This window comes from Hydrogenophaga sp. Root209, assembly GCF_001428625.1.
Lineage (GTDB): Bacteria > Pseudomonadota > Gammaproteobacteria > Burkholderiales > Burkholderiaceae_C > Hydrogenophaga.
In genome coordinates, this window is sequence record NZ_LMIE01000034.1 from 114359 (window position 1) to 172029 (window position 57671).

Sequence of the window (57671 nt, forward strand, 5' to 3'; positions counted from 1 at the left end):
AGCGGCGCGTTCGGCCTCGTCGCAGATCAGTTGTTCCAGGCGGATGTAGTCGCCGGAAAAGCCGTTGTCTTTGGCGATCTGGAACAGGCGCGGGGCACGCGGATCGACCGGCTTGTGCAGCGGATGGCCGAGCCCCGGAATGATCTGGCCACGCTCTCGGTAGGCCGCCACGGTTTCGCGCGCAATGCGCTCCAGATCGGCGTCGCGTGTGCCCGGCGGCAGCGCCTCGTACAGCATTTTGGCGGTGCCTTCGGTGCTGCCGACGAACACGCTGCCCAGGCCGCACAATCCGGCCGCCACCGCCGCCTGCAGCGATTCGGGCGCACCGGCGTAAGTCAGTCGCGCGACCAGCGCACTCGGCGTGATGCCGTGTTCGACCAGCGTCACCGCGATCGCGTTGAATACGTTGGACTCCTGCGGCGTCGGCATGCGCCCGACGATCTGCAGGAAGGCCATATCACCCAGGTTGAGATGGCCAAGAATTTCGTCGGGCAGGCTTTTGCCGTGCACCTCGATGCGGTCGGGGGTACTCCACGCAATGTCGGAGCGGATGGGTTTGTTCTTGCGGGTCATGAGAAATTCCAGTCGGTTTGGGGTGGGCTTAAAAAATCAGGCGCTCAGACCCGCGTCGCGCAGCACGGCTTGTGCACGCTGGTACACCGGCAGATCGACCATCTGGCTGTCAACCGCCACGGCGGAACCACCCGCCGTTTCAAATGCTTTGCAGACGCGGCGCGCCCAGTCAAGCCGTTCGGGGGTCGGCGTGAACACCGCCTGGACGATGGCAAGCTGCTTCGGGTGGATGCACAGCTTGGCACCAAAGCCGAGTCGACGTGAGCGTTCAGTGTCCGCCTGCAAGCGTTGCAGGTCCTCGATCGCGGTGCTGACACCATCAACCGGCGCGGCCAGCCCGGCCAGCCGCGAGGCCAGCACCACTTGTGAGCGGAAAGCCAGCAGCTCTGACTCCGCGCCATCGGGCGCACAGTCAATGCCCAGATCGAGCGCCAGATCGACGCTGCCAAAAGCCAGGCGGATCACGCCCGGCACGCTCGCAATGCTGTGGATTTCCCTAAGGCCGCGCGCCGACTCGATGATCGGCAACACGTCCTTATAGGTGATCTCGACCACGGTGCACACGGCATCGATACCCTCGGCCTTGGGCAGCATCACCGCCGCCACACCAGGATGGCGACACAGTTCGAGATCGTCTTCAAACCAGGGCGTGCCAGCGGCATTGATGCGCACAACCAGCGGTGCCGACGCATCAAGCGCCGTCGCCAGCGCGTCGCGTGCGCTCGCCTTCGCCTCGGGGGCAACCGCGTCTTCCAGATCAACAATCACCGCGTCGGCGCCGCTGGCGCGCGCCTTGGCAAAACGCTCAGGCCTGTCTGCGGGCACAAAAAGATAGGCACGCCGCAGGACATGGAGGCCGGGGGTGCTGGTCGCCATGCTCATGCCGCCAACCAGCGCTCGATGTGCGGCGCCTCGGCGACCGCCCAGACGCGCGCGATCAGTGCCTCCACCTCTGCAGGCGTGGCCCCCTTGCCGTAGGCCGCCAGGCGCTGCGCCTTGTCTTCCAGCTCGGCACGTGTCAGGGTGTTGCCAGGGTCGCCTTTGGGCTCATCGACCCGCGCGCCAAAGGTGTGGCCATCGCGCGTGCTCACCGTTACCTTGCCGATCCAGCGCTGCGGGTAGGCCTTATCGACCTCGGCGTCGAGCTGCATCGTCACGCGGTCGCGCAAGGCGGCCACGCGCGGCGCGAGGTAATGCGCTTCAAATTCATTCAGCCCGGCAAAGCCGTATTCGGCGGCCAGCGCCAGCACCGTGCCCATTGAGAATTTGGCCTGGTGCACGGTGGCGGGCACGGTGACGCGGCCCAGCACGTCGATGGCGCCCTGGTGCACATGGGTGGTCACCGCGGCAATATCGTCGGCCTTGAGCCCATGCGTCTGCATCAGCGCCAGCAGCGCGTCGGCGCTGGGGTGGGTGTGGCGGCACGAGGCGTGGTATTTGAACGAGGTTTCCGCCGTGGCCCAGCGCTGGCCCAGGCGGTCGGTCAGGCGCGCCGGATCGGCGTCGTTCGACATGCCCGCAGCCATGCCTTGCGCGCCTTCCAGAATCTGGCGCGCGCCGGTCAGCCCCTCGCGCGCCAAGTAGGCGCAGGCCAAGCCGCTGGACGCCGCATGCGCGGTGTGCAGTTGCTTGGAGTCAGCGGCGTCGCGCAAAAACTCCCACAGCCCGGCGGCTTGTGTGCCGGCGCTGCCGAAGGCATGCAGCATGGTGGTCGCATCGAGCTTGAGCAGCCGTCCGGCCGCCGCAGCGGCGGCCAGCGTGCCGGCGGTGGCCGTGGTGTGAAAGATGCGGTAGTGCGAGCGGCCCAGGAACTCGCCCACCCGAATGCCGACTTCATAGCCCGCCACTACGGCGGCCAGGAACTCGCGGCCGCTGGCACCGATGTCCTGCGCGATGGCCAGCGCCGCCGGGAACACGACGGCTGCGGGATGAAACACCGAGCCGTTGTGGACGTCATCCTGCTCGGCGAAATGCGAGGCGGCCGCGTTGACCATCGCAGCGAAATGGGGCGAGGTGGTGCGGCGCGAGATCAGCACCTCGGCGCGGCCGGAGGCCGGCCCCATGGTGCGGGCATAGGCTTCGATGGCCTCGACCGGCCGGGCGCCCTTGCCCGCCAACGCGGAGGCGTACCAGTCGAGGAACAGGTCTTCGGTTCGGCGCAGCACCGGCGCCGGAATGGTGTCGAATGACAGATCGGCGGCAAAGGCAGCCAGCGTCGCGCTCGGGTTTGTATCTGGGGTCATGGCATCGATCTCGCAGTCAGATGGCTTGGTCTGCACGCAGCCGGGCGATGTCAGTCTCGCCGTAGCCGAGCTCGGTCAGGATGGCTTCGGTGTGCTGACCCAGCGCAGGCACCGGCCCCATGGGCGGCGGCGGCTCGCTGCCCTGGACGTGGTGCGGCGGGTACAGCGCCGGCAGCGTGCCGCCTGGCGAATCGATCTCGGTCCAGCGCCCACGCGCCGCGAGTTGCGGGTGCTTCCACAGGTCGGCCATCTCGTTGAGCTGGCCGTTGGCGATTTGCGCCGCATCCAGCCGCGCCACCAGTTGCGCCGCGGTCAGGGTGGCGCAGACACCTTCGATGATGCCGCGCAGTTTCTCGCGCTGGGCCAGCCGGTTGGCGTTGCCCAGGTACTGTGCGGTCAGCTCGGGCAATTGCAACACCTGGTTGCAGAAGGTGGCCCATTCGCGGTCGTGCTGCACCGCCAGCACCACCTGCTTGCCGTCGCCGCAGGTAAAAGGGCCGTAGGGGTAAATGGCGGCGTGCGAGGCGCCAGCACGCAGCGGCGGCGGCTGGCCATCCAGCGTGTAGTAGAGCGGGAAGCCCATCCATTCGGACATGGCTTCGAGCATGGAGATTTCGAGCCGTTGGCCACGCCCCGTGCGCCCGCGCTCCAGCAAAGCGGCCAGCACGCTGCTGTAGGCGTACATGCCAGCGGCGATGTCGGCAATCGACAGTCCGGCCTTGGATGGCGTCTCCGGCGTTCCGGTCACCGACACAAAACCGGCTTCGCTCTGGATCAGCAGGTCATAGGCCTTTTTCGCGGTGTAGGGGCCGCCGTCGCCGTAGCCCGAGATGTCGCACACCACGATGCGCGGGTTGACCGGCGCCAGGCTGGCATGGTCCAGTCCCATGCGCGCGGCAGCACCGGGCGCCAGATTCTGCACCAGCACGTCGGCGCGCTCCACCAGCTTTTGCAGTACGGCGCGTGCGGCCGGGTGTTTGAGGTCGAGCGTCAGGCTTTCCTTGGAGCGGTTGCACCAGACGAAGTGGGAAGCCGAGCCGTGGGCCCGGCTGTCGTAGGCGCGGGCGAAGTCGCCCTCGCCCGGACGCTCGACCTTGATGACGCGCGCGCCGAGATCGGCCAACTGGCGGGTGCAGAACGGCGCGGCAATCGCGTGCTCCAGCGTGACAATCAGCATTCCTTCCAATGGACGCATGGCAATTTCTTTCAGAATGAGCGCGGCAACTCGAGCACATGCTCGGCCACGTAACTCAGAATCAGGTTGGTGGAGATCGGCGCCACTTGGTACAGCCGGGTTTCGCGGAACTTGCGCTCGATGTCGTATTCGCAGGCAAAGCCAAAGCCGCCATGGGTCTGAATGGCGGTGTTGGCCGCCTCCCAGGAGGCTTTGGCGGCCAGGTACTTGGCCATATTGGCCTCTGCGCCACACGGTTGGTGGGCGTCAAACAGCTCGCAGGCACGCCAGCGCATCAGGTCAGCGGCTTCGGTCTCGATGTGGGCCTCGGCCAAGGGAAACTGCACGCCCTGGTTCTGCCCAATCGGGCGGTCAAACACGCGGCGCTCGCGGGCATAGCGGGCGCTGCGCTCGACGAACCAGCGGGCGTCGCCAATGCACTCGGCGGCAATCAGCGTGCGCTCGGCGTTCAGGCCGTCCAGGATGTACTTGAAACCTTTGCCCTCCTCGCCGATCAGGTTCTCGGCCGGGATTTCGAGGTTGTCGAAGAACAGCTCATTGGTCTCGTGGTTGACCATGTTGCGGATCGGGTTCACAGTCATGCCCTGGCCAATGGCCTGGTGCAGGTCAACGATAAAGATCGACATGCCCTCTGACTTGCGCTTCACATCCTTGAGCGGGGTGGTGCGTGCCAGCAAAATCATCAGATCGGAGTGCTGAATCCGCGAGATCCAGACCTTCTGGCCATTGACCACATAGCGGTCGCCCTGCTTGACTGCGGTGGTCTTGATCTTGGTGGTGTCGGTGCCTGTGGTTGGCTCGGTCACGCCCATGGACTGCAGGCGCAGATCGCCGCTCGCGATTTTTGGCAGGTAGCGGCGCTTTTGCTCGTCCGAGCCATGGCGCAGCAAGGTGCCCATGTTGTACATCTGGCCGTGACAGGCGCCGGCATTGCCGCCGCAGCGGTTGACCTCTTCCATCACCACCGAGGCTTCGGCCAGACCCAAGCCAGCTCCGCCGTACTCCTGCGGAATCATCACCGCCAGCCAGCCGGCCCTGGTCAGCGCGTCCACACACGCCTCGGGGTAAGCACGGGCATCGTCAATCTTGCGAAAGTACTCGTCAGGGAAGCGTTTGAAAAGATCGCGCAGCGCGGCACGCAACTCGGGGTAACGTTCTTGGTTCATCATTTTCAGTCTCTAAAAGTTCCCCGCCGAGCCGCGCAGGACAAAGGTTACCGGTTAGCGGAATTTGCTGAAGTCGGGCTTGCGCTTCTCAAGAAAGGCGCTGGCCCCTTCCTGCTGCTCGCCGGTACTGAAATAGTTAGGTGCCACTTCCTGGATCAGGTCGTTCATGTCCTTGCCCATGATCGGGGCCATGTGGTGGTAGAACGAACGCTTGACAATCTTCAGGCAGGTCGGCGACAGCGACAGCAATTCGTCGCAGTACTTCTGCACCTCTTCGTCGAGTTGGGCCATGGGCACCACCGAGTTGGCCAGACCCCAGTCGAACGCCTGCTTCGCGCTGTAGCGGCGGCACAGCATCCACAGTTCGCGCGCCCGCTTGTGGCCAAGCACATTGGCCGCGTGCGAGACGATATAGCCACCGGCCGGTGAGCCGACGCGTGGCCCGTTCTGACCAAAGATCGCATGCTCGGCGGCAATCGTGAAGTCACAAAAGTAGGCAATGTGGTGACCGGCACCAATGGCATAGCCGTTGACGCGCGCGATCACCGGCTTGGGACATTCGGCGATCTGGCGGTTGAAGTTGAATTCCAGGTCCTGCAGGCCGCTCTTGCCACCTTCGCCCTTTTCCCAGTTGACATCACCGCCGACACAAAAGGCGCGCTCGCCAGCACCGGTCAGCACGATCACGCCGACCTTCGGATCGTCGCCGGCCTGGGCCAGCAGTCGCTCCATGTCCTTGATGGTGTCACCAGTGAAAGCGTTGAGCGTCTTGGGCCGATTGATGGTGATGGTGGCAACGTAATTTTTGACGTCGTAAATGACTTCCTGATCGCTCATGGTGTTTCTTCGTGATATTGGTTGGGGGAAACTATCGGGTCTGCGTGGCACGCACGCGCGCAAACTCAAGAAACCAGTCAAGGCTGGCGGGGTTGGCCAGCGCATCGCGGTTGACCACTTTGTCGATGGGCTGGCCGAGCAGCAGCTTCTTGATCGGCAGTTCGAGCTTCTTGCCGGTGAGCGTGCGCGGCACCTCGGCCACGGGAAACACCTCGTCCGGCACATGGCGCGGCGACGCGGCCGCGCGGATGGCGCTCTTGATGCGCCCGATCAGCGGCGCGTCCAGCGCCACGCCCTGGCGCAGCACGACGAACATCGGCATATAGCTTTCGCGCCCCAGAAACTCAAGATCGACCACCAAACTGTCGAGCACTTCGGGCAGCGCCTCGACCACGCTGTAGATGTCGCTCGTGCCCATGCGCACGCCGTGGCGGTTGATGGTGGTGTCGCTGCGGCCGTAGATGATTGCGCCGCCGCGCGGTGTGATGCGAAGCCAGTCGCCATGCCGCCAGACGCCGGGGTACATGTCGAAATAACTGTCCAGATAGCGCCGGTTGCCGGGGTCGTTCCAGAAGTAGAGGGGCATGGACGGCATGGGCGCGGTGCAGACCAACTCACCCACCTCGTCCACGACCGGCTGGCCCTGCTCGTTGAAGGCCTCGACGCGCGCCCCGAGGCAGCGCCCCTGCATTTCTCCCACGACAACGGGCAGGGTCGGCACGCCGCCGACGAAGGCCCCTGCGAAGTCGGTGCCGCCGGAGATCGGGTTGATCCAGACATCGCGCCCGACATGCTTGGCAATCCACTGGTAGCTTTCCAGGGACAGTGGCGAGCCGGTCGAACCCACGGTGCGCAGCGGCCCCAGCGCGCCCACCTCGCGCGGCTCTACGCCTGTTTTCTGGCAGGCCGCATAAAACGCCGCACCGGCACCCAGAAACGTCACGCCGACTTCCCCCGCGAAGCGCCACAGCGTGGTGTAGTCGGGCCAGGCCGGGGCGCCGTCGTACAGGCAGACCGTCGCCCCCACCAGCAAGCCACCCACCTGGCAGTTCCACATGATCCAGCCCGTGGTGGAAAACCAGTGGAAGCGGTCTTCGGGACCGAGGTCGTTGTGCAGGCGCATCAGCTTGACCTGCTCCAGCACGATGCCGCCATGGCCGTGCACGATGGGTTTGGGCAAGCCGGTGGTGCCCGATGAATACACCACCCACAGCGGGTGGTCGAAAGGCATTGACTCAATGCGCAGTTCAGCTGGGCCGCTGACCACCTCGCTCCAGAGCACGCCACCGCGCAGCGCGCCCACGCTGGCGCTGCGCTCCAGGTAGGGCAGGAGCACGCAGCGCTCGACGCTGGGCAGCCCGTCGAGCAGCATGGCCACGGTGTCGCGCCGGTCGAAGCGCTTGCCACCCCAGCGGTAGCCATCGACCGCGATCAACACCTTCGGATCGATTTGCCGGAAACGGTCCAGCACCGTGGGCGCCCCCATGTCGGGCGAGCACACCGACCAGATCGCCCCCACGGAAACCGTGGCCAGAAAAGCCACGATGGATTGCGGAATATTGGGCAGGTAGGCCACCACGCGGTCGCCCGGCCCCACGCCCGCTGCGCGCAGCCACTGCGCCAGCGCCGCCACTTGGTCCTGCAGCGTGCGCCAAGACATGTCCGCCCGCTCGCCCGCTTCATTGCGAAAAACGATGGCCGGTCTGGCATCCGTAGCGTGCCGGAACACCTGCCGCGCATAGTTGGTGCGCGCGCCCACAAACCATTGCGCGCCCGGCATCTGCCGATCGCTCAGAACCGGGCCATTCCAGTCGTCGAGCGGAAGCTCAAAATAGCCGACGATGGCGCCCCAGAAACCCTCCAAGTCATCCACGGACCATTGCCACAAGGCCTCGTAGCCGGCAAAGCGCACGCCTTTTTCGCGTTCCAGCCATTGTTGGAAACAGGTCAACTCGGCACCCGCGATGCGATCCGCGCTGGGGATCCACAGAATGTCGGGCGAAGTTTTGCTCATGGTTTCCCTACTGCTGCGGTTGCCATGGCAGTTTCGTGCAGGCGCACGACCCCGTCGCGCACCAGTTGGGCAATCTCCGGCCCACCATAGCCCAGTTCGCCCAACACCGGCCCGGTATGCTGCCCCAGCGCGGGAGGTGCCAGCATGTCACCGATCTTGCGCATGCCCGCGGCAAGCTGCGCCGGAAAAGGGATTAGCGGCAGCCCCGGCATCTCAGGATGCTCCACGAAACGGGCGACCAGCACCGGGTCGGCCATGGCCTCGGACACCGTGTTCACCGGACCACAGGGAATATCGGCGGCCTCGAAGGCTGCCACCCAGGTAGCCGCCGAACGGGTGATGAAAATCGCCTCCAGTTCAGCCAGCAGCGCCGGCCGGTTGGCAATGCGCACCGCATTGCGCTGGTAACGCGGATCGTTGAGCCACTCCAGCCGCTCGATGACGGCGCAAAACCGCTTGAACGCACCTTCATTCACCACCGACACGCTGAACCAGGCACCGTCGGAGCCTCGAAAGTGACGGCTCGGCACAGCAATCGGCAGGTTCACCGCACGAACCGGCTCGCGCTGCTCAACCGCATATTCACCCACCTTGCTGGCAAGAAAATTGAACATGGTGTCCACCAGGGACAACTCCACGCGCTGCCCCTGGCCGGTCTGCTGCCAATGCATCACCGCGGCCAGCACGCCCAACGCGCCGCACATGCCGGACGCCACATCGATGATCGGCAAGCCGATACGAACCGGTGGATTGCCCTCTTCCCCGCTGGCGTAGAAGGCCCCCGTCATGCCCTGCACCACGCTGTCGACCGAGGGCCTGAGCCGGTAGTCGCCCTGCTCACCGAAGGCGCTGACCATGTAGTACACCAGCGTCGGGTTGATGCGCCGCACCGCGTCGTAGGTCAGCGCATGTGTCTCGGCAAAGTCGGGGCGAAAGTTGTGCACCAGAACCTGGGCTTTTGAAATCAGCCGCTCCAGCACCGAGCGCCCGGCAGGGGTGCGTATGTCCAGCGCGATCGACTCCTTGCCCCGGTTGCAGGTCATGAAAGCGACGCTGGAGTCGCCATAAAACGGCGGGCCAAAATGCCGCCCCTCCTCGCCGGTGATCGCCTCGACCTTGATGACGCGCGCGCCCAGATCGGCCAGCACCATGGCCGCGTAAGGCCCGGCAATCAAGCGGGACAGATCGATGACGGTGATGCCACTCAGAATGCCTTGCACGGCGCCGCCCTTTTTTACTTGCTGGCGCGCGAGCGGGTGCGGAAAGCCGCAATGCCGGCGCGATGCTCAGGCGTGTCTTCGAGCACCGCCATGTGCGAGGACACCATGTCCAAGTGCGTGGCGAGCGCCATGGTCTGGCTTTGGTAGACGGCGCGGCGAAAAAAGCGTACCGCCTGCTGCGGCTTGGCGGCAATGGTGCGCGCCATATCGTAGGTGGCGGTCATCAGTTCGGCATCGGGCACCACGCGATTGACCATGCCAATGCGTTCGGCCTCTTCCGCCCCCACCACGCGACCGGTCCAGAACAACTCAAGCGCGCGCGCGGTGCCAATCAGGCGCGGCAAGTACCAGGCACCGGCATCACCAGCCATCAGTCCGATGTTGATATAACTCTCGGCAAGCGTGGCTGAGCTGGCCATCAAACGGATATCGCACATCAAAGCCATGTCGCAGCCAGCGCCTCGCGCAGCGCCGTTGACAGCGGCAATGACCGGTTTTTCCATCCGCTCCAGCGTGAGCGCAATGCGATGCACGTGGCGGTACAGAAAATCCTTGCGTCCCATGCTGTCCATTTCGCTGAATTTGGCCATCTCCTCGAAATCGCCGCCGGCACAAAAAGCACGACCGGCACCGGTGACGACGATGACCTTGACTCGCTCATCAGCTTCGGCCTGCTCAAGTGCTGCGCGCCAAGCATCCACCATCTCAAGATCGAAGGCATTGAGCTGATCGGGCCGGTTGAGGGTCAGGGTCGCAATGCCGTCGGCATCAACCGCAAGCAAGATGGCAGGAACGACGGACATGGAAAACCTTTCTGACGGTGGGATGAACAAGGATCAAGGATCAAGGATCAAGGGCGACTGTCCGCGCCTGCCGGAAACCGGCTGGTTTCGATAAAGGTCATGCGAACATATTGACAGAACGGTGGTTAGTTAGGACCTCAAGCCGAAGCACGCCTTGCAAGCAGCCTGGTCACAGGCGCGGGCGTGTGTTGCACACCCCATGACCTTCCCGACACCTATCGTTCAATGTCCTCGTACAGGGCGCGATAGCTGTCACGCAGCGGATGCTTTTGAATCTTGCCGGTGGAGGTCATCGGCAAGGCATCGACGATGCGGATCGCCTTGGGCACCTCAAAGCCACCGAGATGCTCCTTGCAGTGGTTGATCAACTCGGCCTCGTCGGCCTGCGCCCCTGGCTTGAGCACCACGAAGGCGGTGACCGCCTCGACCCAGCGCGGGTGCGGCAAACCTACCGCCGCCACATTGGCCACCGCCGGGTGGCGCAGCAACGTGGCCTCGACCTTGATGGACGGCACGTTTTCGCCGCCGGTCTTGATCATGTCCTTCTTGCGGTCCCTGAACATCATCTGGCCATCGACCCACATGCCGAGGTCACCGGTGTGGTGCCAGCCGAAAGCGCGTGCCTCGGCGGTGGCTTCGGGATTTTTGTAGTAGCCCTCCATCACGTTTGGACCGCGGTGCACGATCTCGCCGACCTCGCCGGGGCCGAGCAGCTGGCCCGCGTCGTCCATCACCGCCGTGTCGTTGATCAATGCACTGGCGCCCCAGTAGGAACCAAAGCGTTTAAGCTGCTCTTCGGGCCGGAAGGCCATGGTGAGCGGGTACATCTCGGTCTGGCCGGTGGCCAATGAGTAATTCGGGCAGAACTCGGCGATCAGGCGGCGCAGCAGGGTCTCGGCCATGGGCGCCATGGCGTACACGCACATGCGCAGGCTCGACAGGTCGCGCCCCGGGCGCGAGGGATGATCGAGCATGGCCTGGTGCATCAGCGGCAAGCCCACCAGCAAGGTCACCCGTTCACGCTCGATGGCGTCGAGCATGGCGGCGGGTTCGAAAGCGCGCATCACAATCACCGTGCCGCCGCCCGCCAGCACGCCGCACATCAGCGTGTGCTGGGCGCAATGAAAGAGGGGCAGCACGGCAATGTTCACGGCATCGCGCCACACCCCCAACTCAAGCGCGTTGTTCATCGCTGCCATCACCACCGACAAATGGCTTTGCATCACCCCTTTAGGGCGGCCGGTGGTTCCGCTGGTGTACATGATCTGGGCTACGTCGCGGTCATGAATTTCGACCTCGGACTCAGTGGCAGACTGCGCAGCAATCGCTGCAGCGAAGCTGCAGAAAGCCCCAGCCCCCTCGCCTTCCAGCACCCATCCGCGACCGGGCTGCGCCTCGATGGCTGCACGCAACTCCGGGCGCACCAGCAGAGCGGCATCCACCAGCAGGAAGCGCGCCTCAGAGTGGTCGATGATGTAGCGAACGTCATCCAGCCCCAGGCCGGTGTTGATCGGCACCCAGATCAGGCCGGCGCGATGGATGCCGAACATGGCCACCAGGAACTCAAGCGAGTTATTGCATAGCGTGGTCACGCGGTCACCTCGCACCAAGCCAGCGGCCAGCAAGGCATTGGCGCAGCGGGTCACGCGCTCATCGAGCTCACCGTAGCTCATGCTCTGATCGCCGAGCACGAACGCCGTCTTGGCGCGGTCTCGCGCTGCCGAGCGGCGCAGGAAGTCGCCGATGGCCACGCGGGCAATTGCGCCAGGGGATGGCACATCAGCGATGACGGAGGTTGATGGGCTCATGATCGATGTCTCCTACTTTTTGAATTGTTTGGCCGGTGCCGCCGACCATACTGCCAGGAACAGGCCTGGCCTCTGCTTTACCTCGGCATCCGCTGCAACCTATAACGCAGTCACCAATTCGGGCACCGCTGTGAACAGATCCGCCACCAGCCCATAGTCGGCCACCTGGAAGATCGGCGCTTCGGCGTCCTTGTTGATCGCAACGATCACCTTGCTGTCCTTCATGCCGGCCAGGTGCTGGATGGCGCCCGAGATGCCAACCGCCACGTACAACTGGGGTGCCACGATCTTGCCGGTCTGGCCGACCTGGTAGTCGTTGGGCGCGTAGCCGGCGTCGACGGCGGCGCGCGAGGCGCCGATCGCCGCGCCAAGCTTGTCGGCCAGCGGCTCCAGCACGGCGTGAAACTTGTCGGCCGCGCCCAGTCCGCGTCCGCCCGATACGATGACCGATGCAGCGGCGAGTTCCGGGCGCTCCAGCTTCACCACCTCACGCCCGACCAGGGTGGTCAAGCCGAGATCGCCAGCCGCGTCCAGCGTCTCGACCGCTGCCGTGCCGCCCGCACCGACCGGGTCGAAGGCGGTGGTGCGAATGCTCAGCACCTTGATGGCATCCTTCGATTGCACGCGGGCCAGCGCGTTGCCGGCATAGAACGGGCGCAGGAAGGTGTCGGGCGACTCGATCGCGATCACGTCCGACACCTGGGAGGCGTCCAGCAAGGCCGCCACGCGCGGCAGCACGTTCTTGCCAAAGGCGGTGGCTGGCGCCAGCACATGGGTGTAGCCGACATCGGCGCGCACGCGTGAGCGCACCAGCTCGGCCAGGTTCTCGGCCAGGTGGGCCTCTAGGTGCGCCGCGTCAACGTGCAGCACCTTGCTCACGCCCGCAACCGCCGCCGCAGTCTGGGCCACGGCAGCGCAGTTGCGGCCCGCCACCAGCACATGAATGTCGCCGCCGATGCGCGTGGCGGCGGCAATCGTGTTCAGCGTGGCCGCTTTGAGTACGGCGTTGTCGTGTTCCGCAATGATCAGGGTTGCCATCAGATCACCTTCGCTTCTTCTTTGAGTCGTTTGACGAGTTCGGCCGGGTCGGCCACCTTGATGCCGGCCTTGCGGGTCGGCGGCTCGCTGACGTGCAGGGTCACGGTGCGTGGCGCAATGTCGATGCCGAGCTCGGCCGCCTTGATCACCTCCATCGGCTTTTTCTTGGCCTTCATGATGTTGGGCAGCGTGATGAAGCGCGGCTCGTTCAGGCGCAGGTCGGTCGTGATCACGGCCGGCAGCTTCATGGCCAGGGTTTCCAGGCCACCGTCGATCTCGCGAGTGATGGTGGCCGTGTCGCCGCTGATCTGCACCTTGGAGGCGAAGCTGGCCTGGGCCCAGCCCATCAGCGCGCCAAACATCTGGCCAGTCTGGCCAGCGTCGTCATCAATCGCCTGCTTGCCGAAGATGGCGAACTGCACACCTTCTTTTTGGGCCACATGCTGCATCAGCTTGGCCACCGCGAGCGGTTCGAGCGCGGCGTCAGTTTCAACCAGCACGGCGCGATCAGCGCCGATGGCCATGGCGCTGCGCAGCGTTTCCTGGCAAGCCGCCGGGCCACAGGAAACAACGATCACTTCAGAAGCGACACCGGCCTCCCTGAGGCGCACCGCCTCTTCGCAGGCGATCTCGTCGAAAGGGTTCATGGACAACTTCTGGTTCGCGAGATCGACTCCCGAACCGTCGGACTTGACGCGGGCCTTGACGTTGTAGTCCAGCACCCGCTTGACGGCGACCAATATCTTCACTTTATCTCCATGTGACTAAAAATAAACAATTGAAAACGGTAAGATGAAAGCCGAATCCGGCCCGTTCAATCACGGCTCACTCCCGATGCGGCCACACGAGGAAACAGCATCGCGTACATGCGCTGCGCCAACGCATCGATGTCCAGACGCCCGCCAGGCCGGTACCACTGCGCCGTCCAGTTGAGGGCACCGAGAACTGTCTGGCGCACCAACACGACATCTGTATCGACCAGGCCCAGCGCCGCAGCCTCGCTGATCGGCGTCATCCACAAGGTCTCGTAGGCGTCGCGCGATGCCATCACCCGGGTCTGGGCGGCCGGCGAAAGGCTGCGCCACTCATAGAGCAGCACGGTCATGGCGTCGAGCCTCGTACCCAGCAAAGCCTTCAGGTGGCTGCGCACCATCGACAGCAGCCGCTCGGGCAAGCGAACTTCGCCAGCCAGCCCGTCGCGCACCGACCGCATGATGTCGCGAACACCCTCCTCCATGATCGCCACCAGCAGATCCTCCTTGGTCGCGAAATGGTAGAAGAGCGAGCCTGAAGTCATGCCCATGGCTTGGGCAATCTCGCGCACCGAAGTGCGCTCAAAACCCTGGCGCCGGAACCGGCTCGCCGCGGCCGCCAGGATCGCATCTCTGCGCGAGAGTGGGTTGTCTTGCTCCTTTGCCATGCCGTATACTATATCATCTAACAAGCGTTTGGTCGATTGGTTTGTCTATCGTGCGTTGGGTGCTTCCGGCGCTTTCCCACGTGGACGAGCAACTCTTCGCGACCGTCGGCCATGCCAGTGCCAATGCCAATGCCAATCGAACTTCATGGACAGACCCATGCTCAACCGCACCCTCTTCGGTGAAGAACACGAACTCTTCCGGGACCAGGCACGTCGCTTTCTGGAAGAAGAAGTCATACCTCATCACGCCGGCTGGGAAAACGATGGCATCGTGCCGCGCGCCGTCTGGCGCAAGGCCGGCGCCGCCGGCCTGCTGTGCCCCGCCATACCCGAGCAATACGGAGGCGGTGGCGGTACGCGCCTGCACAGTGCTGTGCTCATTGAAGAAGTCTCGCGCGCCGGCACCAGCGGCATTGGCTTCGGCCTGCACTCCGACATCGTGGCACCCTACATCCTGGCCTACGGCACCGAGGCGCAAAAGCGCAACTGGCTGCCGAAGATGGCCACCGGCGAAGTGATTGGCGCCATCGCCATGACTGAGCCGGGCGCGGGCAGCGACCTGCAAAGCGTGCGCACCAGTGCGGTCCGTGACGGCGACGAACTTGTGATCAATGGTCAAAAGACCTTTATCACCAACGGCCAGAACGCCGACGTGGTGATCGTTGTCGCCAAGACCGACCCGACGCAAGGCGCCAAGGGAACCTCGCTGGTGCTGGTCGAGACCAATCGCCCCGGCTTCACGCGCGGGCGCAATCTCGAAAAAATCGGCATGAAGGCGCAGGACACCTCGGAACTCTTCTTCGAAGACGTGCGCGTGCCGGCCAGCAACATCCTCGGCGGCGATGGCAAGGGCTTTTTCCTGCTGATGCAGGAACTGGCCTGGGAGCGCATGCAGATCGCCATCGGCGCGGTGGCGGGCGCCGAGGCCGCGCTCGAATGGACCCTGGCCTACACCAAGGATCGCAAGGCCTTCGGCCAGCGCGTGATCGATTTCCAGCACAACCGCTTCAAGCTCGCCGAAATGAAAACCGAGGTGCAGATCGCACAGGTCTTTGTCGACCGTCTGCTCGGCCTGCTGATGGACGGTCAACTTGATGCCGCCACCGCCGCGATGGCCAAGTACTGGACCACCGACCTGCACTGCAAGGTGATCGACCAATGCCTGCAGATGTTCGGCGGCTTCGGCTACATGTGGGAGTACCCGATTGCCCGCGCCTATGCGGATGCGCGCGTCGCGCGCATCTACGGTGGCGCCAACGAAATCATGAAGGAAATCATCAGCCGCACGCTGTAGCAACTGCTGCCAGCCGCCTGCCGCTCTTCCGCCCTCTTGCCTATCGCATCCCCAGATTCAGAAAGAAGGAAACCCAACATGACCGAAGCATTCATTTTCGACGCCGTGCGCACGCCGCGCGGCAAGGGCCGCAGCTCGGGTGCGCTGCACGGCACCACGCCCATCAGTTTGGCCATTACCGCGCTGCAGGCACTACGCGACCGCAACACCCTGGACACCGCCTTCGTGGACGACATCATCCTCGGCTGCGTCGAACCCGCCGGTGAGCAAGGCGCCAACATCGCGCGCGTTGCGGCCATTGCCGCCGGGTACCACGAAAGCGCTGCCGGCGTGCAGGTCAATCGCTTTTGCGCCTCGGGCCTGGAGGCCTGCAACATGGCCGCCGCCAAGGTGATGTCGGGTCAGTCGCCACTGGTCATCGGCGGCGGCGTGGAGAGCATGAGCCGTGTGCCCATGGGCACCAGCGGCGGTGCCTGGGCGATTGACCCAGCGGTGGCGATTCCGACCTATTTCGTGCCGCAGGGCATTTCGGCCGATCTGATTGCCACGCTTTACGGCCACAGCCGCAGCGACGTCGACAGCTACGCGGTCGAAAGCCAGCGCCGCGCCGCACTCGCCTGGGCCGAGAGCCGCTTCGCCAATTCGATCGTTCCCGTGAAGGATGTGAACGGTTGCATCGTGCTTGAGCGCGACGAACACATGCGCGCCGAAACCACGCTGGAGTCGCTGGCCAAGCTGGAGCCTGCTTTCAAGGTGCAGGGCGAGAAATACGGCTTCGACGCGGTGGCCATTCAGCGTTATCCCGAGATCGAGCGCATGGTGCACGTGCACCATGCCGGCAACTCATCGGGCATTGTTGACGGCGCGGCTGCGGTGCTGGTCGGCAACGCCGAAGTCGGCAAACGGCTGGGCCTGAAAGCCCGTGCCCGCATCCGCTCGTTCGCCTCCATCGGCAGCGAGCCCACCATCATGCTGACCGGCCCCTCCTATTCGGCGGAAAAGGCGCTCAAGCTCGCTGGCATGAAGGCCAGCGACATCGACCTCTATGAACTGAACGAAGCCTTCGCCTCAGTCGTGCTGCGTTTCATGGAAGTGATGAAAGTCACGCACGACAAGATGAACGTCAACGGCGGGGCGATTGCGATGGGGCACCCCCTGGGCGCGACTGGCGCGATGATTCTGGGCACCCTGCTCGACGAACTCGAGCGGCGCAACCTGTCGACCGGCCTGGTCACGCTGTGCGTGGGCGCCGGCATGGGCACAGCCACCATCATCGAGCGCGTCTGAAGCCTCGGCACGACGTGAACCTCATCACAGACCTGGATCACCAACATGACGATTGACTACAAGCTTGATGCCGATGGCATCGCCACCATCACCTGGGCCATGCAGGACGTGCCCATGAACGTCCTCAACGAGCAATCCATTCCTGCCTTCTCCGACGCCGTGCGCAGGGCCGTCGCGGACGCTGCCGTCAAGGGCGTGATCGTCACCTCTTCCAAGCCCGAGTTCATCGCCGGTGCCGACCTCAACATGATGCTCGCCATCACGGACGTTGCCGAAATGATGGACTTCGTCACCCAGTTGCACGCCCTGATGCGCGGCATTGAGAAAAGCGGCAAGCCCTTCGTCGCGGCCCTCAACGGCACCACGCTGGGCGGCGGCTACGAGGTCGCGCTGGCCTGCCACCGACGCATCGCCGCCGACAACCCCAAGGCCCAGATCGGCCTGCCCGAGGTGGGCCTTGGCCTGCTGCCCGGCGGCGGCGGCACGCAGCGTCTGCCGCGCATGATCGGTGTGCGCAACGCGCTGCCCTTCCTGCTCGAAGGCAAAAAGCTCGCCCCGCAAAAAGCCCTGGATGCGGGTCTGGTCGATGAAGTCGTGCCGGCCGACCAACTGCTGGCCCGCGCCAGGCAGTGGCTGCTGACTGACGGTGCCGCTGCCGCTGTTCAGCCCTGGGACCGCAAGGGTTTCAAGCTGCCGGGCGGCGCCGTGCAAAGCCCCATGGGCTACGACACTTTGACCGCTGGCAACGCCATGCTGCGCGCCAAGACCTTTGGCAACTATCCCGCACCTGAGGCGATCTTGAACTGCGTCTACAACGGCTGCCAGATCGACATCGACACCGGCTGCAAGGTCGAGATGCGCGAGTTCGTCAAGCTGACGACCGGCAAAGAGGCCAAGAACATGATCCGCTCGCTGTTCTTTGGCATCCCCGCCGCCAGCAAGCTGGCCTCCCGGCCCAAGGGCGTGCCTCAGGCCAGCTACCGCAAGGTCGGCATTCTGGGGGCTGGCATGATGGGCGCGGGCATTGCCTTCGCCGCCGCCGAGGTCGGCATGGAAGTGGTGCTGCTCGACAGCAGCACCGACAGCGCGGCCAAGGGCAAGGCCTACAGCGAGAACCTGTGGAACAAGCGCGTGGCCGCCAAGCGCATGACCGAGGCCGAGTGCACTGCCAAGCTAACCCTGATCAAGCCGACCACCGACTTCGCCGACCTGACAGGCTGTGACATTGTGGTCGAAGCGGTGTTTGAAGACCGCGCCATCAAGGCCGACGTGACGCGCAAGGCCGAGGCGGTGATCGCCCCCGGCGCCCTCTTCGCCTCCAACACCAGCACCCTGCCCATCAGCGGGCTGGCCGAGGCGTCCGCACGTCCGGCCAACTTCATCGGCCTGCATTTTTTCTCGCCAGTCGACAAGATGCCGCTGGTGGAGATCATTCGCGGCCAGGCCACCAGTGACGAATGCCTGGCCCGTGCCATGGACTTCGTCAAGGCGATCCGCAAGACGCCCATCGTCGTCAATGACAGCCGCGGCTTCTACACCAGCCGGGTGTTCTCGACCTACGTCGGCGAAGGCCTGGCGCTGCTGGCCGAAGGCGTGAAGCCGGCGCTGATCGACAACGCCGGGCGCATGGCCGGCATGCCGGTGGGGCCGCTGGCGCTGGCCGACGAAGTCTCGCTCGAATTGATGGCGCGCATCCGGAAACAGACCGCCACCGACCTCGGCAAGGCCTACCAGCGCAGCGCCGTCGACGACGTCTGCGACCGCATGGTGGACCAGCTGGGACGACTGGGTAAAAAAACCGGCAAAGGTTTCTACGACTACCCACAAGATGGCCAGAAACAACTGTGGGCAGGCCTGGCGCAGGCGTTCCCGCTGGCGGCCACGCAACCCACGGTCGAAGAGGTCAAGCAGCGCCTGATGTTCATCCAGTCCGTCGAAACAGCACGCTGCCTCGAAGAAAAAGTTCTGCTGGCACCAATCGATGCCGATGTCGGCGCGATCCTGGGCTGGGGCTTCCCAGCCTACCTGGGTGGCCCGATCGGCCAGATCCACAGCCAGGGGGTGTCCGCCTTTGTCAAAGTCTGCGAGAGCCTGGCAGAGCGGCACGGTGCGCGCTTCGCGCCGCCGCAGTTGCTGCGCCGCATGGCCGCCCAGGGTGAGCGTTTTTACGACCTGTAAGCAGGCCTGTGACCCCATTCGTTCACTGCGACCTTTCAGCGAGAACCGCCCATGCCCGCCATTCAAAGTCAAGTCGACCCGCAGTCAGAGAGCTTCCAGCGCGAGCGCGCACAGATGCTCGCGCTGATCGACAGTTTCCGCACGCTCGAAGACCGTGTGCGCAACACGTCGAACAGCCAAGAAGCCAAGTTCCGCGCCCGCAAACAGCTGCTGCCGCGTGAGCGCATCGCGCTGCTGCTCGACCGCGGCTCGTCGTGGCTGGAGTTTTCGACCCTGGCCGGCTTCAGGATGCACGACGACGACGGCGAGAAGAACGTGCTGGGGGGCGGGATCATCTGCGGCATCGGGGTGGTGTCGGGCATCCGTTGCGTGGTGATCGCATCCGACAGCGCGATCAAGGGCGGCACCATCACACCGATGGGCATGAAGAAGAGCCTTCGCGCCGAAGCCATCGCACTGGAGAACAAACTGCCAGTGGTGCGACTGGTCGAGTCCGGCGGCGCCAACCTGATGCATGTGGGCGAGGTGTTCATTGAAGGCGGCCGCGGCTTCGCCAACCAGGCGCGGCTATCGGCCAGGGGCATTCCACAGGTCTGCGTGATGCACGGCCACTCAACTGCCGGCGGCGCCTACCTTCCGGGCATGTCCGACTATGTGATCATGGTGCGCGGCCGTGCAAAGGCTTTCCTGGCCGGCCCACCCTTGCTAAAAGCCGCCACCGGCGAGATCGCCACCGACGAAGAGCTGGGCGGCGCCGAGATGCACTGTTCGATGTCGGGCGTGGCCGAGTACCTGGCCGAGGACGATGCGGACGGCATCCGCATCGCACGCGACATCTTGGCGCGGCTGCCGTGGAACGACCGCTTGCCGATGCGCGCGGTGAAGACCTGGAAAGAGCCGCGTTATCCGGTCGAGCAACTGGCGGGCGTGGTGCCGGTTGACTTTCGCCAGCCCTACGACATGCGCGAAGTGCTGGCGCGGGTGATCGACGACTCCGACTTCCTCGAATTCAAATCGTTGTACGGCTCCAGTACCGTGTGCGGCCATGGTGCCATCGAGGGATACCCTTGCGGCTTCATCGGCAACAACGGGCCCATTGATCCGCAAGGCGCCACCAAGGCGACCCAGTTCATCCAGTTGTGCTGCCAGTCGGGCACCCCGATCGTCTATCTGCAGAACACCACCGGCTTCATGGTCGGCAAGGATGTGGAGCAGGTCGGCATGATCAAGCATGGCGCCAAGATGATCCAGGCCGTGGCCAATGCCACCGTGCCGCAAATCACCGTGATGACAGGTGCCTCCTTCGGTGCCGGCAACTACGGCATGTGTGGCCGCGCCTACGATCCGCGCTTCGTGTTCGCCTGGCCCAACGCGCGGGTGGCTGTGATGGGCGGCGAGCAGGCCGCCACCGTGATGCGCATCGTCACCGAAGAAAAATTTGCCCGCACCGGCAAGGAGCCACCCGCCGAAACCATGGCCACCATGAAAAGCGAGATCCTGGCACGTTTTGACCTCGAATCGCATTCGCTGTTTGCCACCGCGCGCCTGTGGGACGACGGCATCATCGACCCGCGCGACACCCGCCGCGCGCTCGCCACCACCCTGGCGGTGTGTCGGGAAGCCGGGTTGCGGCCCTTGCTTTCGAACACCTTTGGCGTGGCACGGATGTGAGAACCCTGATGAACTTCACCAAAATCCTGATTGCCAACCGCGGCGAGATCGCCTGCCGGATCATCCGCACGGCCCAGGCGCTGGGCTACCGCACGGTGGCCGTTTACAGCGAAGCAGATGCCCAAGCGCTGCATGTTGCCCTGGCCGACGAGGCAGTGTGCATCGGCCCGGCGCCGGTACGGGAGAGCTACCTCAACGTTGCGGCGCTGCTGGCGGCGGCGCGCAGCACCGGTGCCGACGCGGTACACCCCGGCTACGGCTTCCTGTCCGAGAACGACGGCTTTGCGCAAGCTTGCCTGGACGCCGGGCTGGTGTTCATCGGCCCGGACCCGCAGGCCATCCTGAAAATGGGCAACAAGGCCGGCGCCAAACGCCTGATGCTGGCGGCGGGCGTGCCCTGCGTGCCGGGCTATCAGGGCACCGACCAGTCCGATGCCACGCTGCTCACGAAGGCTGCCGAGATCGGTTTCCCGATCATGGTCAAGGCGGCGGCGGGCGGTGGCGGGCGAGGCATGCGACTGGTCGAACACCCGCAAGACCTCGCGGTCGCCCTGGCCAGCGCCCGCTCGGAAGCAGGCAACGCCTTCGGCAGCGAAGAGCTCATCCTGGAGCGCGCGGTGATTGAGCCGCGCCATGTCGAAATCCAGGTCTTCGGCGACCAGCACGGCCACATCATCCACCTGGGCGAACGCGACTGCTCGATCCAGCGCCGGCACCAGAAGGTGTTCGAGGAAGCGCCCTCCCCGGCGGTCACGCCCCAGCTGCGCGAGCAAATGGGCGCGGCGGCGGTGGCGGCTGCGCGCACCGTGAACTACGTCGGCGCCGGCACGGTGGAGTTTCTGCTCGACAGCGAAGGGCGCTTCTACTTTCTGGAGATGAACACGCGGCTGCAGGTCGAACACCCGGTGACCGAGTGCATCACCGGGCTGGACCTGGTGGCCTGGCAGATCGCCGTGGCCCGTGGCGAGCACTTGCCGCTGACGCAGGAGCAAGTGCACTTGAACGGGCACGCCATCGAAGTGCGCCTGTACGCCGAAGATCCGTACAACGGCTTCCTGCCGCAAAGTGGCGATGTTGCGCTCTGGTGCCCGCCCACGGGCGAAGGCGTGCGCGTTGACCACGGCTTGGCATCAGGCCAGACCGTCAGCCCGCACTACGACCCCATGATCGCCAAAATCATTGTGCACGGCGCGACCCGCGACGAAGCCCGACGGCGCCTGATCGGTGCGCTGCAACGCACCCGCCTGCTCGGCCTGCCCCACAACCGTGCCTTCCTCGAAGCCGTGGCCAGCCACCCGGCCTTCGCCGCTGGCGAAACGACCACTGCCTTTATCGCCCAGCACTTCGGCGCTGCGGCGCTGGTGCGGCCCCAGCCCGACTCGCTGGCGCTGGCGCTGGCCGGCACGCTGTGGTTTGAAGCCAGCGCCACGCCGGTCGCAGCCGCGCCCTGGCGCTCCAGCGGACCGGCACGCTGGCCGATGCTGATCGGCGAGGGCGAACACCGCCATGCCGTGCACATCACGGTCACTGGCACCCACAGCTACACGCTCGAAGTGGGCGCGGCGCTGCACCACATCACCCTCAGCGGGCGCGAAGGCGAGTGCCTGCACCTGATCGCCGATGGCGTGCAGCAGCACGCGGCTGCGGTGTTTGCCGGCGGCGTGTTGCACTTGGAGCTGGGCGACCTGAGTGCCAGCTTTGAAGACCTGACCTATGACCCCCCGGCCGCGGCGGCAGGCAGTACGGAGTCACGCGTGCTCGCACCCATGAATGGACGGGTGCTGGCCGTTGACGTCCAACATGGCGACACGGTCACCAAGGGGCAACGCCTGGCGGTGCTCGAAGCCATGAAGATGGAGCATCAACTGCTGGCCCGTCGCGATGGCGTGGTGGACCAGGTAGCTGTGCGCGCTGGCGACCAGGTTGCCACGCGCGCATTGTTGGTGTCACTGGTCGAGCAGCCTGATTGAGGCGCGCACCGCTCGGCACGCGCGACACACGCCACATCCACGGAGAGTAAAACGCATGCCTGCCGAAACCCTGCCTGCCAAGAGTCCCTTCTATACGCCCGAGCATCTGGCGTTCCGCGACGCGATGCGCCGCTTCGTCGCCAGAGAAATCAGTCCGCACGTGGATGCCTGGGACGAAGCCGAGTCCTTTCCTGTCGCGTTGTACCGCAAGGCGGCCGAAATCGGCCTGCTGGGCCTGGGTTTTCCTGAAGCCTTCGGCGGCAACGACGGCGACCTGTTCATGACCATCATCGCCGCGCAGGAACTGGCGCGTTGCGGTGCTGGTGGTGTCCTGGCGAGTCTGCTGTCGCACACCATCGGCTGCCCGCCCATCGTCAACGTGGGCAGCGAGGCGCTGAAGCAGCGCGTCTTGCCGCCGGTGCTGCGGGGCGAGAAGATCAGCGCACTCGGCATCACCGAACCCTCCGGCGGCTCGGACGTGGCCAACCTCAAGACCACGGCGCGCAGGGATGGTGATCACTATGTCGTCAACGGCTCGAAAACGTTCATCACCTCCGGCATGCGCGCCGACTTCTACACCGTGGCGGTGCGCACTGGCGGGCCGGGGCCAGGCGGCGTGTCGCTGCTGCTGATCGAGAAAGGCACGCCCGGCTTTACGCAAACGCCTTTGAGAAAAATGGGCTGGTGGTGCTCCGACACCGCCGCCCTGTATTTCGACCATTGCCGCGTGCCAGTGGAGAACCTGGTGGGGGTGGAAAACCAGGGCTTCAAGGCCATCATGAAGAATTTCAACCGCGAGCGCATCTTTCTCGCCGCCGGCGCCAACGGCTTTGCCCGCGTCTGCCTGGACGAGGCGCTGGCCTGGTCGCGTGAGCGCGAGATGTTCGGCGGCCGCCTGATCGACCAGCAGGTCACCCGCCACAAACTCGCCGACATGGCCATGCGCGTCGAGGCGACCCAGGCCATGCTGGAATTGCTCGCCTGGCGCGTCGAACAGGGCGATACGCCGGTGGGCGAAATCTGCCTGCTGAAGAACCAGGCCACCCAGACCATGGCCTATTGCGCCAGCGAGGCGGTGCAACTGCACGGCGGCGCCGGTTTCATGCGCGGCGTCAAGGTGGAGCGCATTTACCGCGAAGTCAAGGTCAACGCCATCGGTGGCGGCGCCGAAGAGGTGATGCGCGACCTGGCGGCGCGCCAGCTCGGGTTTTACGCCGGAAGCCCTGGATGAAGTCCGCCGCCTCACCCACACAGCACATGCCGCCTTCGGCGCTGCCCGAGGCCATGCGCCTGGCCTTGTCGGGCGCGCCAGCGCCTGACTGCGCGCACGGCTTCCCCCGTGCCTGGTGGCGTCATCTCGGCGCCAGCGGCCTGCTCGGTGTGGGCTTCGACAGCGACGGCGGGGCGCCCGTCACGGACGCCGTGCAGGTCAGCGCTGTGGCCGGCATCGTCGCCCGGGAATCCGCCAGCCTGGGTCTGGGCATGGCGTGGATGATGCAGCAGATGCTGGGACGCTTCGTGCTGGCGCCGAATCTGCGCAGCGACCGGCATCGTGCGCTGCTGCGATCCATGGCGCTTGGCGACACATTACTGGCACTCGCGATCTCCGAGCCCGGCACCGGCGCACACCCCAAACACCTGAGCTGCCGGGCGATTCAGGACGGCAGCGACTGGCTCCTTGACGGCCACAAGGCCTTTGTCAGCAACGGCCCGGCAGCCGATGCCGTCATCGTGCTGGCCGTGAGCGGCGAACACGAGGGGCGCAGGCGCTTCGATGCTTTCGTCGTTGAGGTCAACACACCGGGCCTGACCCGCCAACTGGACGACAAAGTGCGCGGACTGGCGCCGCTCGGCCATTGCGGCATGCAACTTGTCGGCTGCCGGGTGCCGGAAAGCCAGCGCCTTGGCGAGCCTGGACAGGCTTTCGACACCATCGCTCGGCCGCTGCGCGCGATCGAAGACGCCCTGCTGCTGGGCCCCATGCTCGGCGCCATGCAAGCCGAGCTGGATACATTGGCGCGCTGGTTCCAAAGCTCCGCCCGGACCCCTGCATTGACCCGGGACCTGGGTGGCTTGCAACTCGAACTCGATGCCCTCTCGCCCGTTGCACGTCATGCCGCCCAGCACCTGGACCAGCACGGACCCAACGAGGCGTTGGCGGCATTCAATCTGGGCGCGCGCCGCCTGCTTGATCGCTGGCAAGGCACCTGTGAATCCTTTGCCGCGGCCCTGGACGACCGTGAACCGACCCTGCTCAACCTGGCGCGCGATCTGCGCCTGGTGCAGGGCATAGCCCGCGGCATCGCCGAATCCCGACAACTTCAAACCGGCGAAAAAATGCTGCTCTCCAAGGAACCCCGTGAAAACACTACACCAACCCCACTTTGACTCCATCGATGGCCTGGCGCAGCGGCTGGCTGCGGTCGACTACATTGCCAGCCGCGAAATCGCCACCTCGGTCTATCTGGGATTCAATCTGGAAAAGCCGATCCTTGTCGAAGGCCCGGCCGGCGTCGGCAAGACCGAACTGGCCAAGGGCATGGCCGAGATTCTCGACGTGCCCCTGATCCGCATGCAGTGTTACGAAGGCCTGGACGAATCCAAGGCCTTGTACGAGTGGAAATACGGCAAGCAATTGCTCTATACGCAACTCCTCAAGGACAAACTGGGGGAGATGATGCAAGGCGCGGTGGGACTCGCGGCCTCCATCGAGCGGCTGCATGCGCACGACGATCTGTTCTTTTCCGAGCACTTTCTTGAGCCGCGCCCGCTCTATCAGGCCTTGCACCAGGAGCGCGGCTGCGTGCTGTTGGTGGACGAGGTTGACAAGTCCGACCCCGAGTTCGAGGCTTTCCTGCTCGAAGTGCTGTCCGACTTTCAGGTCTCGGTGCCCGAACTCGGCACCATCAAGGCCAAGGTAAAGCCCATCGTTTTTCTCACCAGCAACAACACGCGCGAGATGAGCGACGCGCTCAAGCGCCGCTGCCTGCACTTGCACATTCCATTCCCCGAGGCGAAGCTGGAGCGGCGCATTCTGGAGCGCCGCGTGCCAGGCCTGTCGGAAACACTGAACCGCGAACTGGTCGCTTTCATTCAGGCGGTGCGGCAGATGGGCCTGAAAAAGCAGCCCTCGGTCAGCGAGACCATCGACTGGGCCAAAACGCTGCTGCTGCTGCACGCCGAACACTTGAGCCTGGACATGGTGAAGGGCACGCTCAGTGTCTTCCTCAAGTTCGAGCAGGACATCGCCTCGGCCAGCGAGCAACTGCCGGCCCTGCTGCAACAAGCGCGCAAGGATGCGGAGATTCCCCGTGCAAGCCACGCTTGAGGATTTCTTCAAGGCGCTGCGCGGCAGCGACCTCGAGATCAGCCTCAACGCCCAGGTCGATGCGGCGCGCGCCGTGGCGCTGGTCGGCTGGAGCGACCGCACCCTCCTGAAAAGCGCACTGGGCACGACACTGGCGAAAACCACCCCGGATCGCGCCCTGTACGACGAGGCCTTTGACCGCTTCTTCCGTTTCAATTCCTTCGAAAACATGGCCGCGCAAGGCAGTCCGGCCAAGCCCTCCTTCAGGCCCGACACCGACCCCAACGCCAACCCCGCTTCAGACGCCATGGCCGCGCAAGACCTGCCGGACCCAGCCCAAAACAAACAGACCGCAACCGGTTCCGGTGGGCCGGGCGGCTGTCAGGGCAGCGGTGGCCAGGCCTTGTCGCAGTTGTTGCTGTCGGGTGACTCTGCGGCACTGGCAAAGCGCATGCAGGAAGCCGCGCGCGAGGTGGGCCTGACCGACATCTGGTTTTTCACCCAAAAGGGCTACTACACCCAAAAGATCCAGCAGGCCATGGGGCTGGAGCTGCTGGACCGCGAAATCTCTGACGCCAAACGCCAGACGCTGGCGCCCGAGCGTGCCAAAGACCTCGAACGGATGCGCAAGAAATTGTTCGAGGAGGTGCGCAATTTTGTCGAACGCAAACTCGCGCTCTACGGCACGGCACCGACGCGCCAGTTGCACGACGACTTCCTGCAATCGCAAAAGCTCTCCAACATCGAAAAGCGTGATTTCGCGCGCATGCACGTCATCGTCAGCAAAATCGCCAAGCGACTGGCCGATCGCCACTCGCGGCGCAAGAAGAAGCGGGTGCGCGGCCAGCTCGACTTTCGCAAGACCCTGCGCAAAAACGCTGCCTACGATGGCGTAATGTTCGAGACCTTCTGGCGCTCCAAAGTGGTGGACCGGCCACGCGTGGTGGCGATCTGCGACGTCAGCGGCTCGGTGCGCCAGTACGCGCGTTTTTTGTTGCTGTTCCTGCACAGTCTGGGTGAGCAGGTGAGCGACCTGCGCAGCTTCGCTTTCACCAACCACCTGGTCGAGGTGAGCGACACCTTTGAGTCGCTGCCGGTCGAACAGGCGGTCGACAAAGTGATGCAGGCGGTGGGCGGCAGTGGCACCGACTATGGGCAGACGCTGCTCGACATCGAGGCGCAGTTGCTCGAGGACATCGATCGCCGCACCACCGTGCTGATTCTCGGCGACGCGCGCAACAACCGCGGTCAAGCCCAGGCTCAAGTCATGCAACTGCTCTACCAGCGCGCGCGCCGGGTCATCTGGCTCAACCCCGAGCCGGTGTCGTTCTGGGGCCTGGGCGATTCGGAGATGAAGCGCTACGCCCCTTATTGCCACATCGCGCGCGAATGCAATTCCCTCGCACACCTGGAAAGCACGCTCGACGCCTTGCTGCGCACCCACTCTGCCAGCGCCTGAAGCCCAAACCCACATCCTCGCTCAACAGACACTGCCCATGGTCCGCCCCACATTGCAGCTCCACCCCCACAGAGAGCCGGTCACCGCGCACCCGGCCGCCACCCTGCTGCTGCTGCGTGATGGTGCGCTTGGCGTCGAAGTGTTGATGACCCGGCGCTCGCCAAAAGCCAGCTTCTTGCCTGGCGCCTATGTTTTCCCCGGCGGGCGAGTGGACGCTGACGACCACCAGGCGCATACACTGGCACGCGCCCCCAACGCGGGCGGACGCTACCGCACGGCAGCACTGGCTGCACTGAGGGAAACCTTCGAGGAATTGGGCATCCTGCTGGCGGTGCAGGCCGATGACAAGCCGATCACCCGCACCCACCTTCAAGCGCTGGACCGCAGTGAAGCGCTGTACCCGCAACTGCAAAGCCAGGGCTGGTCACTAACGCTCGATCGGGCGCGCATGCTGGCCTGCTGGACCACCGATCGCAGCGTGCCCAAGCGTTTCAACACCGCCTTCTTCGTTGCGCTGATGCCCGACCAGCAGGAGCCGGTGGCCGACGAAATGGAACAGTTCGAGCCCGTCTGGGTCAGGCCCGAGGATGCGCTGACGAAACACCAAGCCGGCAACTTTTTCATGATCTTTCCAACCATCCGCACCCTGCACTGGTTGGCGGATTTCGAGCAAGCCGAGCAGGCCCTGGCGGCCTGTACCGAAGACGTGCCACTGTGGAACTCCTGCCCTCGGGGTGGTCTGGTCAGCGGTCAACTTCAGCGTTTCATGGAGCATGAAGCGCCGTACGGCGAACTCGCGCTGGTCTGCCCGGACGGCCAGCTCGAGCACCCGCTGGACTGGCAACACGAGCGGCCGGTGCCCTTGTTGCGGCACCTGCATCGTCTCACCGCCCCCAACGCCAGCATCATGACCGGCCCCGGCACCAACAGCTACATCCTTGGAGACGCGTCCAGCGGCTACATCGTCATTGATCCGGGCCCCTTGCTGAACGACCATATCGAGCGCCTGCTCGCTTTCACGGCAGGCCAGATCACGGCCATCGTCTGCACCCACTCGCACCCGGACCACTCCCCCGCCGCGCAGCCGCTGGCCCAGGCCTGCGCCCGCCTGGCAGGCCATACTCCGCCGGTGCTGGGCCTGGCTTGCGCCGCCACTGCCCGCTCCACGGCTGTCTTCGCCCCCGACCGAGCTCTGGCCGACGGCGAGCGCCTGATGCTGCACGATGGCGAGCACAAAAGCACCCTGCGCGTGGTCCATACACCAGGGTACGCAGCCAACCACCTCTGCCTCATCCTCGAAGAAGACGGTCTGCTGTTTTCGGGCGACCACATCCTCAGCGGAAGTACCACCATCATCGACCCGCCCGATGGCGACATGAGCGCCTATCTCGATTCGCTGGACCGCCTGGCGCAGATCTGCGAGAAGGACGGTATCGAGTTCATCCTGCCGGCGCACGGTCACGTCATTGGCTGGGCGGCGCAGTCCATTGCGCAGCTAAAGGCGCACCGCCTGCGGCGCGAGGCCAGGGTGCTAGCGGCCATGCGCGCCGTCCCGCAAGGCGGCTTGGACGACTGGCTAACTCTGGCCTATGACGACACCCCCGCAGCGCTCTGGCCACTGGCGCGCCGTTCGTTGGCGGCCCATGTGCAACGCATCGAGCAACTCGCGATGCTTTGAACCCCATACGCTTTTTAGACAACCCACAGGAGCTCAATATGAATACCAACGCCCCCAACCTTGACCGCATCGCAGCTTGCAAGCAAGGCTGGAACGATAGCCCTTTTCTGAAGGCGCAAGGGCTTGAAGTTGAAGAAACAGCTGTAGGCCGAGCTGTTGTACGACTTCCTAAGGCCCTTCCCACCCAACGCGGCGGCGGCGGTTCGGACACCGTGCTCAATGGCGGCGTCATCTCCTATATGTTCGACGGTGCGCTTGGCTGGGCCATCATCTCCTCGCTGCTGGCCATGCCCGAGGCGTCCGACATTGATCCCTTCGAGCTTCGCCAGTTCACGATCAACCTCGACATCACCTTCCTCAATGCCGCCGTGGGCGATAGCTTCGAAGCACGCGGCAAGGTGGTGCGCATCAGCCGCACGACGGCATTTGCCGAAGGGGAGTTCCTGGATGCCAATGGCACAGTTTGCGCCACCGCCAAGGGTATCTGGCGCGTGTTCTGGCCGCGCAGTATTGCATCCACCCCGCGCTGACCCCGCTCCCCCGAATAACCCGGAGACATCCATGAAAAAAATAACCCTTCGTATTGGCAGCGCCTCGGGCTTCTGGGGCGACTCCGAGTTCGCCGCCGCCCAACTGGTGCAGCGCGGCAACATCGACGTCCTGGTGTTCGACTACTTGGCCGAAATCACCATGTCGCTGCTCAGCCGCGCCAAGGCCAAAGACCCGGCACAGGGCTATGCACCGGATTTCGTGACCACCCTCCAGCCCCTGATGAAGGAACTGAAGTCGCGCGGCATCAAGGTCATTGCCAACGCGGGCGGTGTCAACCCGTCTGCCTGTCGCGCTGCGCTGGTGGCTGCAGCCCAGGCCGAAGGTGTCGATCTGAACATCGCCGCCGTGCTGGGCGACGACCTGATGCCCCAGGTTGAGGCCCTGCGCTCGGCCAACATCCAAGAGATGTTCGCGGGCAGCCCCTTTCCACAAAAAGTCATGAGCGCCAACGCCTATCTGGGCGCCTTCCCGATCGCCGCGGCGCTCGATGCCGGCGCCGACGTCGTGGTCACTGGCCGCTGCGTCGACAGCGCGGTCACACTGGCGCCGCTTATCCATGCCTTTGGCTGGACCGCCGCCGACCACGATCTGCTCGCGCAGGGCAGCCTGGCTGGTCACCTGATCGAGTGCGGCACGCAGGCCACCGGCGGCAACTACACTGACTGGGATTCGGTGCCGGGCTGGGACGACATGGGCTTTCCCATCGCCGAGTGCCGCGCCGACGGCAGCTTCGTCATCACCAAGCCCGAAGGCACTGGCGGGCTGGTCTGCCACTCCACGGTGGGCGAGCAGATGCTCTATGAAATCGGCGACCCGCGCGCCTACATCCTGCCCGATGTGGTGTGCGACTTCACCAGCGTCACGCTGACGCAGATCGGCCCCGACCGCGTCGAGGTCAAGGGCGCGCGCGGCCTCCCGCCGACCGATCAGGCCAAAGTCAGCGTCACCTACGCCGACGGCTTTCGGGCCATGAGCTTGTTCATGATCGGCGGCATCAATGCCGGCGCCAAGGGGCAGCGCGTCGGCGCCGCAATGCTGGCGCGCATGCGGCGACACTATGCACAGCGCGGTTGGCCCGACTTCACCGAAACTTGTGTCGAGGCCATCGGCGCTGAAGACACCTACGGCCCCCACGCTCGGCCCGATGCGCGCGAAGTGATGCTCAAGGTCGGCGTGCGCCACCCGGTCAAGGACGCACTCGAACTGTTTTCGCGCGAAGTGGCGCCGATGGCCCTGATGTCGGCCCCGGCCATCACGGGCTTCACCGGTGGTCGACCCAAGGTGCAACCGGTGGTTCGGCTGTTTTCCTGCCTGATCCCCAAGACCCAGCTGGCCGCGAGCATCGACATGGGCGACAAGACCGTGGCGGCACCGCCATGGCACGGCCAGGCGTTTGATCCGGCGACCCTGCCCCAGGTCGGCGGCCCGCTGCCTGCCGCCGACGCCTATGCGCGCGGCACGCGCATAGTGCCGCTGGTGAAGCTGGCCTGGGGCCGCAGCGGCGACAAGGGCGACGCCGCCAACATCGGCGTCCTGGCGCGTCAACCCGGCTACCTGCCTTTCATCCGCGCCGCCCTGACCGAGCAGGCCGTGGCGGCCTGGTTCGCCCACCTCGTCAAGGGCAGCGTGCAGCGCTTTGACCTGCCCGGCACGCACGCGCTGAACTTTCTGATGCACGAAGCCCTGGGCGGCGGCGGCATCGCTTCGGTTCGCATGGACTCGCAGGGCAAAGCCTTTGCGCAGATGCTGCTCGATTTTCCAGTCCCGATCCCAGCCGACTTGGCACTTTGACAACTTTCGCCCCTGCCCCCAATCCAAGACAGAGAAATACACCATGAACACCTCGGCCACTACCGCGATAGCCAACACGGCTTCCACCGCCTTGAGCGCGCGTATCCGCGATGTGCAGGAAGCCACCCGCGGCGTCACCACCCTGTACCCGCGCAGCTACATCCTCCAGTGCATCAAGGAAGATCGCTTCCCCGACGAGCTGTGGCAAAAGCTCGGCGAGTTCGGCCTGCTCGGCCTGTCCGTCCCGGAAGAGTATGGCGGCTCCGGAGGCGGCGTACTGGAGATCACCGCGCTCAATGAAGCGCTGGCTTTGGCCGGCGTGCCCACGCTGTTCCTGGTCGTCACAGGGCTGGGCCGGGTACCGATCATGCGCCACGGCACACCCGAGCAGATCAGGAAATACGTCACGCCGACTTGCACCGGCGAGAAGAAGTTGTGTTTTGCCATCACCGAGCCCAATGCCGGCACCAACAGCTTTGCCATGACCACACTGGCCACACCGGACGGCGATGGCTGGGTGCTCAATGGCCAAAAGGTCTTCATTTCTGGCGCGCGCGATGCCGACTACATGCTGGTGATCGCACGCACCACCAAGGCAGGCGAGGTGAAGCATCGCACCGACGGCATCTCGCTGTTCGTGCTTGACATGAAAACGCCCGGAATCCAGCTGACGCAACTCAACATCCAGGTCGAAACCGCCGAGCGCCAGTACATGGTGTTCTTTGACAACGTCAAGCTGCCCGCCGACGCACTGATCGGCGAAGCCGGCAAGGGCGCCAAGCTGATGTTCGAAGGCCTGAACTCGGAGCGCCTGCTGGCCGCTGGAGCCGCAATCGGCTTGGGCGACTATGCGCTGGCCAAGGCGGTAGCCTATTCGAAGGAGCGTAAGCCCTTCGGCAAGCCAATTGGCTCCTACCAGGCACTGCAGCACCGTATGGCGCAGGCCAAGGCGCAGATCGAGGCAGCGCGGCTGATGACCTACAACGCCGCCGAGCGCTTCGACGCCGGCGAGGATGCTGGTGCCCACGCCAACATGGCCAAGCTGCTGGGCTCGCAAGCGGCGGTGGCCGCCGTAGAGGCCGCGCTGCAAACCCACGGCGGCTACGGATTCGACCGCGACTACGACATCATCACGTTGTGGCCCATGGTGCGCCTGCTGGAAATCGCGCCCATCAACAACGAGATGCTGCTCAACTACATCGGCGAACATGTATTGGGCTTGCCTAAGTCATACTGAGCCGATGGCCGTCATCCCCGGTACCGACCACCCAGACCGAGACCGATGTTCGCAATACGGTCGAGGCCTCCGTCCGCCGTTTTCGGGGTCGTCTGAGCTTTCGACCCGACATCATTGGCAGGCCTCGCTACTCGTTTTCGGATGATGTGTGCCGTGCGCTCCCTCCCCACTTTCGAAGCAGCCAAGCGGCCGCGAGGCCGCCCACGCAAGACGCCGCAGGAGCGAAATGAAGGCAATCGCCGCCAAGATGTCGTCAAGGCCGCGGCCAAACTGTTTCGACGCTACGGCTTCAACGGCACGAGCACGCGCGACATCGCCTGCGCCGTCGGCATGCATTCCGGATCACTGTTTTGTCACTTCAAAAGCAAGGATGCGCTATTGCATGAAGTGATTCAGGAAGGCATGCGCAGCGCGATGGCGCGCCAGATGATCGTGCTACTTGCCGAGCATGACGCTGTGACCACGCTGCGGCAATTGATCCGATCGCATTTCGAAACGATTCTGGGACCAAACAGCGACTTCATGCATGTGGTGCTCTACGAGTCGCGCTACCTCAATGCTATGCAGCACAAAGTCATCGCGAAGCTGCAAGGTGAATACGAAGCGACATGGACGTCCGTGCTCCAAGAGCTCTCGTTGACTGGCTGCTTGCAAGTCGAGGTTCCGGTTGCGCGCCATTTGATCTTTGGTGTGCTGAACGGGTCAGCGCAGTGGTTCAAGTCTGAAATGGGAATCTCGATTGATGACCTGACCGACGCAGTGGTGGCCCTGTGCATACACGTCCCCCCGGCAAAGCCGGACTTGATGTTGAACGCGCCTTTGGGCGTCAGGCGGTGTATCCGGACGACGCCAACACCGTGGCCGATCTGCCCAGCCAGGCCGAACTCGTGAAGTACAAGAGCCAGGGCATCAACATCATGGCGCCGCCGATCTTCGCCCTGCTGAGCACCGACACTTCAGAGTGGATCGCGCCCTCGCAGTACGCGCGAAACGCCCGCTCGGCCGGTCTGGACATCATTGCCTGGACCCTGGAGCGCTCGGGTCTGCTGGCCGATGGCGACAACGGCCTGTATTACCAGACGTTCGATTCGGCCATCAAGACCTAAGGCGACATGATGCGTGTGCTCGACGTGCTCGTCCGCGAGGCGGGTGTGATTGGCGTTTTCTCGGACTGGCCAGCCACGACTACGTCCTACGCGAACTACTCCAATCAGCGGTAGTCTTCATTGGCGCCCGGCGTTCTTCTCCATGGCGGAGATACGGCATGACTGTCGGCCGCAACCACCACAACAAGGTGGAGACAAGAAGATCGCGCCATGACACTACCTGAAAGCGAGTCACAGTCGTAGAGCCGAACAGCGCAGAAGGTGTTCCACTTGACGTCGCTGGGTCGCGCTGATCCTGCCGATCATGTGAATGTCGCGAACGGTTCAGCTCAGCTGAAGCAGCGAATTTCGCTTGGTCCTGGGGCCTGTTTGTAAAGCCGCACATAAGAATTGACAACCTACTGATAGGTAGTACAATGACGCGTTACAAAAATCGTCAATAGAACACTCAATGAAAATCTACGACATCAAAGGCTTTCCAAACCCACTGCGAGTCCGCATCGCTCTGGCAGAAAAGGATGCAACGGACAAGGTTGAATTCGTCCCAGTGGATGTGATGAGCGGCGAGCACCGCTGCGATGCTTTCAAAGCGAAAAATCCGGATGCTACCGTGCCCCTGCTGGAGCTTGACGACGGCACCTGTATCGCCCAGTGCAACGCCATCACTGAATATATCGATGGCGTTTTCGATGGTCCTTCCCTAACCGGCGCAACCCCAAAGGAGCGTGCCCGCATCACGATGATGAATCTGCGGGCAGAAAACGGTTTGATGAACGCGGTCGGCGCCTATTTCCATCACGCTACTCCCGGCCTTGGTCCGGATCTGGAGACCTGGCAATGCGCCGAATGGGGCAACAAGCAGAGGGAAGTTGCTAGCGCTACCATGGCCTATCTGGATAGCGTTCTGTCGGAAAATGAGTTTCTCGCAGGCGACAACTTCTCTATCGCTGACATCACTGCCTTTGCGGGTCTGGCGTTTGCGGATTTCGCCAAGGTTGAAATCCCCGAGTCCCTGGTCAATCTCCATGCTTGGCGTGCAAAGGTTGCAGCCCGTCCTTCGATTGCCGGTTAATGCGCGATCTCCGGGTTGTAGGGGTCAAAGGAGTGGGTTTCATGGAGATCAACGCAGATTTTTCCAAGCGTGTTGTGGTGCATTCGCGCGAGTTGGAATGGCGACCCTCGCCCATGAAGGGGGTAGAGCGGCGCATGCTGGACCGAATTGGGGGCGAAGTTGCCCGCGCCACGACCATCGTGCGGTATGCGCCGGACAGCAAGTTCTCGGCACATACCCATACGGGGGGCGAGGAGTTCATCGTGCTCGATGGAGTGTTTCAAGACGAGCACGGTGATTTTCCTGTCGGCACCTATGTGCGCAACCCCCCAACGACGTCCCATACGCCAGGCTCTGACGAGGGATGCACGATCTTTGTGAAATTATGGCAATTCGACATGGCGGATCGCACACAGTTTCGCAAGGACATGGAAGCCGAACTGGGCACCCCGGTGGATGGCATTGCCAGCGCAATGCTATATGAGGACCATCGTGAGACCGTCAGTTACAGCAGGCTTGAGGCGGGCGCAACTCTGAAGTCTGAGGTGTCCGGCGGGATAGAGCTGCTGGTGATAAACGGCGCTCTCACCGTGGAAGGCGAGATACTGGGAAAGCACACTTGGCTGCGCCTGCCCGAAGGCCAAAGCTTGTCCGCGATGGCGACGGGCGATGGCGCGAAAATCTGGATGAAGACAGGACACCTGCCATTTGCCAAAGCACCCGCTGCTTAGCCATGGCTACGGCAGATTCCCCGGCAGAGCTTACAGCACCACCGCTACCGACCCGCGGGTGTCTATCGTGACGACTGTGTGGCCAACAAAGACGAATCGGTTGTCCTTCGCTGGCGAGGTGTCTTGAGCGATGCTGACCGATACCCTGATCATCGGTGGTGGCCTGTCCGGGCTGGCCTTGGCTGCAAAGCTTGCTGCACAAGGCCGCGATTTCCTTTTGGTCGAGGCGCGTGACCGCTTGGGCGGTCGCATCCTGACCGTGCGCGAGGGTGCCGCTCATTTTGATCTGGGTCCCACGTGGTTTTGGCCAGGACAACCCAGGATCGCAGCGCTCACCGAACGCTTAGGGCTGTCCCGGTTCGATCAGTTCTGTCAGGGCGATGTGATCTTCGAGAATGAGCAGGGCCGTGTTCATCGTGGACGAGGGTATGCCTCAATGCAGGGGGCCTGGCGGCTGGAGGGGGGGTTGGGCGCCTTGATCGCGGCCCTTGAGAATGAGGTTCCGGCGCAACGACGCCGTGTTTCGACAACGATCCGTATGCTAACCCGGGCAGCACCGGGGATCATCGCAACGTCTGAGGATGGCGTGAGCATCCAGGCACGGCGGGTGGTTCTGGCCCTGCCCCCGCGCATGGCCGTAAGAATGTTCTTTACGCCGACGCTGCCAATCGCTGCGTTGACAGAGCTGGAGGGAATCGCAACCTGGATGGCAGGCCATGCCAAGGCCGTGGCTGTCTATGATCGGCCTTTTTGGCTTGAGGCTGGCCTTTCCGGTGATGCCATGAGTCGTCATGGTCCGGTGGTCGAAATCCATGATGCCAGCCCGGCCTCAGGCGGGCCTTATGCCCTTTTCGGGTTCATCGGCGTGCCGCCCAGGGCGCGATCCGACCAACAGGCCCTGCGCCGACAGATACAGGCCCAGTTGATCCGTCTGTTCGGACCAGAAGCCGCCACACCAAGTATTCTGTGTCTCAAGGACTGGGCTTATGACCGCTTGACAGCGACCGAACTGGACGCACAGGCGCCACATGTCAACTCGCAATACGGTTTGCCCCGCGTTCTCAATGGACTTTGGGATGGCGATTTGATCCTTGCCGGGACCGAGGTGGCGCCTAAATTCGGAGGATACCTTGAGGGGGCGCTGGAAGCATCGGAGCTGGCGCTGGCAAACCTAGGACACATAGAAAGGTGAAATGACAACGAACAGAGACACCAGAGTCGCCCTGATGGATTTTGCTGAACACGCAGCCCGGTCACGGGGTTTCGACGGCTTCAGCTATGGCGATATGGCAGAGGCGATCGGCATTCGAAAAGCGTCGATCCACCACCATTTTCCGACCAAGGCCAATCTTTCCGAAGCATTGATCGAGCGATATCAGACCAACCTGCAGCATCGCCTGGCCGAGATCGAAGCAACCCACGCCACCGCCGGTGCACGCCTCAAGGCCCTGATTGCCCTGTACCGAGCAGCCCTGGATGATGGCCGCACCGTTTGTCTGTGCGTTGCCTTTTCAACCAGCCGGGAAAGCTTGTCTGAAGTGGTCATCGCCAAAGTCAGCGCCGTCCGCGCAATGATCCTGCAATGGATCACTGCGACGTTCGAACTCGGCCAAAGGGACGGGTCCATATCGGCAATCCTTGATCCGGCATACGAGGCGCCCGCGACCCTGGCCATGCTGGAAGGTGCCCATCTCGCAGCGCGTACTGAAGAGGACCTTGTTGCGTTTGACGTCGCAACCCGACTGCTGAACGCCCGTTGTCAGTAGCTTTGGTCCAGTTCGTGCGCTTTTATTGGGCTACTCGCCCTCTTCCTTTAATTCTGACGTCTCCCCCGAATTCCGGACTTTTCAAAACTAGAGGCACGGTTGCTTTCCGGCAAGCCCGAAGGGGCGCAAGGAGAAGCAATGAAGAGGTCGAGATTTATCGCCTACATGCACATGGGCCAACGGCACGTCTTCCTCCTGCCCGTCGGGCTGGATGCGCCGCGCGGTCTTGGGCGCCAGCCCCAGCAGCGAGCGAATGGCCGCCGAGGTTTGCGCACGCGCCTTGAGTTCCAGCAGCTGGCCCAGCAAGGTGAGCGAGATGATCACCGCCGCCGCCTCGAAGTACACCGACACGCGCCCCATCGAAACGAACGAATCGGGAAACACCTGGGGCGCCACCGTGGCCACCACGCTGTAGACAAACGCCGAACCCGTGCCCAGGCTGATGAGGATCCACATGTTGGGGCTGCGGTTCAGCACCGACTGTGCGCCCCGCACAAAAAACGGCCAGCCGGCCCACAGCACGATGGGCACGGTGAGCACGAGTTCGATCCAGCTCTGGGTCGCCATCTCGAACCAGCCGAAGCTGTGGCCGAACATCGCCAACACGGCCACCACCACCGTGAGCGGCAGGGTCCACCAGAAGCGGCGCTGGAAATCGAGCAACTCGGGGTTCTCGGCCTCGTCCAGCGCCGGCATGACCGGCTCCAGCGACATGCCGCACTTGGGACAGTTGCCCGGCTGGTCCTGTCGGATCTCCGGATGCATCGGACAGGTGTAGCCCGTGCCCTCCAGCGGAGATGTCACAGGTAGAGAGGCCGGCGCACCCGGGCCTCCAGCGTGACGGTGTTCGTGATGACGATGTGACTCCATGGCATGGCTCCAATCTTCAGGCTGGCTTTGCCAAGCCCGTGGTGGGGTCAACTGCAGCAGCAACCGCCCTTGGGCGCAGCTGGCGGTGGCGGACTGTCGGTTGCCTGACCCGACGGGGCGCCATTTGTGACCACCTCGCTTTCGTAGCGCCTTGCCGCCAATGCAGAAATCAGCTGCGATGGCGCCACGTTCGCCTCAGCTGTGACCCTCACACGGCCAGCTCGCAGATCCACTGCGACGTCTTGCACACCGTCGATTGGAGCCAGGGCCGTCGTGACGCGCTGGACGCAGGCACCGCAGGTCATGCCCTGCACATCGAGATCGATGATGTTCATCGTGATCTCCTTCACTTGCCGGCGGGCGGCATGGTTCCATCCGGCATGCGCTGCATCATCATTTCCATCATGGTCTGCATCAGGTCCATGCGCATCTCCATCATCTGATGGTGCTTGGACATGTCCATGGGCATGTCCTTCATGCCCGCCATTCCCGGCATGCCCGCCTTGCCGTGCATGCTGCCCATCCCCTTCATGCCTTTCATCATGGCCATGCCTTCGTGCATGGTTTTCATGTGCTCGGCCATCAAGGCCTGGCGCTCTGCTGGCGTCTTGGCATTCATCATCTTGTCGCGCATGGCCTGCATGTCTTTCATGTGGTCGTGCATGGCTGACGGCGCCCCAGACGGTGCCACAGCTGCTAGATGCGCAGCGTGTTGATCTGCATTGGCCGCCGACATGGGACCCGCTGCCGGGGCGTTGGGGTTCGCGCAAGCGGTCAGCAAGACGGCGGTCGAAAGCGTGAGGAGGGTGTGGATGGTTTTCATGATGGTGTTCTTGAAGGAATGGGGGAGCCGCCGCAGGCGGCAACAAAGGGGATGCCAGACAGGAGATGGGACGCCATCTGGGTGACCCAGACAGCAAGAGCGCTCTTCGCAATGGGCTGCGAAGCGGTCTACAAGGTCAAACGATGGGGTCGCGCAGCGATGGGCGAAGCCATGTGCGGGGGTCTGGTGGCGTGTACCCGCAGCTGAACTGCGGTGGGTGTGGCCATGGTTGGCGCCCCAGTCCGCGAAAGCACGCCCACCCAACCCGAACTGCCGTCGGCGAGGGGCTGATCGACCTTGGTGATGGCCAGCGGTGCTTCATCACAGAACCTCAAGCATCCCGCATCAACAGGGTCGCTTTGTGCGCGGTGATGGCCTTGTGCAACCGATTCATGGTGTGGTGACACCGTTGAAGAATCGTGACCGCCGTGGTCAGGCTCGCTCAAGAGGCAGGCATTGGCCACCCCGGCGCCCAATGCAAACAGCCACACCGCCAGGATGATCCTGGTGGCATGGCGCATCGAGCGGCGGTGAATGTGCATCTTGGTAAGACGAACTGTGGAAACAATTCAAGGCTAAACATGTGGGCTCAAGCCGTCTTGATGCAAATCAAGGAAGCTGGCCGGAAGACGGTCCCCGACCAATAAAGTGTGCGGCGGCGCAGCACGATGGTCGGTTCGCCACCGAACAGACTGGAAGGCTGGCACTGTCCACACCGGTGCAGTACTGGCTGGACGCGCGCCTCTACCGCGCGGGCTGGAATGCCGTGCGAGCAGGTGCCGGCAACATGGACCTGTTGGTGGCCCAGGGTACCAGCGCCGGATACGGCCTGAGCGTCTATCTGCTGTTCAAGCACGCGGAGCACGGCACGCCGCACCCGTACTTCGAAGCCGCAGCGGTGATCGTCACACTGGTTCTGCTGGGCAAATGGCTCAAGTCGCGCGCCAAGCGCCATGCCACCGCCGTCATCGCGGCGCTCAACACCCTCAAGCCCAAGGTGGCACGCGCACGTATGCCTTATGGCAACGTGGATATTGCGATTTCGCAGGTAAAGATCGGGGGCATCGTGGTGGTGCGCCCGGGAGAGCGTATTCCGGTCGACGGTGTAGTCACCATCGGCTCCAGCCGGGTGGACGAATCGCTGATCACAGGCGAGAGTCTGCCGGTGGCCAAGCACGCGGGCGACAAGGTCACCGGCGGCGCCTTCAATGCCCGGGTACTGCTGCGGGTGGAAACCACTGCGGTGGGCGCGGAGTCCACGCTCTCGCGCATCGTTCGTATGGTCGAGTCGGCGCAGGCCGAGAAAGCCCCGCTACAGCGTAGCGTTGACCGCGTGAGTGCCGTCCTTGTTCCGGTGGTGCTGTTGATCGCGTGTCCGCGTGCCGTGGGCCGTGGGCCGTGGACCTTGCGACGTCCACAGGCAGCATGGCCGGCACCGGGGTGGCCGTTCGCCAAGGCATCCTGATCAAGGATGCCGAAACTCTGGAGGTCGCGCACAGTGTCGACACCGTCGCGATCGACAAGGCGAGCACGTTCACCGAAGGCAAGTCGACGTTGGTCACGGCGCTGGCAGCGCCCGATCATGAAGATAGTCTACTGTCCTGGAGCGCCGCTATCCAGGCCGGCAGTGAGCACCCGCTGGCGCGCGCCATATGAACGCCGCCGAAGAAGCTAGTCTAGTGTTGCTCTCCTCTACCAAAGTAAGCGACGTTCCCTGGCGCGGCATGTCGGCCGAGGTGCAGGGTCGTGCATAGGCGCAGCATGCTGGGTAGATAACCAGAAAACGCACACCAGGGCCGTGACCTTACCGTGCCGACCAAGAGGTCATACGGCAAATTCCTTGGTTCGGACGGGCCAAGCCCGGAAGCACGAGCGGTGGCCGAAACGTTCATTCCAAAACCAACCGCTTGAAAAAACGTCTTTGACTGCGGAAATTTGTCTACCAACGTCCGCATCCACGGAAAAACATCTACTCAGACGCGGGCGTCGATGTATGCCGCAAAGTGCTCGCCTACGACGGACTCCACCCTGGCAAGTTGCTCATCGGTCAGGCCTTCCGCCAGTTTGCGCTTGCGTTTGGACAGCGTGCCGTTGCCCTGAACGATGACATCGATGAGGGTATTCAGCTGGGACTGGCGCATGTCCAGCCAGGCTTCCAAGTCCTTGACCGTGTTGTCGTGAGCGCGCAGGTAGATCACCTCGGACAGCAGATCCTCTTCAACGCACAGCTTGCAGCATTCCAGGATGAATTCGCACAGGTCGGTTGCGTCGAAGTAAGCGTACAGCCACCGCGGCTGTGGTGACTTGACCAGGATCGTTGCGCTATCGCCGTCCAGCATGTATTCCAGCAGATCCGTGCGTGGGCGTGAATAGCTCTTCAACAGCTTCGAGTAGCGCTCAAGCTGGCTCAGCATGCGGGCCGACAAAGGCAGCACGACTCCCCCGGGGGTGAAGCCAGCCTGGCGAAGCACGTGGTGGAGCAAGAACCGGTGCAGTCGCCCGTTGCCGTCAAAGAAGGGGTGCACAAACACCAGACCGAACGAGGCGCAAGTGGCCGCGACAACAGGATCGAGCTCGCCGGCGGACGCGGCTGTTGCCAGTGCGGCAACGTCATCCATCATGGGGTCGACCAGTGCGACGGGCGGTGGAATGAAGTCTGCGATGTTGCGCATACGCCCTGGACGGGACAACCAGTTCTGCTTGGGGCGGTACTGGTACTCCGCTGCGTGGTCGCTGACGATCTGGTTCTGCCAGGCACACAGTTGCTCTTCCGTGAGTGGGCCGGGTTCGCCGGCGGATTCCAGCAGCTTGCGAAACCGGCCCGCGCGATGGCTGTCGGGGATTTCGTTTTCGATGTTGTAGGTCGAGCGAGTCTCGGACAGGTAGAGGTAGTCCACCGCGCGGGCCAGCATCTCGGGTTCGATGCTGCTCATGGCGGTTTTCACCTTCTCAGCAAGTCCCTCCTCCAGCAAGGCAGTAAGTCGAGGCGTTCGACGAACGAGCGGGCTGTAAGCGCGACCACCAAGCACGTTGTTGATGATGCCGAACTTGGCGTCCAGCACCTTGGGCCCGCAAACATGGTGCACCGGGTCGAGCAAGAAAATTCGCGGGTTGCCGGCGGGCATGTCGTAGTCCAACTTGTGCTCAGAGAGCCATTCCACGAGGTGGCCAGCCATTCGAGAGTAACGCGAGCTGGGCATGGCATGCAGCCATTCCTGTACGCCGTCACGAGCCTCTTGATGTTCAAAGAGCGCCCCCAGCACCGTCAGGTTCAAGTGCTCTCGCTTGAGCGCAAAGGTGAGTTGGCCCGTATACGCCTCGGGATCGCTCAGGCGCCTCAAAGGCAACTCGATGCGCTCACTGCCGTCTGGGGTGAAGGTATGCCTTTCCAGCGTCTGCTCGGTCGCCACAAAAATCCGCTGCAGAGGCGGCACGCGCAAACCGAAACGTCGGATTAACGACTCGTAACCCAAGTACAGGCGAGGAGTGGGATGCGGCATGGGTTTTGTGTGTTGGAGCGACCAGCAGGACGTTGCAATCGCCAGAACATCTTTGAAACTGGAAAAACATCTACATGTTATCAATCGTTCGGCAAAACGTCTACAGCCGCCGACCAACGTTCCACTGAGAGGCCGCACTTGTGGCGCTCAACAGACCGGCTGCGGTGTCGAGACCAGCACATGGATTGAGCAACTCATGCCATGCGAGAAAAAGGCGCCTCTCCTGCCGCCATAAACTCCACGTACTGCGCGAATGGCGCAGCGTCCTATTTACCCAACCGTGGAGTCACAAAAGAATGGCCACTGCAAAGAAGGCAGCCCCCAAGGCAGCCGCGAAGAAGACCGTCACCAAACAGGTGAGCGTGCTCAAGCCGATCAAGGAAACTTTCAACAAGACCACGCTGGTCGCCCACCTGGTGCAAGCCTCCGGTGCCGAGCCCAAAACGGTCAAGGCCGTGCTCGGCTCACTGGAGGCGGCCATCCTCGCGTCTTTGTCCAAGAAGGGCGCGGGCGAGTTCACTTGGCCAGGCGTCTTCAAAGTCGCTGCCACCCACGTGCCTGCCAAGAAGGCCCGCAAGGGAATTGACCCATTCACCAAGGTCGAGCGCATGTTTGCCGCCAAGCCCGCATCGGTCAAGGTCAAGGCTCGCTTCTTCAAGAAGGTCAAGGACGCCGCTCTGTAATCGGCGCTGATCTCGTGCAAAGGGGGCTATCGTGCCCTCTTTCTCTTTTCGAGCAGTCTGCGGCCAGCCTCGCCGTGTACCAAGCTTCGTTTGCGGGCCGTCGCGGACTCAGCCCTTTTCAATTTCCGCCTGGACCAGCTGTACATACATATCCACCAGAGCACTGGCCTGAAGTTGCAACTGCAGGCGTTCGTCGACGTTGTCGGGCTTGTGAAATCGGCCGTACGCGACCGAGCCCTTCATGAAATGGCCCTCCGTGTCACCGCGGGCGCAGAAGCTGCGTCGAAGGCAGTCCAACGCGCTCTCCAGCGCAGCACGGTGGGCACCTTGTTTGAACTGCGCCGCGAACGCGCGAGCGCCCTCCTCCAAGTCGCTGCCGTACTGCAAAACGTGGATGAGATCCCCCACGTCCTTGTTCGCGCCGCGCTGGTCGAACGCGATGGCCTTGAGCACAACAAATGCCAGCTGGTTGGCGTAGTGAATGCGCTCCACGGCAATGCCCTTGCAGTCCAGCAGTTGCGCTTTCACCTCTTTGGTTTCAAAGAGGGTTTGCGCAATCGACATGTGAGGGATGGCCATCGCCGAAATCGATTCCGCACCCAGCGAGCGAAGCCGCGCAGGTTCGTCGCCAGTCGCATCGCACAGAAACTCCACGCGCACCGGCACGCCCCGCTCTGTCTTGGCCTCCCACTGCCATGAGGACACACCGCCCTGCTCCCTTTTCATCTTCGAAAACCCACGTTCTTTGAGGCGGGTCGAGATGGGGGTGTAGTCCTCGCCGGCGGCGATCACGGCGAGGTCGATCACCAGATCAAGGTCAGAGGTGCCCGCGTGCGCTGGTACCTCGGGCGGGCTCTCCGGGGTGAGATACCTGGGCACCAGTCCACCGACCAACCGTACCGTGTCCTTCAGGCTGCCCATGCACCCGAGTACGGTGACCAGCGCCTGTTCACAAGCCTCGGTGACTTCAAGTGAATAGCCCGACGCGCTTTCTGGCTTGGAGTCAGACATCGCGTGTACCTCCAGCGAGAAGTTGCTTCTTCACTTGGCCTGCCAGTTCCCCGCTGCGCCCGCCTGCGTTTGCCAGTTCCAAGTATTGGACAACCGGGCTGGCAAACCATCCCGATCGATCAGCCAGGTGGAGGCGATGCTGCAGAGCGAAATCTTCGCACTCGTGGAGAGTGACGTTAAAGCCTCTGTCGGCGCGCTTGAGTCCCAGATGCTCGGCAATAGCCGAGGTCGCCCCTAGCGGCACGATCAAGTCATAGCCGCTGACGGCGGTGAGAAGTTGCGCAATGCTGTTCGCAGCGTACTGTCCAGTGAAGGCCCAGTCATTGTGATGTCCTTCTCCCATACGTTTGGCCAGCGTCTCCCCAAGGGAGGCCGGGTTCTGGGTGAAGGCGAACCAGCGGGGCTTGCTGACCTTTCTGCTCTCCCAGTCCCTTGCCCATGTGTCCAGAAGGACCTCTGGATCCGTTAGCTGGCGGCGCACACTGCGCCCGTTTCCTTCGCTCTGGACCATGCCGCGCTTCTCCAACTCGCGCATGAGCACAGAGACCGTATTTGGGCTGGCACCTGACGCCTGCGCGAGGTCGGAGCCTGTGCGCCAGGCGTCCCAGTGCAGCAGCAGGGCGTGCAGCACTTTTTCGCGTTCAGGAGTGAAAAGAGAGCCTACGTCCCGCCAACTGGGCTTCAGGGGGGGGCGGTCGATGAGCAGTTGGCGCGCGCCCAACCGAATGGAGAGGCTGCCGCTGCCGTCGAAGTAGCCGATACCGGCGGACTCCAGCGATTTGCGGGCCCCTTCGCTGAGCGATTCCGCCCAGACCATGACCTGGTTGATGCGCGGGTCAGCGCCAGCGAGGTCAGCGAGTTGCCTTCGCGCCACTTCGATATCCCGCGGAAAGGCGTGTCGCTTGAATTCAACCAGGACATGGTTCTGCTCGCCGTCGATGGTGATCGCCAGACCAAGGTCACCGCGGCGCCCGTCGCGCAGCCTGGGTTCGTGCTCGACCTCCATACTCTGAACCGGGAATCGTTCACTGAGTGCTGTGCGGAAGTGATCGAGGAGCTTTTCGGTGACGTGGCGTTCCAGAAGCATGGCGCAACCTCCGTGGATGAAGTGCTGTACAGCGTATTGATGCGCCTGAGCAGATGATACGCTCTAAATGCCAAATACGCTGTACAGCGTATGAAACCGTCGCGTGTCAAGAAGAGGACGCTGTGAGCAGGCGTTCAAGCATCGCCATGCTCCCAGCCTCATGCGCGCAGCCGCTCACCACCTCCCGACAACGATCAACGCTCGTCCAACGGCACGCCCGAGCTCCATAACGCGGTTTGCAACACCTGCAGCAGCCGATTGGTCCCCGGCTTGACGAGTCGCCGGGAGCTGCGCTTGCTGAGCCGGACGATGCCGGAAGTGAACAGCGCGAGACAGGCGTGCTGGGGATGCTGCGCAGAAGCGTACACCACGCCATCCAGCGCCATGGCTCGGCATTCAGCGGCCAGTTCCTGTGTTTGAGATACACGAAGCGCCTGCAGCACAGGGTAGTGCTCGGCCAGGCCTCGCACGTCGGCCAAACGCAGAGGCCCTGATGTGACGAACTCGACCAGGCATCTGCGGCGCAGTTCCGAGAGGGTTCTGCTCACCGTTTCGCGCCTGAGCAGCGATTCGTACAGTGCCGTCTGCGGGCTATCCGCCAGATAGGCCACCGGCTCACTGGACAGACAAAAGCGCCCCTGCATCAAGCCAACCGGCGGTAGCGACAAGCCATTCATTCGAACGCTGTGGGCGCGGGGCCGAATCAACTGGACGCGATGAAAAACGCGGGGTGCAGGCAGTTCTATAACGAGTGGTTGGATATCTTTGAATTTCATGGGCAGTCAAGCTCAATGCCCTTCTGCTGTTGCCAGGTCAACGATGTGCCGGCCAGGGACGCCCTGCTCCAGGGCGATGCGTGGCGCCAGTCCGTCAAGTGCCTCGTGCGGCGTTTCCAGAAACGACAGCATTTGCCACCCATCTGTGGTGCCCAGGGCTTCAGACAGCGCCTGAATCACGGGGAACACGTAGGGCTCAAACTGCCATTTCGGGATCTTGAAGCCACGACGCAGATGCGTCACTCCAATGCAGCGGCCACTCTTGATCCAGGCGTTGATCGTCACACGGGTCGTCCCGCTTAGCTCAGCCGCTTCTTCAGTCGTGATCATGTCCGAGGCTTTGATGCGTTGGCGCCGGTACTCGGCACCACGGCGCAACAACACAGTCGTCTGCGCCTCACTGGCGTAGGGGTCGACCGTACTGGAGCGACGTGGGGTGAGAGAGTCAAGGGCAACAGAAAAAGGAGAAGTCAATGTGTTCATGGCGATCGAGTCTTGAGCACCCGTTCAGGGTGCATTGCGCATGTCGGGCTTGCTGCTGCCGAAGAACCCAGGCTGCTTGGCCTGGCGTTGGTGCGAGGCCGCAGAGAGCGGCCGATCGCACGCAGTTGCTCTCGCAATCCCAGGTGCACTGCGCTTGGGTGGAATGAGCGCGTTCCACACATCGTCAAGCCACCGACTACAGGTGCGCTGCGCAAACTCGCTGGTGGCACGCACCGCCAGGAACACCTTCATCATGGCTAAGGCGATTTTTGAGGGCTCAAACGATACGACGGCCCCATTGCGGCGAATGATTTGGTAACAGGCAAAGACGCTGGACCTCGCAGGGTGGCCAGATTTCGTGGGTTCGTCCCAAGTCAGCATGTGTGCTCTCCGGTTCACGAGCTGCCTCGTTGCAGCGCGTGAAAACATTTTCGGTCACTTCGATTTTTACGTCAAGTTCGTAAAGTTCGGCAATCTCATCGGCCTATGTGTGCAGCTCGACGACGGTGCGCCAACCACTCCTAGACGCTCGCGTTTAAAGATTCGGTTGTCCGGCACGGGCGGCGCGGCCTGGAAAAAATTGGCATTTAAGAACCACGGGTGCCTAACCGTTATTAGCAAAACGCAGCTGTTTAACTTGGAAAATGGTCGCGCTCAATCTTTTGCGGACACCACGCTCAGGATTGACGTGAAGTACTGGCAACCCCTGAGACGTACCAATCGAGGAAGCGACGCTGAACACGCTCATGGGTGTTCGCGTCGCTCGCGCGAGGTTCGTAAGGTGCGTAGATATGCACATACAGTGTGTGTTGACGGGCGTACGACTCACCCCCACGAAGATGGTTGCGCCGGACATCGCGCCACTCCAGCTCCTGTGGATTTGCAATGAGAGTGCGCACCCACGCCGGATCGACAACCCGACCCACCCAAGAATAGAGGGTGGTCAGTTCGCCTGCGTCCATGCTGCGCAACTCGATGATGAGACGCTCGGTGGCGAGCATGTGGATACCGACGTCGATACGGTGCACGAGACCGACCTCGGGCGTGCATCTGGATATGCGTTTATGCGAGCATTCGGTGGTGAATTTTGGTTCAACGCAATGGGATGGTTTGGTCGCTACGGTTGTCATTTCGTGATCTCCTTTCATCCAAGCTCTCACGAAATCTCTCCACGTCAAGTCCACAAGATCCTCTTTTTTCAGATCCTCTCGCTCAGATGTCGATGACCAATATGAGATGGGCATCGACACACACTGCACTGCCTCAGGCCCCCTGCCGCCGAGGACCTCAGCCCAACGGAAGCAACAGGCTCACTGGCTGGTTCTCATCGCTCCAACGCCTGTCGTAGGCGGTGGTTGTTGTGATGCAGGCGTGCCCCAGGAAATGCCGTACTTCGTTGAGGTCGGCGCGCTCACGCAAAGCGAGCGTGGCGGCCGTGACCCGCAGCGCATGCGCAGAAAACCGATCCCCCACCACGCCGATCTGCGCCAAGTAGGGTTGCACAATGCGCTGGGCAACAGCGCCAGCAGTGAGCCCAGCAGATTTGAGTGCAGTGCCGGCCTGCCTCTGACGCCGCGAATGCTGAGAAGCGTTGATCTGCAGATTTTGGGTACCCTCCGAGCCGCGCTCGAACGCCGCGGTGTGCGGCTTGATGGCTGGGGGCGTGCTTGTGCGTTGCGCCGTGCCCCCTCTTTCGTTCGAGAACTCACCCTCCTCCTCAATATGACGACCTTGAGGATTGACATCGCACCCGGCACCGGAGTGACGGCGGACTGCCTTCATCCGCACGAACAGCCGCTCATCGCTTTGAGGCTCCGCGCCCCTCATCGCCAGGTAGTGCTGCACCCTATCGCGCATGAGGGGTGCGGCGGCAATGAACCGTGTCTTGCCACCCTTGCCGAGCACTCGCAGGTGCGACACACCCGCGCGCTGACAATCAAAATCCCGCACGCGAAGAGTGACGACCTCCGCGCGGCGCAGACCGCCCAACAGCATAACGGCCAAGATCGCACGGTCTCGCACGCCCTTGAGCGTGTGCGCATCAGGCGCCTCCAGCAGAGCCTGGGCTTGCTCCAAAGAAAGAGCTGGCGTCTTTCCCTCGTGGCTTTCCAGGCGCGGCCTGCGCACGCCGCGTGCCGGGTTCGTGGGGATGAGCTGCTCATCGACGAGATGCTCCAGCAGCGAGGACAGGGCTGCGAGCTTGCGGCGTTGGGTGCTCGGCGACAGGCCTTGGGTCTGCAGGTGGTGGCGCCAAGCCAGCACATGGGAGCGCGCGACCTGCAGCAACTCGCACGGGGTTTGCAACCCCGAAAACGCCGCAAAATCTCGCACGTCGGCGGCGTAGGCGCGCCGGGTGCAGGCGCTGGCGAAGTTGGCAAGCCACTGGGTCTCGATGGTCATGAGGCCCAGTTGCGCGAAGCGTCTTGCGGCGCTGTCTCGCTCAGGGTCTCGCTTGAGGTTCAGCCCTGGGCTGCACTCGGCGTCGCAGTGGAGGCCGTAGATGTGAGAGGAAACACGGTCGGGAATTTGTTCGTGTGAATGCATCGAAGTTGGGTGTCTCCCCTTCCCTGCACGGTGCAGAAAACTCTGGGGGTCCCTGTATCGATAACATGCGTTTTCAATACGTCAAGAGCTGAGCACGGTCGATCACAGCAGACATCGGCTCGCAAAGAAAGCGGACGCCTGCCGTAAGCCAGCGAGCGTATGGCCGCGACGTCAACGTGAAAAGAGGTCGCGAATCCTCTCGAACGGAAGGCCAGTTTCCGCCGCACGCCGAACCTTCCGGTCGATCGCGAGGTTGAGCGGCAGTTCGCGATCAAGCGCGTCGAAGAGGTCGAGACCATCCATGCAGACGACGCGCTTCCCGCGTCCGAAGGCGACCAAGCCATCTTCGGTGAAGCCGCTGTTGCTAACGAACAGCCCTCGCGCCCACGCTGCCTTCTGCTCTAGCTTCCCGTGAAACGCGTGCAGGTCGGCAGCGCTGGTCTTCGCCGATTCCCACTTCGCTTCGAGCAGATAGGTCTCACCCTGCAAGACAAAGCTGCCGTCGATCTGCTCACCCTTGTTCCGAAAGGGCTCGCGGGCCTCCAACCCATAGAAATTGAACGCATCACGCATCCATACCTCGAATGCGTAGCCGCGTGGATGCGGCTCCATAGCAGAAAGATCAATCAACCGTTGCTTCAATGCGAGAACCTTCGGCAGGTCAAAGGCCGCTTTAAGCGGCTCCCCCGCAGGAACGGCATCGGGCTTGCCCTGCATGCGATTCAAAAGCGAGAAGAATCGCCCCTCGGCGTTTGACACCCATTCCTCACGTTCGCGGTGCTTCCGAATCCCTTCGCGGTAATCCCACAGGGTCCGCAACGTCTTGACCGAGGTGGCCAGGTCGACTTTGTTCAAGTAGCACCGAAGTCGCCTGGCCTTTGAGGAGCCATGTTCCCGGTAGGCTTCATCGTCAATGTCGACGTTCAATTCTTCGGCGAAGAAGCGCGTCATGCTGCGGTCGGAGAAGTCGAGGACATAGCCGCTGTTCATCTCGAACAAGTCGTCGAGAAACTTCATGTCAAGTGATCGAATATTTGACATTTAGACAGCTCCTTTGAGCTTGAGCAGGAATTCGCCCACCTTGGACAGAGTCCCGACCCGGGCGATCAGGTCGCCTAGCGCGGACAACGCGGAAACGTAGCCTTCGGCGTTCAGACGCTTGATGGCATCGTCCACATACTGCTCCAGCTCGGCGACGACAAGAACCGGATCTGTGGTCTGCTCATCGATGCGGTAGATCGAAACGTCCTCGATGTTCTCCCCATGCACGCGAAAGAACACCATGCATGGCGGCGTCGCTTGCTCCTCAACCCCCAGCGCCTCCATGAAAGTTTTGTTGAAGCTGCGCCAGTGAGCCTCGATCGCACGATCATGCAGATAGAAGAGCGTGATGTCTTTGCCGGTCTTCTCGTGGAGCAGCCGGAAGCCATGAGCATCGCTAAGGGCGCGACGCACGACACCATTGGTCATGTCATAAAAGACGAATGCAAATGCTCTGGCGCGTCCTTCCTGCAAGTGTTCGTGGCAGATTGCCTCAAACCTATCGATGAATCCCGTATAGCCCATGCCGATTCCTCGGTCGCCTGCCTGCATTTGAATTGGGTGCATATCTTCCCCGGGTGATGGAATTGCTAGGTTCGAATTTTCTCAGAAACTCGGCACACCCCTAACGACCTCAAGCAGGGTCTGGCGTCTAGTGGACAGGTATCGATGTACGCAAAGAAACTGCCGAGCTCCGCGAACTCTTCGAAAAGGCACTCAAAGAGATTCTGGTCGACGGGACTTTCCAGAACATCAATGCCAAGTACTTCCCCTTCTCCATTTATTGAGAAGTCCAAGCGCTAGGGACTTCCTGTCAGACTGTGTGGTGCTGGAGATTTACTTGGAAACGAAAATGGAGCTTCGTCAGCACGGCCTTACTGCCGCCGTAGTGTTCCTGTCCTCAAACACAAACGACTACGGCACGCCAATATCACGTTCACAACTACAGCCCAGCCTGGCTGGCGGGTTGCTCCACCCGGAGAACGCCGATCTGACCGCACTCGAAAACTCTTCGTCGTTTGGCGACACGAGAATGCGTAGCGGCAAATGCAGCTCGCGACAAACTAACTCCGCATGAGTACGTTCCTTGGCAAGAAACGTCTCAAGCCACCCCCCCTCACGTTGCAGGCTATCTCGACTACTCACACGGTTTGCGATCTCCTGTGGATCGGCCTCGAGCAATACCACAGCGCTGAGATTCAACGACTTGAAGACATTCAGCCCGAGGGGCAAAAACTCATCACTCTGGCTTAGAAGAACAAAGTGCCCATCGAGCAGAAGCGCGGTCTTGTTCGCATTGTGCCGAGCGACAGCTGCTGCGAGCGCCACTTGGTTCTCGTCAACGTCTGACACGCGTTTGTCGATATTCCAGTCATGCAAGGCTCGCTCTTCCCTGATTAATTTGCTTGCCGACGTGTGGATCAGCCCGATGCCTGCAGGTAAGCGATTTGCCAGATAGGTCTTTCCAACACCATGGATGCCAGCGACAAAGATGTTCACAGCGGTACTCCAGACGGAAACATCGCAGCCATCACACGCGGAAAATCCTGCGGACTGAGATACAAGAAGCCTTGGGGCGGCGTGAAGTTTGGAAATATTTCCTTCGGGTCTACAAAGACCTCTGCCGGCGTCACCCTTCCCAGCATGACGCCGTAGGCTAGTTTCTTCTTGCCGATGTATTCCTGCAGCTCGTCGTAGCTAACTCCTCCGCCGTGGGCTTGCGCCACTCCCCAAAGCTCCTCGAAGTCACACTCCTTGATCTCTGTAATCAGAGCAATGCCGGTTAAGCGCTGAACAGGGGAAGACGAATAAATAACCATCACGCCAACATCGTTGGAAGGCCAACTGCGGCGCAGCTCGACGGTCTTCGTGCCGGCAAGGATCAGATCCGCATACTTCGGCTTGATCGAAAGCAGGACAGCTCTACCGGTCGGCTGCTGCGAGGATTCTGGAAAAAGACTCATCGGAAATTCGTGTGATTGACTGGATATTGCCTCTGACGACGCGCAGCGGCCTCAGGAGCTGTTGAAACGTCACAGGATTATCAAAGTGCTCGATGAGCCTGAACAGCATGACTTTGGTCTCGTCCCCGGTCATCGCCGCGATCTGCGCGTCGGTGTATACCGTGCGACGGCTTACAAGCCGCGCAATTTCGTCTGCTCGCCCCATCCACTCGTAGCGCTCGACCACGCCGAGCGTGGTGATGGCCTTCTGGTCATGACTTCTGTAGAACAGTACGACGTCTCCGGGTTGTGGCAGCTTGCTCAGCGAATTGGAGAGATAGGCAAGTTTGATGGCGTTGCCCACATGCCGCTGTGGATGTCCGGCCGGCAGCGCTTGGCCGGGCCTGGTGCAGTCGGGGAAGAGAATGCTGTGAAACTCCGGCACGATCGGGACGATGAACTTCTGGACATCCATACCTCCGATGTAGTGCGGGTAGTAGCGCCTGACGTACTCGAACGCATTCATTTGCAGCGCGGGTGGCTGTACGGGATGCTCCTTGACAAACACGGCATCGCCCTGATACTCGCCCGCCACTCGGAAGCCGAAATCTTCGATCAGGTTGGTCAGATGATCTTGTTGGCGCGCGTTGGCATGCAAGAAAATGTGCTCGCATCGGTGGTTCGTGCCGAACCGAAATGCCGCGCGCAAAAACAGTTCACCGACCTTCCGACCTCGGACTGCGTCACCAACCTTGAAGGTGCATAGCTTCAGAGCCGCTCCATCCAGCCTATGGCCGTCGTCAGTGATCTGCTCGTCGGTCTGCACGTCAAATATGCAGATGGCATGGATCTCGCCGTCTCCTGGTTCCCGGTAGACCCAGGCGCGGCGGCCGGCCATGGCGATGCGCCGAAACCATTGGTCGAATCCGGCGTAGTCGTTGCGGATACTAGAAAAGAAGCCGCTTGCGAGCTGCGGGGTCAAGGTGTGCAGCTGCACTTCCTCAATGTTCGGAAGTGTGATCGTCCCGGGCTCATGCAGGCGCTTGAGCCAGTCGTGTGCCGACTGGATGAAATAGATGCGATCGTGCAGGTTTCGCGCTCGCGCTTTGCGGTGCAGTCCCTGGTCCTCAGTAACGAGCGCATGAGCCGCGTTCTGATCCAGCGCCCACAGAATCCTGTTGTCGCACGCGTCATTGGCGGACGTGCCAGGTGTGTTCCATGGGCATGGGTTGTGCTCTTGCAGAAGGGTGTATTGAGGCAACCGTGCGAGCGTGCGGTTACGGCGGTCCACATTGCTATCCCGCTCGATATCTTCGACTGACGCGGGGTGGTAGAGGAGTTGATGCCCATGCGCGTTGCAGAGTCGAACAAAGTCAGTGAGACTAGGCTGCAGCACTGCCATCGAGTCCTGCAACGGGATCAGGATGTTCGTATCAAGAAGGAAGCGAAGACGAATGGGCACGCAGAGATCCCTCAGTGTGGCTCTTATTGGTCATGCCCACGACCCACTTCATGGTAGAGCTCATCGTCCGCATGGGTTCTATTGCGGACCGCAGCGCAATTATGACGGCATCGTAAGCCAACTCGTACTTGACTGGCGTTGCTTGGCCACTCGGTAGCGTGACAGCGTGCAGAAAAGCATAAGGTCCTTCATTGCGCTTCAAACGCTATACAAGAACCTAGCCTATACGAGCGCGTTCTCGACGTTCGAGACAGCGGGACATCTCTTCAGAGACCCATTTTCTGACGAGGACTCCCCGGACACTCGGTCCCGCCGTCGCTTCGCCGATATGCAATCTTCCACTCCATTGCCAAGTGTACGAGCGATCAAAATCAACGCGGTCAAAGCTTGAACGCCCGTAGCGATGCGCGCTCAACCGCCGTCAGGTTCGGATGCGCTTTCAGGATGTTCTCGATGAGCGCATTTTGAGTTTGGATCCGCTTCGTAGCGTTCTCCCGCGGATACGCCCTCGCGATTGCATCTTGATCTCCCTTGGATGGCTCAGAGTTCATCGTAGGGTCGTAGCAGCTGCCAGGAGGTTTTTTGAAATCCTCCTCTCTCAAGTGGTAGCGCATCACACTATCCATGTCTGGATCGTTCGAGAACTCGTAGCTGACATCTTTGGCATCCAAGCCCATCATGTAGAAGTTGCCAGCAGTGGTCACGCGTGACACTTGAAGCATTCGAAGGTTGGTGATCACCTTGTCTTCTTTCCAATCGTACTCACGCATGATGGCTTCGATATTGAACTGCGGGTAGCAATCAACAGCAGGATGCTGATGCTCGTGCGCTAGACCGATGGCGTGGCCAAACTCATGGATAACGATCGACTTGAACTTTTCTCCTTCAATCGGATAGCGCCCTGTATCCAAGTCTTGGAGGCCCATGGTGACAGCGTTCTTACGGTCACTCAGCAGCGCCTGGTTGCCAATCAGGGAGAAGTACCCCTTCTGGCGAAACGAGATCCGGATCTGGGCGCCATCGTTGTAGTCACAAAAGTTGAAACCCGGTGCCTTCCCAAAGTCAAAGTAGATCGAGCCATACTTCGACCATTGGCTGGCGATTTGCTCAATTCTCCGTTTGGCAGCTTCACCGCCCCCTGAATGAAAGCAAACCTTCAGCGTGATCCCGACTTTCCACTTCTCGCTTGGTAGAAAAACGGAGTAAGGGACACTGCCTCTCGCAACCAGCTGTGCCATGAACGAAGGTTTTGACGACTTCTCAGGAAACAGAACCTGGAATGCCTGCTGTCTCTCACGCGCCTGTATGAGCTGCCTAGCCAGCGCTGGAGGAATGGGGGTGGCCTGAACCATCGGATCCTGGATCGCGGGAAGAGCTTCGCTTAACAGCTGCCGCTCGGTATCTAGACCCACCAGGTCGTGCGCCACAGCCTTGCCCGACACAGCAAGAAGCGCCGCTGCCATCGGAACTATGAGCACTGTGGAGTTCATGACCGCTTCAGTCCAACTCGGGGAACGGTGCGGAGGCCCCTGCGGTTCTCGCGGCCGCATTGGCATCGATCTTTGCCTGTACCAGCTGCATCTCAATGAGCTTCCGACTTGAAAGCGTTCCTCCGCTCGCCTCCTGCAGAGCCGCATCGATCTGAGAGACTTTCAACAACGCCAGTTGATACTTTTGACGAGCATCGCGGTCCGAAGCCACCGCCTCAGCACTCAGTTCGTCGCGCCGCATCGGATTGAATCTGTCATTCAAAGCCGTCTTGAGCTTGTCTTTGTCCTCTGAGAATGCGGATGCCACCGACTTTAGGAAGGCAGACGCCTCGGAGGTTTCAACGACAGTGGCCGCGGCGTAGAAGCCACCTACGGTTGTGCCAGCATTGTCACCAGGCAGCTTGCAGGATTCGTACTCTCGTACGTCTCCTTTGGCCTCGTTTTTCAAAGCACCTTTAGAACAATTCTTCTGGAAGAAGGCCGTTGCCCAAACGAGATCCGAAGCCTTCTGGGCGTCCACCGCCGCCTTGTCTGCATCCAGCTTGGCCGTCCATAAAGGGATCGGGCACCGAGGATCTGAAAACTTGCCCGCGTCTGCTTTTACGCTCTTAGGATCGCTCGACGACTTGTTCGCAGCCTTGACCTCTTCGCAAAGCGTTCTCACTGCGTCCGTGTACTTTGTGTGAGTCTCGATAGGCTTTTTGACGAGTGGATCGGCAGTTGCTTGCTTCTTGAGAATCGAGTTCGCCTCAACGTAGCTGGCTATAGAAGTCTTGCGTGCCGCGACAGCTTCCTTGGTCAAGTCGGTTTCAGGGAGCTTGGGTAACCGAGCTGGTATCGGCCAGTCGGGGCGACTTGGTAGAGCAATTTGCAAGCCATCCGGCGGAACTCTTGCATATGCCGTGCCCGTATCAATGTTCTTGAACGCGAACGTCATGGCTCCAAAGGATGTACCTGACTCCTCGGCGTTCAGCGATACCGCCACAACATAGTCCTTGTCTTGCTTTCGGAACCAGCTGTGTCCCTCGGCGAGTGATTTCCCAATGTAGATGAACTGTGGGGTCGCCTTCAGACCATTGTTTGAAAGATGTTCCAACTCCACTTCCATGTAGAAATTGGGAACCGTACTGATTCCCATGGGGTTGTCTTTGAAGGCCAACTTTTTCATCCACTCAGGGTTGCTCGGAGAGCCTGTACCCGTCATCAGCAGAACGATGCATTGCATCTTTGGGTTCGACCCGAGCATCACTTTCCCGCCCACCACGTAGTAGTCGACTACTGCGCTCTCCCCCGAGAGTGTGGTGACCTTGTCTTTGGCTGCAGCGGTCAATGCGCTAGCAGCAATGTCGACCCCTTTGGAGATCACCTGCTGCAGGATCAACCCCGCTGCCACTGCCATATCCGTCGGGGTTTCTGGGGGCTTGGCTGGTCCAGTGACAGGGCATTTCTCTACTATATGCACTCGGAGCGACTGCGCGCTCACTGCTGTGGAAAGCGCCAGGCAACACATCAAAAACGCGATGCGCACAAGAGTCTTCAGCATTTTCTTCCCTCCATTGATGACGCATTTTTTAACCGTTCTTCCGGCACGCGAGGTCTGGTCCACGCCGAGCCCGCTCCGCATCAAGATGCCTATCTCAATGTCTATGCACTCGGCTAAAAGCGTAGCCGCCGCTGGTGAATCTTTGGTCACCTGAGAAGGCAGCTATTTGGGCCGGATGCCCGCCGGCCTCTACAACATGAGCTCAGCAATCAGGGCCTTGAGGTCGGGCAGGTTACCGATGCGTTGATTAAGTGGCGCGGATGGTGAAGGCTGTTGAGAACTGCCCGTCTTGCGCAGCGCTTGTCGCACGTCCATGGGCCGCAGCACACGACCGCGGGCTTTGGCGATGCCCGAAAGGCACGCAATTGCTCCTGCGACGATGGGGGACGCGCTCGACGTACCGCTGAATGTGCTGCTGTACCAGTAGTCCTCGTCATACGGATCTGACGCGTCCTTGTAGTCGTCGCCATAACCGCAGGTTACGACACTACGCCCCCATCCTTGACAATCAACGCGGGCCCCGAAATTCGAGAAGCTGAGTCGCGAACGTGGCGGGCCATGCTTGCCGCCAGCCGGAGCACCTGCGCCCACCAGGATCGCTCCCGAGTCCTCGGAACCGTCGAGAGGGTTCTTCCAGCCTTTGGGAAAGCTTGGGTGGGGACTGTCGTAGAGCGGTGCATCGAAGTCTTGCCCGCCATTCCCTGCGGCCTCCACGACGATGATGCCGCGTGCGGCCGCGATACGAATTTCCACCAAGTCGTCCGGCCACCACTCCACTGCGATGTAGCCGTCCTGGTCAGCGCGCATCTGGTATCCGTGCAGCGGGCCAGGTCGATGCATCTCGAGGAGCAACACGTCGCCCGCCATCAGCTTTTCAGCCGCCGCGGCGATGGCCCGGGCTGAGCCCAGCGAACCGTGGGAGACGCCAGAAAGCCGGGCACTGGGTGAGATGCCGGATACCCCATACGCGTCCGCATCGCCGCCGATCTGTCCAAGCACCGCGGTCCCATGGTCGCGCCA

Annotated in this window: 53 protein-coding genes and 1 pseudogene (2 of these 54 running past the window's edge); 22 read left to right on the forward strand and 32 right to left on the reverse strand. The window is 62.3% G+C overall.

Annotated elements, in window-relative coordinates; genetic code table 11:
• The 13 genes from ASE11_RS24725 to ASE11_RS24785 form a co-directional block, all read right to left on the reverse strand.
• A protein-coding gene (locus ASE11_RS24725) for a citryl-CoA lyase (RefSeq protein WP_056278412.1) crosses the window boundary here: on the reverse strand, positions 1-573 show its 5' portion. It extends 216 nt beyond the left edge of the window; 573 of the gene's 789 nt are visible here — the first part of the coding sequence; it begins with the start codon at positions 571-573; the stop codon falls past the left edge of the window.
• A 36-nt stretch (positions 574-609) separates the two neighbouring features.
• Entirely contained in the window at positions 610-1455 is an 846-nt protein-coding gene (locus ASE11_RS24730) for an HpcH/HpaI aldolase/citrate lyase family protein (protein WP_235501458.1), read from the reverse strand.
• The gene (locus ASE11_RS24735) at positions 1452-2816 is read right to left on the reverse strand and encodes an MmgE/PrpD family protein (protein WP_056278598.1); all 1365 of its coding nucleotides are present in this window, start codon (positions 2814-2816) and stop codon (positions 1452-1454) included. The genes ASE11_RS24730 and ASE11_RS24735 overlap by 4 nt, the downstream gene beginning before the upstream one ends.
• Positions 2817-2832: 16 nt before the next feature.
• Complete coding sequence (locus tag ASE11_RS24740) at positions 2833-4011, reverse strand: CaiB/BaiF CoA transferase family protein (RefSeq protein ID WP_056278417.1); 1179 nt, start codon at positions 4009-4011, stop codon at positions 2833-2835.
• 11 nt (positions 4012-4022) lie between these two features.
• Positions 4023-5180, reverse strand: a complete 1158-nt coding sequence (locus ASE11_RS24745) for an acyl-CoA dehydrogenase family protein (RefSeq protein WP_056278421.1) — start codon at positions 5178-5180, stop codon at positions 4023-4025.
• A gap of 51 nt (positions 5181-5231) precedes the next feature.
• Positions 5232-6014, reverse strand: coding sequence for an enoyl-CoA hydratase-related protein (locus ASE11_RS24750; RefSeq protein WP_056278424.1), 783 nt, complete (start codon positions 6012-6014; stop codon positions 5232-5234).
• A gap of 31 nt (positions 6015-6045) precedes the next feature.
• The gene (locus ASE11_RS24755) at positions 6046-8028 is read right to left on the reverse strand and encodes an acetoacetate--CoA ligase (RefSeq protein WP_056278426.1); all 1983 of its coding nucleotides are present in this window, start codon (positions 8026-8028) and stop codon (positions 6046-6048) included.
• Complete coding sequence (locus ASE11_RS24760) at positions 8025-9248, reverse strand: CaiB/BaiF CoA transferase family protein (RefSeq protein WP_056278429.1); 1224 nt, start codon at positions 9246-9248, stop codon at positions 8025-8027. Before ASE11_RS24760 ends, ASE11_RS24755 begins: the two co-directional genes overlap by 4 nt.
• A 14-nt stretch (positions 9249-9262) precedes the next feature.
• On the reverse strand, positions 9263-10051 hold the full coding sequence (locus tag ASE11_RS24765; RefSeq protein WP_056278432.1) for an enoyl-CoA hydratase/isomerase family protein: 789 nt from the start codon (positions 10049-10051) through the stop codon (positions 9263-9265).
• 215 nt (positions 10052-10266) lie between these two features.
• Entirely contained in the window at positions 10267-11859 is a 1593-nt protein-coding gene (locus ASE11_RS24770) for an AMP-binding protein (protein ID WP_056278436.1), read from the reverse strand.
• 99 nt (positions 11860-11958) lie between these two features.
• On the reverse strand, positions 11959-12897 hold the full coding sequence (locus tag ASE11_RS24775; protein WP_056278437.1) for an electron transfer flavoprotein subunit alpha/FixB family protein: 939 nt from the start codon (positions 12895-12897) through the stop codon (positions 11959-11961).
• Positions 12897-13646 (reverse strand): electron transfer flavoprotein subunit beta/FixA family protein, encoded by a 750-nt coding sequence (locus tag ASE11_RS24780; RefSeq protein WP_056278441.1) that lies wholly within the window; start codon positions 13644-13646, stop codon positions 12897-12899. Before ASE11_RS24780 ends, ASE11_RS24775 begins: the two co-directional genes overlap by 1 nt.
• Positions 13647-13711: 65 nt before the next feature.
• Positions 13712-14317, reverse strand: a complete 606-nt coding sequence (locus ASE11_RS24785; RefSeq protein ID WP_056278444.1) for a TetR/AcrR family transcriptional regulator — start codon at positions 14315-14317, stop codon at positions 13712-13714.
• Positions 14318-14474: 157 nt separating this feature from the next.
• Between ASE11_RS24785 and ASE11_RS24790 the strand changes: the two genes are divergently transcribed.
• From ASE11_RS24790 to ASE11_RS24880, 19 genes are all read left to right on the forward strand, one after another.
• Positions 14475-15611 carry an acyl-CoA dehydrogenase family protein gene (locus tag ASE11_RS24790; protein WP_056278445.1) on the forward strand — a complete coding sequence of 379 codons (1137 nt, stop codon included), beginning with the start codon at positions 14475-14477 and terminating at the stop codon, positions 15609-15611.
• Between the two features lie 78 nt (positions 15612-15689).
• Positions 15690-16898, forward strand: coding sequence for an acetyl-CoA C-acetyltransferase (locus tag ASE11_RS24795; protein WP_056278449.1), 1209 nt, complete (start codon positions 15690-15692; stop codon positions 16896-16898).
• A 45-nt stretch (positions 16899-16943) separates the two neighbouring features.
• A complete protein-coding gene (locus ASE11_RS24800; protein WP_056278451.1) occupies positions 16944-19076 on the forward strand; it encodes a 3-hydroxyacyl-CoA dehydrogenase NAD-binding domain-containing protein in 2133 nt (710 codons plus the stop codon).
• A 51-nt stretch (positions 19077-19127) separates the two neighbouring features.
• Complete coding sequence (locus ASE11_RS24805; RefSeq protein ID WP_056278454.1) at positions 19128-20747, forward strand: acyl-CoA carboxylase subunit beta; 1620 nt, start codon at positions 19128-19130, stop codon at positions 20745-20747.
• Positions 20748-20755: 8 nt separating this feature from the next.
• Positions 20756-22717 (forward strand): acetyl/propionyl/methylcrotonyl-CoA carboxylase subunit alpha, encoded by a 1962-nt coding sequence (locus ASE11_RS24810; protein WP_056278457.1) that lies wholly within the window; start codon positions 20756-20758, stop codon positions 22715-22717.
• Positions 22718-22772: 55 nt separating this feature from the next.
• Positions 22773-23948, forward strand: a complete 1176-nt coding sequence (locus ASE11_RS24815; protein WP_056278460.1) for an acyl-CoA dehydrogenase family protein — start codon at positions 22773-22775, stop codon at positions 23946-23948.
• On the forward strand, positions 23945-25105 hold the full coding sequence (locus ASE11_RS24820) for an acyl-CoA dehydrogenase family protein (RefSeq protein WP_056278464.1): 1161 nt from the start codon (positions 23945-23947) through the stop codon (positions 25103-25105). Before ASE11_RS24815 ends, ASE11_RS24820 begins: the two co-directional genes overlap by 4 nt.
• Positions 25077-26045, forward strand: coding sequence for an AAA family ATPase (locus tag ASE11_RS24825; RefSeq protein WP_056278467.1), 969 nt, complete (start codon positions 25077-25079; stop codon positions 26043-26045). Before ASE11_RS24820 ends, ASE11_RS24825 begins: the two co-directional genes overlap by 29 nt.
• Positions 26029-27483 (forward strand): vWA domain-containing protein, encoded by a 1455-nt coding sequence (locus tag ASE11_RS24830; RefSeq protein WP_056278469.1) that lies wholly within the window; start codon positions 26029-26031, stop codon positions 27481-27483. Before ASE11_RS24825 ends, ASE11_RS24830 begins: the two co-directional genes overlap by 17 nt.
• Before the next feature lie 37 nt (positions 27484-27520).
• Entirely contained in the window at positions 27521-29161 is a 1641-nt protein-coding gene (locus tag ASE11_RS24835) for an MBL fold metallo-hydrolase (protein ID WP_056278472.1), read from the forward strand.
• A gap of 38 nt (positions 29162-29199) precedes the next feature.
• Entirely contained in the window at positions 29200-29691 is a 492-nt protein-coding gene (locus ASE11_RS25645; protein ID WP_082586013.1) for a PaaI family thioesterase, read from the forward strand.
• Between the two features lie 31 nt (positions 29692-29722).
• Positions 29723-31504: an acyclic terpene utilization AtuA family protein gene (locus ASE11_RS24845; protein WP_056278478.1), complete on the forward strand. Its 1782-nt coding sequence runs from the start codon at positions 29723-29725 to the stop codon at positions 31502-31504.
• Between the two features lie 43 nt (positions 31505-31547).
• On the forward strand, positions 31548-32741 hold the full coding sequence (locus ASE11_RS24850) for an acyl-CoA dehydrogenase family protein (protein WP_056278480.1): 1194 nt from the start codon (positions 31548-31550) through the stop codon (positions 32739-32741).
• Positions 32742-32885: 144 nt separating this feature from the next.
• A complete protein-coding gene (locus ASE11_RS24855) occupies positions 32886-33632 on the forward strand; it encodes a TetR/AcrR family transcriptional regulator (protein WP_235501463.1) in 747 nt (248 codons plus the stop codon).
• On the forward strand, positions 33599-33847 hold the full coding sequence (locus ASE11_RS26345) for a hypothetical protein (protein ID WP_200959414.1): 249 nt from the start codon (positions 33599-33601) through the stop codon (positions 33845-33847). Before ASE11_RS24855 ends, ASE11_RS26345 begins: the two co-directional genes overlap by 34 nt.
• Positions 33848-34298: 451 nt before the next feature.
• Positions 34299-34919, forward strand: a complete 621-nt coding sequence (locus tag ASE11_RS24865) for a glutathione S-transferase family protein (protein WP_056278490.1) — start codon at positions 34299-34301, stop codon at positions 34917-34919.
• Between the two features lie 41 nt (positions 34920-34960).
• Positions 34961-35629 (forward strand): cupin domain-containing protein, encoded by a 669-nt coding sequence (locus tag ASE11_RS24870; RefSeq protein ID WP_056278601.1) that lies wholly within the window; start codon positions 34961-34963, stop codon positions 35627-35629.
• Positions 35630-35759: 130 nt separating this feature from the next.
• A complete protein-coding gene (locus ASE11_RS24875) occupies positions 35760-36821 on the forward strand; it encodes a flavin monoamine oxidase family protein (RefSeq protein WP_056278493.1) in 1062 nt (353 codons plus the stop codon).
• A 34-nt stretch (positions 36822-36855) separates the two neighbouring features.
• Positions 36856-37395 carry a TetR/AcrR family transcriptional regulator gene (locus ASE11_RS24880; protein ID WP_200959415.1) on the forward strand — a complete coding sequence of 180 codons (540 nt, stop codon included), beginning with the start codon at positions 36856-36858 and terminating at the stop codon, positions 37393-37395.
• A gap of 147 nt (positions 37396-37542) precedes the next feature.
• On the opposite strand, the pseudogene ASE11_RS24885 reads toward ASE11_RS24880, so the two are convergent.
• The 3 genes and pseudogenes from ASE11_RS24885 to ASE11_RS24895 all read right to left on the reverse strand — a co-directional run.
• Positions 37543-38265, reverse strand: a pseudogene (locus ASE11_RS24885) (heavy metal-binding domain-containing protein); the annotation flags it as partial.
• A 47-nt stretch (positions 38266-38312) separates the two neighbouring features.
• The gene (locus ASE11_RS24890) at positions 38313-38600 is read right to left on the reverse strand and encodes a heavy-metal-associated domain-containing protein (protein ID WP_056278500.1); all 288 of its coding nucleotides are present in this window, start codon (positions 38598-38600) and stop codon (positions 38313-38315) included.
• Between the two features lie 11 nt (positions 38601-38611).
• Positions 38612-39088: a hypothetical protein gene (locus tag ASE11_RS24895; protein ID WP_056278503.1), complete on the reverse strand. Its 477-nt coding sequence runs from the start codon at positions 39086-39088 to the stop codon at positions 38612-38614.
• Between the two features lie 718 nt (positions 39089-39806).
• Between ASE11_RS24895 and ASE11_RS24905 the strand changes: the two genes are divergently transcribed.
• Entirely contained in the window at positions 39807-40553 is a 747-nt protein-coding gene (locus ASE11_RS24905; RefSeq protein ID WP_056278510.1) for an HAD-IC family P-type ATPase, read from the forward strand.
• A complete protein-coding gene (locus ASE11_RS27030; protein WP_056278513.1) occupies positions 40514-40744 on the forward strand; it encodes a hypothetical protein in 231 nt (76 codons plus the stop codon). The genes ASE11_RS24905 and ASE11_RS27030 overlap by 40 nt, the downstream gene beginning before the upstream one ends.
• A gap of 317 nt (positions 40745-41061) precedes the next feature.
• Here the strand turns inward: ASE11_RS27030 and ASE11_RS24915 are convergent, their stop codons facing one another.
• On the reverse strand, positions 41062-42588 hold the full coding sequence (locus tag ASE11_RS24915) for a Fic family protein (protein WP_056278516.1): 1527 nt from the start codon (positions 42586-42588) through the stop codon (positions 41062-41064).
• A 296-nt stretch (positions 42589-42884) separates the two neighbouring features.
• Between ASE11_RS24915 and ASE11_RS24920 the strand changes: the two genes are divergently transcribed.
• Positions 42885-43271: an HU family DNA-binding protein gene (locus ASE11_RS24920; protein WP_056278518.1), complete on the forward strand. Its 387-nt coding sequence runs from the start codon at positions 42885-42887 to the stop codon at positions 43269-43271.
• Positions 43272-43379: 108 nt separating this feature from the next.
• Here ASE11_RS24920 and ASE11_RS24925 read toward each other — a convergent pair whose 3' ends face one another.
• The 15 genes from ASE11_RS24925 to ASE11_RS25000 form a co-directional block, all read right to left on the reverse strand.
• Entirely contained in the window at positions 43380-44078 is a 699-nt protein-coding gene (locus ASE11_RS24925; protein ID WP_156406490.1) for a hypothetical protein, read from the reverse strand.
• 196 nt (positions 44079-44274) lie between these two features.
• Positions 44275-45369 carry a hypothetical protein gene (locus ASE11_RS24930; protein ID WP_156406491.1) on the reverse strand — a complete coding sequence of 365 codons (1095 nt, stop codon included), beginning with the start codon at positions 45367-45369 and terminating at the stop codon, positions 44275-44277.
• A 194-nt stretch (positions 45370-45563) separates the two neighbouring features.
• Positions 45564-46145, reverse strand: a complete 582-nt coding sequence (locus tag ASE11_RS24940) for an RES family NAD+ phosphorylase (protein ID WP_082586015.1) — start codon at positions 46143-46145, stop codon at positions 45564-45566.
• Positions 46146-46157: 12 nt separating this feature from the next.
• On the reverse strand, positions 46158-46628 hold the full coding sequence (locus ASE11_RS24945) for a hypothetical protein (RefSeq protein ID WP_056278528.1): 471 nt from the start codon (positions 46626-46628) through the stop codon (positions 46158-46160).
• Between the two features lie 24 nt (positions 46629-46652).
• Entirely contained in the window at positions 46653-46883 is a 231-nt protein-coding gene (locus ASE11_RS26195; protein ID WP_056278530.1) for a hypothetical protein, read from the reverse strand.
• A 422-nt stretch (positions 46884-47305) separates the two neighbouring features.
• Complete coding sequence (locus ASE11_RS26075; protein ID WP_156406492.1) at positions 47306-47758, reverse strand: hypothetical protein; 453 nt, start codon at positions 47756-47758, stop codon at positions 47306-47308.
• Positions 47759-47915: 157 nt separating this feature from the next.
• Complete coding sequence (locus ASE11_RS24960; protein WP_162258090.1) at positions 47916-49028, reverse strand: tyrosine-type recombinase/integrase; 1113 nt, start codon at positions 49026-49028, stop codon at positions 47916-47918.
• A gap of 315 nt (positions 49029-49343) precedes the next feature.
• Positions 49344-50189 carry a restriction endonuclease gene (locus ASE11_RS24965; RefSeq protein WP_082586023.1) on the reverse strand — a complete coding sequence of 282 codons (846 nt, stop codon included), beginning with the start codon at positions 50187-50189 and terminating at the stop codon, positions 49344-49346.
• A 24-nt stretch (positions 50190-50213) separates the two neighbouring features.
• Positions 50214-50765, reverse strand: coding sequence for a hypothetical protein (locus ASE11_RS24970; protein WP_200959416.1), 552 nt, complete (start codon positions 50763-50765; stop codon positions 50214-50216).
• A 363-nt stretch (positions 50766-51128) separates the two neighbouring features.
• The gene (locus tag ASE11_RS24975) at positions 51129-51713 is read right to left on the reverse strand and encodes an ATP-binding protein (protein WP_056278538.1); all 585 of its coding nucleotides are present in this window, start codon (positions 51711-51713) and stop codon (positions 51129-51131) included.
• Entirely contained in the window at positions 51710-52177 is a 468-nt protein-coding gene (locus ASE11_RS24980) for an ASCH domain-containing protein (protein WP_056278541.1), read from the reverse strand. Before ASE11_RS24980 ends, ASE11_RS24975 begins: the two co-directional genes overlap by 4 nt.
• The gene (locus ASE11_RS24985) at positions 52137-53618 is read right to left on the reverse strand and encodes an N-acetyltransferase (protein WP_200959417.1); all 1482 of its coding nucleotides are present in this window, start codon (positions 53616-53618) and stop codon (positions 52137-52139) included. Before ASE11_RS24985 ends, ASE11_RS24980 begins: the two co-directional genes overlap by 41 nt.
• A 380-nt stretch (positions 53619-53998) precedes the next feature.
• On the reverse strand, positions 53999-55108 hold the full coding sequence (locus ASE11_RS26350; RefSeq protein WP_200959418.1) for a M12 family metallopeptidase: 1110 nt from the start codon (positions 55106-55108) through the stop codon (positions 53999-54001).
• Between the two features lie 7 nt (positions 55109-55115).
• Positions 55116-56801, reverse strand: coding sequence for a hypothetical protein (locus ASE11_RS24995; RefSeq protein ID WP_156406493.1), 1686 nt, complete (start codon positions 56799-56801; stop codon positions 55116-55118).
• A 39-nt stretch (positions 56802-56840) separates the two neighbouring features.
• Positions 56841-57671, reverse strand: the 3' portion of a protein-coding gene (locus ASE11_RS25000; protein WP_162258091.1) for a S8 family serine peptidase. It continues 216 nt past the right edge of the window; 831 of the gene's 1047 nt are visible here — the last part of the coding sequence; the start codon falls outside the window, past its right edge; it ends in the stop codon at positions 56841-56843.

What these genes read in the sequence shown, in the direction of transcription:
- ASE11_RS24800 (WP_056278451.1), top strand. Translation starts at nt 16,944, where the DNA reads ATGACGATTGACTACAAGCTTGATGCCGATGGCATCGCCACCATCACC.
- ASE11_RS24765 (WP_056278432.1), bottom strand. Translation starts at nt 10,051, where the DNA reads ATGTCCGTCGTTCCTGCCATCTTGCTTGCGGTTGATGCCGACGGCATT.
- ASE11_RS24755 (WP_056278426.1), bottom strand. Translation starts at nt 8,028, where the DNA reads ATGAGCAAAACTTCGCCCGACATTCTGTGGATCCCCAGCGCGGATCGC.
- ASE11_RS24890 (WP_056278500.1), bottom strand. Translation starts at nt 38,600, where the DNA reads ATGAACATCATCGATCTCGATGTGCAGGGCATGACCTGCGGTGCCTGC.
- ASE11_RS24815 (WP_056278460.1), top strand. Translation starts at nt 22,773, where the DNA reads ATGCCTGCCGAAACCCTGCCTGCCAAGAGTCCCTTCTATACGCCCGAG.
- ASE11_RS24850 (WP_056278480.1), top strand. Translation starts at nt 31,548, where the DNA reads ATGAACACCTCGGCCACTACCGCGATAGCCAACACGGCTTCCACCGCC.
- ASE11_RS24875 (WP_056278493.1), top strand. Translation starts at nt 35,760, where the DNA reads ATGCTGACCGATACCCTGATCATCGGTGGTGGCCTGTCCGGGCTGGCC.
- ASE11_RS24940 (WP_082586015.1), bottom strand. Translation starts at nt 46,145, where the DNA reads ATGAAATTCAAAGATATCCAACCACTCGTTATAGAACTGCCTGCACCC.
- ASE11_RS24775 (WP_056278437.1), bottom strand. Translation starts at nt 12,897, where the DNA reads ATGGCAACCCTGATCATTGCGGAACACGACAACGCCGTACTCAAAGCG.
- ASE11_RS24835 (WP_056278472.1), top strand. Translation starts at nt 27,521, where the DNA reads ATGGTCCGCCCCACATTGCAGCTCCACCCCCACAGAGAGCCGGTCACC.
- ASE11_RS24895 (WP_056278503.1), bottom strand. Translation starts at nt 39,088, where the DNA reads ATGAAAACCATCCACACCCTCCTCACGCTTTCGACCGCCGTCTTGCTG.
- ASE11_RS26195 (WP_056278530.1), bottom strand. Translation starts at nt 46,883, where the DNA reads ATGATGAAGGTGTTCCTGGCGGTGCGTGCCACCAGCGAGTTTGCGCAG.
- ASE11_RS24805 (WP_056278454.1), top strand. Translation starts at nt 19,128, where the DNA reads ATGCCCGCCATTCAAAGTCAAGTCGACCCGCAGTCAGAGAGCTTCCAG.
- ASE11_RS24870 (WP_056278601.1), top strand. Translation starts at nt 34,961, where the DNA reads ATGGAGATCAACGCAGATTTTTCCAAGCGTGTTGTGGTGCATTCGCGC.
- ASE11_RS24795 (WP_056278449.1), top strand. Translation starts at nt 15,690, where the DNA reads ATGACCGAAGCATTCATTTTCGACGCCGTGCGCACGCCGCGCGGCAAG.
- ASE11_RS24750 (WP_056278424.1), bottom strand. Translation starts at nt 6,014, where the DNA reads ATGAGCGATCAGGAAGTCATTTACGACGTCAAAAATTACGTTGCCACC.
- ASE11_RS26075 (WP_156406492.1), bottom strand. Translation starts at nt 47,758, where the DNA reads ATGACAACCGTAGCGACCAAACCATCCCATTGCGTTGAACCAAAATTC.
- ASE11_RS24970 (WP_200959416.1), bottom strand. Translation starts at nt 50,765, where the DNA reads ATGCAGGCAGGCGACCGAGGAATCGGCATGGGCTATACGGGATTCATC.
- ASE11_RS27030 (WP_056278513.1), top strand. Translation starts at nt 40,514, where the DNA reads ATGGCCGGCACCGGGGTGGCCGTTCGCCAAGGCATCCTGATCAAGGAT.
- ASE11_RS24770 (WP_056278436.1), bottom strand. Translation starts at nt 11,859, where the DNA reads ATGAGCCCATCAACCTCCGTCATCGCTGATGTGCCATCCCCTGGCGCA.
- ASE11_RS24980 (WP_056278541.1), bottom strand. Translation starts at nt 52,177, where the DNA reads ATGAGTCTTTTTCCAGAATCCTCGCAGCAGCCGACCGGTAGAGCTGTC.
- ASE11_RS24865 (WP_056278490.1), top strand. Translation starts at nt 34,299, where the DNA reads ATGAAAATCTACGACATCAAAGGCTTTCCAAACCCACTGCGAGTCCGC.
- ASE11_RS24945 (WP_056278528.1), bottom strand. Translation starts at nt 46,628, where the DNA reads ATGAACACATTGACTTCTCCTTTTTCTGTTGCCCTTGACTCTCTCACC.
- ASE11_RS24965 (WP_082586023.1), bottom strand. Translation starts at nt 50,189, where the DNA reads ATGAAGTTTCTCGACGACTTGTTCGAGATGAACAGCGGCTATGTCCTC.
- ASE11_RS24930 (WP_156406491.1), bottom strand. Translation starts at nt 45,369, where the DNA reads ATGCTTCTGGAACGCCACGTCACCGAAAAGCTCCTCGATCACTTCCGC.
- ASE11_RS24820 (WP_056278464.1), top strand. Translation starts at nt 23,945, where the DNA reads ATGAAGTCCGCCGCCTCACCCACACAGCACATGCCGCCTTCGGCGCTG.
- ASE11_RS24855 (WP_235501463.1), top strand. Translation starts at nt 32,886, where the DNA reads ATGTGTGCCGTGCGCTCCCTCCCCACTTTCGAAGCAGCCAAGCGGCCG.
- ASE11_RS24785 (WP_056278444.1), bottom strand. Translation starts at nt 14,317, where the DNA reads ATGGCAAAGGAGCAAGACAACCCACTCTCGCGCAGAGATGCGATCCTG.
- ASE11_RS24880 (WP_200959415.1), top strand. Translation starts at nt 36,856, where the DNA reads ATGGATTTTGCTGAACACGCAGCCCGGTCACGGGGTTTCGACGGCTTC.
- ASE11_RS24740 (WP_056278417.1), bottom strand. Translation starts at nt 4,011, where the DNA reads ATGCGTCCATTGGAAGGAATGCTGATTGTCACGCTGGAGCACGCGATT.
- ASE11_RS24730 (WP_235501458.1), bottom strand. Translation starts at nt 1,455, where the DNA reads ATGAGCATGGCGACCAGCACCCCCGGCCTCCATGTCCTGCGGCGTGCC.
- ASE11_RS26350 (WP_200959418.1), bottom strand. Translation starts at nt 55,108, where the DNA reads ATGAACTCCACAGTGCTCATAGTTCCGATGGCAGCGGCGCTTCTTGCT.
- ASE11_RS24735 (WP_056278598.1), bottom strand. Translation starts at nt 2,816, where the DNA reads ATGACCCCAGATACAAACCCGAGCGCGACGCTGGCTGCCTTTGCCGCC.
- ASE11_RS24810 (WP_056278457.1), top strand. Translation starts at nt 20,756, where the DNA reads ATGAACTTCACCAAAATCCTGATTGCCAACCGCGGCGAGATCGCCTGC.
- ASE11_RS25645 (WP_082586013.1), top strand. Translation starts at nt 29,200, where the DNA reads ATGAATACCAACGCCCCCAACCTTGACCGCATCGCAGCTTGCAAGCAA.
- ASE11_RS24790 (WP_056278445.1), top strand. Translation starts at nt 14,475, where the DNA reads ATGCTCAACCGCACCCTCTTCGGTGAAGAACACGAACTCTTCCGGGAC.
- ASE11_RS24920 (WP_056278518.1), top strand. Translation starts at nt 42,885, where the DNA reads ATGGCCACTGCAAAGAAGGCAGCCCCCAAGGCAGCCGCGAAGAAGACC.
- ASE11_RS24845 (WP_056278478.1), top strand. Translation starts at nt 29,723, where the DNA reads ATGAAAAAAATAACCCTTCGTATTGGCAGCGCCTCGGGCTTCTGGGGC.
- ASE11_RS24915 (WP_056278516.1), bottom strand. Translation starts at nt 42,588, where the DNA reads ATGCCGCATCCCACTCCTCGCCTGTACTTGGGTTACGAGTCGTTAATC.
- ASE11_RS24960 (WP_162258090.1), bottom strand. Translation starts at nt 49,028, where the DNA reads ATGACCATCGAGACCCAGTGGCTTGCCAACTTCGCCAGCGCCTGCACC.
- ASE11_RS24745 (WP_056278421.1), bottom strand. Translation starts at nt 5,180, where the DNA reads ATGATGAACCAAGAACGTTACCCCGAGTTGCGTGCCGCGCTGCGCGAT.